Below are 57,671 nucleotides of genomic sequence, written 5' to 3'. Positions count from 1 at the left end.
AGCAGAAAGCCCTGGAATTTTACAACCAAGCTTTACCTTTATATCGTGCGGTGGGAGACAGAAATGGAGAAGCCACTACTCTCAATAATATTGGTAAAGTCTACTCGGATTTAGGAGAAAAGCAGAAAGCTCTGCAATTTTACAACCAAGCTTTATCTTTAGATCGTGCGGTGGGAGACAGGGGTGGAGAAGCCACTACACTCAATAATATTGGTGGAGTCTACGACGATTTAGGAGAAAAGCAGAAAGCTCTGCAATCCTACAACCAAGCTTTACCATTAAGACGTGCAGTGGGAGATAGGGGTGGAGAAGCCACTACACTCAATAATATTGGTCAAGTCTACCATGCTTTAGGAGAAAAGCAGAAAGCTCTGCAATTCTACAACCGAGCTTTACCTATATTACGTGCTGTAGGAAACAGGGGTATGGAAGCCACTACTCTCAATAATATTGGTGGAGTCTACTCAAATTTAGAAGAAAAGCAGAAGGCACTGCAATCCTACAACCAAGCTTTACCATTGAGACGTGCGGTGGGAGACAGGGGTGGAGAAGCGATTACCTTAAACAATCTTGCTTACCTAGAACACAAACAAGGTAATTTACAAGCATCCCTCAAACACATCGAAAGCGCGATCGCAATAATCGAAGATTTACGCAGTACATACACCAACCAAGACTTAAAAACCACCTATTTCTCCACAGTCCAAGATTACTACAGAGGGTACATTAACATCTTGATGGATTTACACAAGAAAAACCCATCACAAGGATACGATACTATAGCGCTACACATTTCAGAACGTTCCCGCGCTCGTGGTTTAATCGAACTTTTAGCTCAAGCTAACGCCGAAATCAGCAAAAATGTTGACCCCAAATTCATCGCTGAAGAAAAAGAATTACAGCTAAAACGTCAAGCTCAAGAAAAAATCCTGGCTCAATTAATCAATCAATCCCAACCACCGAAAGATAGTATTCAACAAACCGAAACCGAAATTCAAAATATTATCAACCAACAAAAACAGCTTAAAGCAAAAATCCGCGCTCAAAACCCAGAACGAGATAAAATTACTAACCCAGAACCTTTAAAACTGCCTGAAATTCAACAGCAATTAGATAAAGATACCGTTTTACTGCAATATTCCCTCGGTAAAGAACGCAGTTATTTATGGTTAGTCACTCCTAATTCTCTCGACACTTACGAACTACCAAAAGGTGAAGAAATTGAGAAAATAGCGAAACAATTCCATAAAAATTTAGGACATCAGAAAACAGGGAATTTAGCCCTAAGTAATGCACAAAAACTCAGCAAAATAATTCTTAAACCTGTAAAAGATAAGATAACTGGAAAAAGATTAGTCATCGTTGCTGATGGTGTATTGCAACAGATTCCTTTTGCAGCATTAGCAGATCCAAATAATAGTAAAAATTCAACTTCAACTTCAACTCAAACAGATACTAATTATCAACCTTTGATGCTCAACCACGAAATTGTTAATTTACCTTCAGCATCAACTATTGCTATCCAACGGGAAAAAATCGCCAAACGTAAAATAGCACCTAAAAAAATCGCTATCCTCGCAGACCCAGTATACAGTTCCAATGACCAACGAGTTACGGGTAAAGAAGAAACTATCGGTCCCGAACTTCGGGAAAAAATCGCCAAACGTAAAATAGCACCTAAAAAAATCGCTATCCTCGCAGACCCAGTATACAGTTCCAATGACCAACGAGTTACAGGTAAAGAAGAAACTATCAGTCCCGAACTTGATTTAGAACGTTCCGCTCTCAAGCGTTCCGCGAAAAGCCTTAATCGTACTGGCTGGAATCGACTACCAAATACAGAAATAGAAGCCCAAGAAATATTAAAACTCGTTCCTTCTACCGACACACTACAAGCATTTAGCTTCGATGTTAACTATAACTTGGCGACAAGTAAAAATCTTAATCAATACCAAATTTTACACTTTGCAACCCACGGGTTCGTTAATCCCGATCAACCGGAATTATCAGGAATTATTTTATCGTTAGTTAATCAAGACGGTCAACAAGTACCGGGTTATTTACGTTTAGCAGATTTATTTGAACAAGATTATCCCGCAGAATTAATTGTTTTAAGTGCTTGCGAAACTGGACTTGGCAAAAATGTCAGTGGTGAAGGTCTAGTGGGCTTGACAAGAGGATTGATGTATGCAGGTGCGGCGAGAGTGGCTTTGTCGTTATGGCAGGTTGACGATAAGGGTACATCGGTATTGATGCAAGAGTTTTATAAACAGATGTTGCAGGAGAATAAAACTCCTAGCGAAGCGTTACGGGCTGCACAGCGCAAATTATGGTCAAATCCGGATTGGCGTAGTCCCCATTATTGGGCTGCATTTACATTGCAAGGTGAGTGGAAATAACCTCACCCCAGCCCTCTCCTTGTCAAGGAGAGGGGGAAATGCGGGAGATGTAAAGAGATTAATTTTACGTTTACAAACAGGAAGGAGAGATTACCGTGAATATCGCTATCAACAACAAATCTATTGCTCCATTTATTACAACTGTAATTACTTGTGCGATCGCCATAAGTTCGTCGGTACAAGCACAAAATAATCCCAAAATTTCCAATCCCAAATTTATTCAATCCGAGGAGGGAGGTAATTTTGAATTACCAAGTAAGGGAAAACCTTTTATTCCAAATGATGTAGAACAATCAATCAAACCAAATGAAAGTACAAGTCGAGGAATACCCGATGGTGTAGATGATCGCATTCTCATGACTAGCAATAAATACCCTTGGTCAACAATTGGTAGGGTTCAAGGAACAACTACTGACGCTAAAAGCTATCATTGCACGGGAACTCTAATTTACGATAATCTCGTTCTCACTAATTCTCATTGCGTTATCGATGCAGAAACTGGTGTATTAAGTAGAGAAATTAAATTTTTACCGAATTTTATCAACGGTAGAGTTGATAATCCTAGAGATATTGCTTCAGTTGAACAAGTTGTTTACGGTACTGATTTCAAAAATGGAAATCAAGACAACGCAAAAGACTGGGCTATTTTGGTATTAGATAAACCTTTAGGTCGTAAATATGGTTATCTAGGATGGAAATCTATACCATCTAATGTTCTTGTTCGTAATCAGAATGCTTTCTTTTTTGTGGGATATTCCGGTGATTTTCCCAAATTTAATCCAGGAATGGTAGCAGGATTTGAAAAAGGTTGCAGCATTGTAGCAGAAGAAGAAGGGCTTTTATTACATGATTGCGATACTGCCGGGGGTTCTTCTGGTGGTCCGATCATCGCCACGATTGGTTCACAATACTATATTGTTGGCGTAAATAATGCCGAAATCAAAAATCTTGGTACCGGACAGGATATTATTAATACTGCGGTGAAAATTTCCACAATAGAGGAAGCATTAGCTGATAGATAATTTTTGTTTTGAGTATATAGCAAATTTCGGTTAAGTGAAGTACATATTGAACCTCACCCCGTCCTCCGGACACCCCTCTCCGTATATTAGGAGAGGGGAAGGGGGTGAGGTTAATTTTGTATTTGCTCTCTTACCCAACGTCTAAAAGCTCTAATTACAGTATTCCTACCTGCCGTTTTACTCTGCTCAAGATATTGGGGTAGAATTTCAGCTAAAGGTAAGTTAGGAAAGTTTTTGCTTTTCTCTGACACTATATAAGAATCATTTTGTAATAAATTTATTTGTAATTTACCTTTCTCAAATCGCCATAATTCAGGAACTTTTAATGCTGCATAAATACTTGGATGAGTCCGAGAAGTAACATCAATTTCTAAAGCTAAATCCGGTGGTGGATCTTGTGTTAAATCAAGCCGCTTCTTTCCACGAATTTTATTTTCATTTTCAATATAAAAACATTGGTCTGGCTCAATTCCCTGAAGCATTATTTGATTTTTAAAAGTCGTGGAACCCAGACTTCTAAATTCAATATTTAGTTCTTCTAAAAGCGCTTTTACTAAGTCACCAATAATTTCTTTATCGTCTTCATGTTCTGGCAATGGTGCCATAATTTCTAGCATTCCTTGGTCATAAGCAATACGAGCGGCACGATGTTCTCCTAATTCATCAAGAATTGTTTCAAATTCTTGCCACGTGACATCACGTAACAATACCCGTTGTCCCGGTGGAACATCAATACGTTTAATGCTTAAGAGCATATTACCACTCCCAGTCTTTGTAGGATTACTATTAGCTTAACGTGAGTTCTAGTTGTTCAAAAACACTAAGAAGTCGGGCTTTTTACCTGACAGCATTTTGCAGATAAATCAGGTACAGCATTATATTATAAAGTTCTTGTGGGATGGTCATCCCTACCCGTCCTAATATGCCTCATAAAGATGAAATATGCTGTAAATATTCGTCAAATCAGACAACCGCAAGCGAAACCCGACTTCTCATTTAATTCATAGTCAAAAATATTATTTATAGTTATTAAATATTCACAATCAGAATATGACAATAATTGTGATATTTTGTAAATAAACTTTACATTTATTGACAATGATCAGATTGATATCAGATTTTGATGGACCTATTTGCGATGTTTCCGAACGTTATTACCAAGTGTATCTGTTTTGTTTAAAGAAAAACCACCGTCAAAATCAACAAATACGTATACTTTCCAAAGATGAATTTTGGCAGTTAAAACGTTCGCGTGTGCCAGAAAAACAAATAGGTATTATATCCGGTTTAGAATCAGCACAAGCAGAAAATTTTGCTCAATTACGAAAGCAATGTGTACATACGCAGCCTTATTTTGAGTATGATATCCTCGCACCCGGCGCTGTAGAAGCTTTGCTCAGAGTTCAACAAGCTGGAATTGATTTGGCGGTAATGACTATGCGCCGAGTCAGAGAATTAGAATACGCTGTACAAAAATTTGATTTATACCAGTTTTTTCCTGAAAATCGTCGTTACTGCCTTAGTAACGATTACGTAAAAACCCGCGATATCGATGATAAACCGTTACTTATGGCACAGGCTTTAAAAGAACTACCCCACGCAGAAGAGACTTGGATGGTTGGAGATACTGAAGCAGATATCGCTGCCGCTAAAAAGCATGGTGTCAAGTCGATAGCTGTAGAGTGCGGTATTCGCGATCGCGTTCAACTCGAAGCTTATCATCCAGACATTTTTGTGAAAAATTTAACAGAAGCGGTGAATTTTTTACTCAAAGGTTGGGCATAAAAATTTAATATTCAAAAGTAGCAATGAAAAAATCGGAAAACAGGGAATTTATAGTCTTATTCCCTATTTTCCCAAATTCAAGTTACTTGAGAAAACTACAAATTAGCCACAATAATATAAACGTTACCACCGTAGCAAACTGATTCGTTGTGAAATTAGCCGAATTTAACAGTTCTGTAAGAGAACTAGCTATAAGTCCTCCGATAATTAAACCAACTATCAAACCTACTAAAGTAAATAAAACCGCTCTACCGAATTTATTTTCCTTGCGATTGAGAAAATAAATGCTCACTCCAACTCCGATTACCAACATTAATTGTAAAACCTGGTCGCCTCCAGTTCGATAAAACAAACTGTTGGCACTCAAGCCAAGATACCAAATACCAGGTACAACTATGTCAAGGGTACTGGGTTTATCTACCATACGTTGCAGCCATGGGGGTGACTGCTTTTTCGGAACTGGACTTAAATCGGGAGTCACCTGCACTTTGGATTCGGGGAAGCGAATACGTTCGGGTACTTTAATCTTGCCTTCCTGACGCATCCGCAAGCGGTTCATCAGTACGGCATCATAAGCAGCTTCAATAATTTCAATACGCGATGTATCGCCACTATATTGTTCTACTAGACGATTGCGTGTATCTTGAATTTCTTCAAAGCTAGCGTCTTCCGATACCCCAAGTTTTTCGTAGGGATTTTGGTCGCTCATGGGAGTTAATTACTGATAGCGAGGTTCGCAGCAGTTTCTTGGTTAATAAAAACTATTTTATGATTTATTTTAGTAGAAACCAATATTATCACAGTCAATTTTAATAATCTTACCTAGATTAGGCTATAACAATAACGGAATTAACACAAGTAATTTTTACTAAAAGTAACTTTAACATATCGCAATAACTCCGTGTATCCCCTCATGCCGTTGAGTCTGAAGGGCTTTACTCTAGAATTTGAGATAAAAACACAAAAAGCGAAGATTTTTCATCAAAAAATTAAACTTTGTGTTTTATGTAAAGTTGTCGTTTTTCTCCGGAGGGAGGTTTTAATCGATAATCCTCTTTCTTTGTTTTGTGCCGTTTAACCGCATATAGATTTAAAATTGATAGCGTTTAATTACTTTGTAACTTGAAGTAAACTATTTTCTAGTTTAATCTTCAATTAACACGGTGGCATATTAGATTATCTATCTATAATTGTTAGATACTCTTGTAAACCAAGAAGAGCATTCTTGTTTTATCCCCAGGGTTGCATGAAAAAGAAAATTTACGCTCTGATTACCGAAGCCAAGGCATTACACTAGTATGTGTTTGGAATAACGGGTTAGGAGAGTTTTAGCCTTGTAGATTATTATTGCCCAAAAACGGATATTCGCGTCTAAAAAATGCAATCCGTCTGTAAATCCTATGAATTTTTTTGCAAAGTGATGGTCATGGCTCCTGCTGCCAAGATTCTTGTAGTTGACGACGACCCTGCCGTTAGAAATTTAATTCAACGCTTCTTGATGAAGCAGAGCTATCAAGTGGAAGCTGCCGAAGATGGCAAAACCGCATTAGCTCTCTTCGAGCAATTTAACCCGGATTTGGTAATTTTAGACGTTAATTTACCAGATGTAATCGGGTTTAATCTTTGCCAAGAAATGCAGAGTCGTAACGGTGTTTTTGTTCTGATGCTGACTAGTCGTGCGGATGAAGCCGATAAAATTCGCGGCTTCTCTAAAGGTGCTGACGACTATCTTACCAAGCCTTTCGGTTTGGGAGAGTTAGAAGTCAGAGTCGCAGCTATTCTGCGCCGTCAGCGCGTTGTAACCACAGCGGAACAGAAACGTTTGGTTTTTGAAAAATTGATGATAGACCCTGTGCGAAGAGAAGTTTCACTCAATAATCTACCAGTTCCTTTAACTGCGTTGGAGTTTGATTTACTGCATTTTCTAGCCAGTCATCCCGGTAGAGTTTGGCGACGTGCCGAACTTATCCAAGAGGTATGGGATTATGAATATGTTGGCGACCAAAGGGTCGTAGACGTACATATCGGTCAAATTCGTAAAAAGATTGAAGCTGATGCTGCCCAGCCTGCATTGATTCAGACGGTACGTGGTGTTGGCTATAAATTTGAATGCCCAGCTCCAGATCAGCAGCCTGAGAAAATACTTTAATGTAACAGGAGGTCAAACCTCCTTTTACGTATTTTTAGCTCTCAATCAGTTTGAAGATGACAAATTCAATTACATCAAAATCTCAAGTAGAAAGGGAAAACCAATTATACATTCTTGATAAATCTGTTGAATCTGCCTTATTTTTAGCTTTTCTCCGTTTAATTATTTTCTGTTTTAAATAAAAATTTAAACCTTAAAGTTTTATGATTAATCCCCTTTTCGGAGGATATTTTTTAATTGGGATTTTTTAAGTCTTATTACTTAAATTTATCAAGGGAGGATTTTTAATCAAAAAAATGTTTTTTATTTTTACTTGAGTCTATAGCTGTCAGTAAATAATAACATCCCTCGATATTAGCACCCAACTATGATTAGGAAATATTTTTACAAGAATTTCCCTTTTAGTTGTGTGCCATGAAAGGACATATCGACGATTACTTAATTACTGACTTAATTGGTATTACTGCATTAAGGAAATAAATCAGCGATTAGAAAGCAGCTAAATGGTTTGTCTCACAAGACTTTACACTTTGAAGGCAAAGCTGCCTTCTTGATTAATGTCTTTATGTACTAAAAATTTTGAAACAACGTTTCTAAATAAACACGGGCTGCACGGCGATCGCTATCTCCATTTTGAAGTAGAAACAAAGACAGAGCGGCTGTGAGTACTCGGTCTTGGTTCCAATCTGGATGTGTTTCTAAGTAATTCTTCAAGGATTCGTGAAGTGTTTCAGGGACTTGTGCTGCGAGACTAATTGTAGCGTTCATAATTCTTCTCCTAAAATCGGGCTATCAAAAGGGATTTTGAGCGGACGAAGACCTTTATCGTGACCATACAAAGCCCAAAGAGCATTGTTGTGTAAAGGTGTTGCCAAACTGTAGTATTACATTCAATACTTGGGTTGACGAAAAAATCTTGTCGCATCATTTTGCGCTAAAGGGGGGTAGGTTTGTCAATGCTGCGAAATGTTACAAATCTCGGTATAAAATTTTCGTACTCACGGAATAATCAACCTTAGACGCTCTATATTGTTACAACACTTAATAATAACTCAGTCCTTGTAAGTCTTTGCTGTTGCTGTCCAACAATCCCCAATAATATCTTCTAAAGCTTGTTTAAACGTCAAAAACCTGTGGAGAACTCCTTAAGAGTCTGTGGAAATCATGTGGAATCGGTGAGGAAAATTCTCGTTAATGATAAGAATTACAAAAAATTCCCCCTTTACTCCTTTCTTCTCTGTAAAGCCCTTTCTCCGTAACTACTTAACGAGTATTGATGACCAAATTTTAATTTTCGATTTTAGCAACTACCCTTAGTATCGTTTTGTGATGTATAAATTTTTTTAAAAGAATATTAACTATAACTATTGAGTTGGCGGCGGATTCGTAGTAAAATTTTCATAATGGGGATATAAGGTAAAATAAAAAAAATGCCAATATTCCCATTATAAAAATAATATCATTTCATCAGAAAAAATCTACCCTCGGCGGAGAAAAAAAATCGCGTGGGGAGAAAAATCAAAAAAAATGAAGGATAAGAGCCTTGAATCATAAGTAATCAATGATTCAAAGCTATCTAAACAAGCAGGACAAATAGTAACAAATCTTATTTACGACGTTCTTGCAACTTGCGATAAACAGATTTTAAATCAACACGATGATGAGCCAAAGCGACTAAAGTATGGTATAGCAAATCAGCAACCTCGCCAGCGATGGCATCTGCATCGTCATCCTTGCAAGCCATAACCACTTCAGCAGATTCTTCACCAATTTTTTTTAAAATCTGATTGTCCCCACCTTTAAATAACTTGCAAGTGTAAGAATCATCAGTGGGATTGTCGCGTCGGTGAGATATGACATTAAATAGCTGTGACAAAGTATCAGCAGGAGGAGGAATAATTTTGCTGTCAACCTGATGAAAACAACTTCTTTCGCCGGTATGACAAGCAATATCTCCGACTTGTTCTACACCAATTAAAAGAGCATCACTATCGCAGTCGTAGCGGAGACTATGCACTATTTGAATATGTCCGCTGGTGGCACCCTTATGCCATAATTCTTGACGAGAACGGCTCCAAAAGCAAGTTTCACCAGAGTCCAAAGTCTTGATTAAAGATTCTCGGTTCATCCATGCCATCATTAAAACAGTGCCATCTAAATAATCCTGGACTATAGCTGGCACCAAACCTCGTTCATCGTAGCGAATTTTGTCAACGGGGATGTTGTTTTGCGAATCTGTTACAGAAAAAAACATACCGCCCTTTAGTAAGAATGATTGATAAATTCACGATATCATTCTGTATGGTGTATCTTAATGGAATGTTTTTGCTCTATGCTAACTAACGGGACTCAAACCATAACGTTTTGCTGCTCTTGTTGAGTGCAACTTTTTCAATGGTCTTAAGGCGACTTGATCAACTGAACAGAGCTTGACCATCCCAATAAACAGCCGAGTTAAAAGCCGCAATTATACACATCTGAAACAGCTTAGCTATTAGCGATTGCGAATCTCAAGACGGCAAATCCTGATTTGACTTGTATAACATATCGTTATTTTTTTGGTTCAGCTAATTGAGTTTGACAATAACCTTGAAACAGCATGAACCCCTATCAAAAGATAGACCATTATAATTAGACTCTAGGAGACAGCCTTGGTAAATACAACGATTAAAACTACCAAATCACAAGAAATCTTTGCAGCTGCTCAAAGCTTGATGCCCGGAGGAGTTAATTCTCCCGTGCGTGCGTTTAAATCTGTAGGCGGACAACCGATTGTTTTTGACCGAGTAAAAGGCGCGTATATTTGGGATGTGGATGGCAACGAATACATAGACTATGTTGGTACTTGGGGTCCGGCAATTTGTGGTCATACCAATCCCGAAGTAATTGCTGCTTTACATTCCGCTCTTGAAAAAGGTACTAGCTTTGGCGCTCCTTCGGTATTGGAAAATGTCTTAGCGGAAATGGTTATCGATGCCGTCCCCAGTATTGAAATGGTAAGATTTGTTAACTCTGGGACAGAAGCCTGTATGGCTGTGTTAAGGCTGATGCGAGCTTTTACCAAACGAGATAAAATAATCAAATTTGAAGGCTGTTACCACGGTCACGCGGATATGTTTTTGGTGAAAGCGGGTTCTGGAGTTGCAACTTTGGGTTTACCCGACTCTCCGGGAGTTCCCAAATCTGTTACCAGTGATACTCTAACCGCACCCTTTAACGACCTCGAAGCTGTAAAAGTACTATTTGAACAAAACCGCGACCAAATTGCTGGGGTAATTTTAGAACCAGTTGTAGGAAATGCTGGTTTTGTTACTCCAGATGCTGGATTTTTGGAAGGACTCCGCGAACTCACTCACGAACACGGTGCATTATTAGTATTTGATGAAGTAATGACGGGTTTCCGTATTTCCTATGGTGGCGCTCAAGAAAAGTTTGGCGTGACTCCAGACTTAACCACTTTAGGTAAAATTATCGGCGGTGGTTTACCTGTAGGAGCTTACGGCGGTCGTCGAGATATCATGTCTATGGTTGCACCCGCAGGACCAATGTATCAAGCCGGAACCCTCAGTGGTAATCCTTTGGCAATGACTGCCGGAATTAAAACATTAGAATTGCTGCAAAAGCCAGGTACTTACGACTACTTAGAACAAATTACCAAAAAGTTAGCCGATGGCTTATTGCAAGTCGCTAGAGAAACTGGTCATGATGCTTGTGGTGGTAATATCAGCGGGATGTTTGGAATGTTCTTCACCAGCGGTCCGGTTCATAACTATGAAGATGCGAAAGCTTCGGACACTGCAAAATTTGGACGCTTCCATCGTGGGATGTTGGAACATGGTATTTACTTAGCACCTTCTCAATTTGAAGCTGGATTTACTTCTATAGCTCACACCCCAGAAGATATTGAACGAACTTTGCAAGCTGCACTATATGTAATGTCTACCTTGTAAGCAGAAATTATTGTATCAATCCCGTCTCAAAAATAAGCCGGGATTGAACTTTTCACGAAAAATTTAACTCGATTAGTTACAACCGCAGCCACTGTGTCCACAACCTTTCATGGTTTTATGACCTTCAGCGCAAGCCTCGGAGCAATAGTATTGACCATCTTTATTGACTGCATTTTCAACATTGACAATACACAAACATTTTTCGCAAGCACATTTCATTAAATCTACGGTAGTTGTCATTTTTCCTTAGCCTCCGGAAAATACTTTTTAATTACAAATATTTCAGAAAATCTGAACATATGTTCATATGTATATTAGCATAGTTTTTAGCTTGAACAAAAAGAAGCCTCTCGCCTACCCGGAACGAGAGGCTCCGGAGATGAATTTTTGGGCGGCGACGAGTTGACCCCCGACCACTATCAACCGTCAGGTTGCTGCCGGGAGTGGGGTCGGGGAGGTCTTTGGGGCAAGTAAACTACAACGATAATCGAGAGAAGTCGGGTTTTTACGATTTTCTATTCATGAAACGAGAAAACACTCATAAAAACCCGACTTCTTACCCCACGAAAAATTAAGGTTTTACAGCTTTTTGATCTAGTAACGCCAAGAACCGTATATGTACGGAGAATTAATCAAATAAATACGTAAGTTTAGAAACTCTTCAAAACTAAATCAGCAATTTACACCTGGCATCCTGGAATACATCTGTTGATAATAAAAATAGAGTAATTGCTCACCGTTATTTTTGTAGCGAGTTGACAGTGCATGAGCTACTGTTTAAATCCGAACTGTCTCAATCCTGAAAACCTGCCATTTAGTGAAAGATGCCAATCTTGTGGAGCGCGAATTATGTTGCGCGATCGCTACCGAGTCACCAAATCTTTGGGTCAAGGTGGCTTTGGAGCGACTTTTCTGGCACAAGATGAAGCTTTACCGGGGGAACCGAGTTGCGTAATCAAGCAACTACGTCCTTCGGGAACTGCGCCTCATGTTTTACAAATGGCACGGGAATTATTTGAGCGAGAAGCCGCCACCCTGGGCAAGATTGGGAATCATCCCCAAGTTCCACGTTTACTAGACTATTTTGAAGACCGCGAACATTTCTATTTAATTCAAGAATATGTCCACGGTTCAACTATACAGCAGGAGGTGAAACGTAACGGAGTATTAGGTGAAGTAGGAGTCAAGCAGTTTTTAAGTGAAATCTTACCATTACTGCAATACATCCATTCCCAAAAAGTGATTCACCGTGATATTAAACCCGCGAACTTGATTCGTCGCGCTCAAGATTCGAGATTAGTGATGATTGATTTTGGCGCTGTGAAAAATCAAGTTAGTCAGACAGCAGCGATGCAATCGGGACAAACAGCATTAACTGCCTATGCTATTGGTACTCCTGGTTTTGCTCCTCCAGAGCAAATGGCGATGCGTCCGGTTTACGCTAGCGATATTTATGCTTTGGGTATTACGTGTATATACTTACTAACTGGTAAATCTCCCAAGGATTTGGAATATAATCCTGCGACGGGTGAGGTGATGTGGCAACACCTTGTACACTTAAGCGATCACTTTGTACAAGTCCTAACAAAGATGATGGATGTGTCAGTCCGCAACCGTTACCAGTCAGCGGAGGAAGTTCTCAGAGCGATGGAGATGGAGCCTTACCTTGATAGTTTGGCTTCTGGTTTAGCTGTTCCATCAAACCTTGTTGGCAGTCAGAAAACTTCCACAGGTTTTGCTGATTCTAGTACGAATAGCAACAATTCTTCTACTAATTTCTCTAGTGCCGGAGTAGCTCAAGTTGCAGCAGCGATTCGAGCAAGAAAAGCTAAAGCCGCTTCTGGTAATACTTTAACAACCCGAAGCGTTAACAGTAGTGTAGTGACATCCAAAACAGCAGCTTCTATCTCGGATTCGACTAAATCTTCTGCTTATAAATCAAATCCAGAGCGTCGCTTAAATTCTGAAAGCTTACTAGCTGCTTACTTGAAGGGAAGGAGAGATTTTGCTTCGCACAATTTAAGTTTGCTAAACCTCCAAGGTTCCGATTTATCAGAAACAAATTTTCATTCTTCTAAGCTGGAAAAAGCTAACTTACAAGGTACAAATCTTTACAATAGCGATTTTGGACGAGCTAATTTAAACAAAGCTAATCTTAAAGATACTAATTTAAGTAAAGCTTATTTCAATCATGCTGATTTGGAATCCGCAGACCTCCGAGGTGCAGACCTCAGTTATGCTCATCTAAGTAATGCTAATCTTCGTGGAGCTAATTTGTGTGGTGCGAATCTTACTGGAGCTAAAATCTCTCCAGAACAGTTAGCGTTGGCTAAAACTAACTGGATGACTATACGTCCTAACGGTAGAAGAGGTTTATTGTGATTTAAGACAAAAATTGACAAACATTTCTGAGTTCTACCTAATTTTATTTAATGCTTCAATCATCATAAACCTTGATAATATATTAACCTTTAATAAAACAGGCGAAAATTTTAGCGTTGAAATAATAGTCCTCAAGACGAGGAAAACAGCCCCAAATCATAATAATATCAATATCGCTATATTTGGAATGGGAGTGGGTTGTTTGAAAATTCCTCAAGGATTTTCTACAAGCAAATAAATAGACGCTCCGCAAATAAAAAATTTTATCGTGGATAATAAAAGATTCCTCTACAGTTCCTTTGATTTTAAGATTGCTGTAGAGGAATCTTTTATTTAAACAAACTTCTATATTAAGGTTGTTCCTTTTCAAAAGCTTAAGATATTTTTAATGAATAATGTTATTATAATGTGCATGAAAAAATGTACAATATAAGACTAAGTAAATAAAAGTTAAAATTATTAAATAAAAGTTTCATAATGTTGTGCGAAAATGCAGATGTTAGCAAAAACGGTAGCGTTCTTTTCGCTACTGGGGTTAAGTTAATCGATTATATTCCGAAACAACTCAGTGCGCCTGGAATCTCAGTAAAGATATGTGTGGAAACCGATATAATTAGCTGTCCCTGATTGTAGGCTGAGACTAAATAGTTATGAGCGATATTAGCGAGTTAAATTTTTTATCAGTGAAAGGCTCACCCATAACACCCGAATCCATCACAGAAGACCTACAGCAGCGATTAAGTCTATATCAGGTTTTTGTTAAGTTGTATGAAAATCATGGCAGCCTTTTAGAACAAATTCTTAAGTTAGAAAATTTATCCCAATCTTCATTAAGGATAAATCAGTCGCATTATATACAAGCTGTTGTTGATGACGATATGGTTTATGTTACCACAAATCTACGTGATGGAAAAAGCGAAAGTTTACGACAGTCTCAGCATACTTGGACTATAGGGCGCGATCGCAACAGCGGAATCCATATTAATAACAAATACGTATCTCGTCGCCATGCTGCTATTCGATACATTAAGCAAGGATTTTATTTAGTAGATTTTAACAGTACTAACGGTACTTCTATCAATGGCGAACAGATTTACCAACCGACAAAGCTGGAAGATGGAGATATTGTTAGGGTAGGTAATATTACTTTTTATTTTTTTGTTAATCATAGTTGCTGTGTTTTACCTACAGTAGCTGTAGAGTTATTGATGCAGTTGGTACCTAAAACAGGTAACGATAAAACAGAAACATTAGCTTACTATAAGAACAACACTAAAACTCGAAAGCTTTCGGATAGCGAATGCATTCAAGAGGAAAGTTTAGTTAATGAACTAGCTAGAATACAAACCTTTGAGGAGCAATTAAGTCAACAGTGGAAATCCGATATTTTAGAAACTTTTTATAGTAAACAAACACCGCAAGATTCTATTTAATCAGGATTTGACAAAGAGTTGAGAAAGTTTTATATTTTGGGCTGCATGAAGTTGACGAGATAAAATTAGATAAATATCTGAATTTATAAATTATCTGAAAATAGTTAAAAAATATACCATACCGATGTAAAATATAAATAAAGACGGCTAATAGTAATTAGCCGTCTTATTTATAAAATACAAATTAAAGTTGATCTGAAGATATCAAGTCCGGCAAATTACTTATTAAGTATCACTCACCTTTACAAATAAGATAAGTGTTATCGCGGTCATGATATTAGACGTTATTCTTCTTCAAATTCTTCTTCTTCTTCTGATTCTTGGTCTTCATCGCTTGATTGTCCCACAGAATTAGCAGAAACAACAGCACCTAGTTCGAGCTTTTCACGGACTTTTAGCCTAATTTCTTCAAGCATTTCAGGCTTTTCCTCAAGGAATTTGATGGCATTATCCCTTCCTTGAGAAATATTATCACCATTGTAACTGTACCAAGCTCCCTTCCGGTTAATCACGCCAGTTTCTTCTGCAAGGTCAACAATACAGCCTAGGGTTGAAATACCTTTACCGAAGATGACATCGAACTCCGCAATTCTAAAAGGTGGTGCAACTTTATTTTTAGCAACTTTGACTTTAACACGGATACCAAATTCTTCTGTACCTTTTTTTAAGGTTTGAATACGTCGAATATCTAAACGCACCGAAGAGTAATATTTTAAAGCATTACCACCAGTAGTAGTTTCGGGATTACCGTAGCTGACACCAATTTTCATACGCAACTGGTTAATAAACATGACTGTGCAGCCAGATTTACCAATGTTACCAGTAATTTTACGTAATGCTTGGCTCATCAATCGCGCTTGGAGACCCACATGAGCATCGCCCATATCGCCCTCAATTTCTGCGCGGGGAACTAGTGCTGCTACCGAGTCAATGACTACAATGTCAACCGCAGCAGAACGTACTAACTGGTCTACGATTTCTAAAGCAGCTTCTCCGGTGTCTGGTTGGGAAATTAACAAGTTTTCAATATCGACACCCAAAGCCGCAGCATAAGTAGGGTCAAGAGCGTGTTCCGCGTCTACATAAGCGGCAATTCCACCTTGTTTTTGTACTTCAGCGACTGCGTGCAAGGCTACTGTTGTTTTACCAGAACTTTCTGGTCCGTAAATTTCAACTACTCGTCCCTTTGGTAAACCACCACCTAAAGCTAAATCTAAGGTAAGTGCGCCGCTGGAAATCGTCTCAACACGCATCTGGGTTGCATCTCCAAGACGCATGATTGTACCTTTACCAAAAGTGCGCTCTATCTGGCTAAGTACCATGTTGAGAGCTTTTTGCTTGCCTGCATTCTCTTTGCTTGCATTGTCTGTGTTAACCGCCATTTGAGCCTCTAAAATAGATTGATTTGGGATTTTGGTTTGATAAACTTAATAGAATATATGTACTATCATGCCATCTTAGCACTACCGAACGTTATATAGTTTAGGTGGGTATTCTCGACCGAATGAATATTCAACAGTGAAATTAATAACTAGTCTTGTTTTGGGTGTGGGGCGATACGCCGTTTTACTTTAAATTTGCTAATCGCGATGGCAAGAAAATATCAATTATACATCCTTATTTACATAGATACGGCTTTAGTCTGTTTATTTGTACGACAACTTAATCTGAGAGCTACTTTTTTCAGCTTTATTAATGAATTCAACTGGCTGATTAAAATAAGTTTTTCATTTACCATACATCATTGTTTTTGACAATATAAATATAAATTTTAATAACTATTGACTTAAGCGTAAATGTAGTGGTTGACTAAGAATGCAGTTAGCTTTTAAATATCACATATCTGAGGAAGGTGGACTTAATTTATAAGTATTCATAAGTAAGTTTACTAAAAAATGCCTCAGCAGAAATGCTTAATTTATATTGTTTTTTTTACATTAATTTATGGTTGCTCAGCTAGAAACTCTAAGTATAAATTCGACTGCTAGTCCATCCCATACAATCAAAGGATTAGTAAAGGTTTTCACTAGTTCTTATCGTAGTTTTTTTACTAGCGTCATGGCGCAAGCACTGAGAATAGCTGGTCAAGGTACACCAGTATTGATAGTGCAATTTCTCAAAGGTGGTATTGGTCAGGGACAAGATAATCCTATTGTTCTGGGGCAAAATTTGCATTGGATTCGCTGTAATTTACCGCGTTGTATTGACACACCCCATCTAGATGATGCTGAAACTGAAGCATTACATTTGTTGTGGCAGCATACGTTAAGTGTAGTAAATCAGGGTAAGTATTCTTTGGTTGTATTAGACGAGTTAAGTTTAGCAATGAACTTTGGTTTAATTCCTGAAGCAGAAGTTTTAGAATTTTTGGCCAACCGTCCCCAAAGTGTTGATATTATGCTTACGGGAGCGGAAATGCCTAAATGTATCTTGGATTTAGCAGATGAGATTACAGAAATTCGTCGTCCGAACAGCGTAATTCGTAATTCGTAATGATTAACTCCGTTAGTCTTAACTCACTAACCTAGTAGTACTCGACCAAGCCAAAAATGCCGGGTGGGAGTAGTGAGTAGTAAATTGCATAAACCCCAGGCTCTCGTTCCCTTGGTGGACTACTAGACCCCAGACCATTTTTGACCTTTGACCTTAAACCTTTGACCTTTGACCTTTAATTATTTTACTCTGTGATTAAAAACGATATCTGGATTTCTCAAATGGCTCAAAAGGGGATGATTAATCCTTTTGAACCCAACTTAATTAGAGAAGTTGACCGTCACGAAGGTAGTTTACCGCCGAATCGCGTTATTAGTTACGGTTTGTCGTCCTACGGTTATGATATACGCCTTTCTGGAAATGAGTTTCGCATCTTTCGACATATTCCCGGTACTGTAGTAGATCCGAAAAATTTCAATCCGCAAAATCTAGAGTCAACACAGCTACACACGTCTGAAGCTGGAAATTATTTTATTTTACCCGCTCACTCTTATGGTTTGGGTGTTGCTTTGGAACGACTGGAAGTTCCAGATAATATTTCGGTAATTTGTATAGGTAAATCTACATATGCTAGATGTGGAATAATTGCTAATCTGACACCGGCGGAAGCTGCGTGGAGGGGCCATTTAACTTTAGAATTTTCTAATTCTTCAAGTGCAGACTGCCGCATTTATGCTGATGAAGGTGTAGTACAGTTATTATTTTTTGAAGGTGAACCTTGTGCTATTAGTTATGAAGCTCGTAAGGGTAAATATCAAGACCAACCCGAAAGAGTAACAATTGCAAGAATTTAAAAAAGGTAATGGGTAATGGGTAATTGGTAATTGGTAATTGGTAATGGGTAATGGGTAATGGGTAATTGGTAATGGGTAATTGGTAATTGGTAATTGGTAACTGTCAACTGATAACTGATAACTGATAACTGATAACTGATAACTGATAACTGATAACTGATAACTGATTATGGTGCCAATCTGGCTTTAGCTAAACGATGAATTTTATACCATTCGGCGATTGCTGGAACCCAATTTTCAAAATGTATTAACATTAACTCGCATAGTTTTTGAATTTCAAGTTGAGCATCTTTTTTATTTCTCATATCTAAGAAATGCATCAAAGACCTTAAATTGAAACTAACTACGAAATGCTGACGATAATCAAATGGCATTTTTCCTCTAATATGTTCTTCAGAAATGCCATTATCAAAATCAATTTTATATCGCTTCACAGCCTCCATACACCAATTTAAATCGGCTTCTCTTTGTTCGGGTGAATAGTAATATTTTTTGCCTTGACGATTCGTGTAATAATCTACAGGACGTAGATAAAAAACATCTTCTATATCTCTTTTTCCTTCAGCTACTTTCAGAAATTGTTCTGAGGTATATCTAAAGGATTGAACATCAAAAGATACGCTGATACGATGGGTACGAGCTTGTTGCATGACGCTGTGGGGAAAGTAGCCACAATTGAAGACGATTTGAGGATGTTCTAAAGGTCCGTAATGTCCTCTTTCACCTGCAAGAAGACGTTTAACTATCACTTCACCACATTTTGATTCTGAGGGGAATTCTTCACGTTCATCATACACGAAGCTATCGGTGTAATCTTGATGCATTGCAGCGTAAATAATTTGCTGTGGGTTCTGTGTTTTTGTCAGAACTTCTACTCGAAATCGATTCATGTTTTAATTAAATAATAGGGAATGAGAGAATATTTATTTTGTCATGCTTTATGCTTCTTTCGTACCTGATTGTTTAAAATAACTGAAAAATATTTTTTTTTGAATAAGAGTGTCAGAAAAGCTATGGTTTTAACTGCTTCAACGATGTTGGCTTTGGGAACGAAGGCTCCGGATTTTCAACTACCTGATGTGGTATCTGGAGAGACTATTTCTCTTTCTACTTTTGCGGATAAAAAAGCAATTTTGGTAATGTTTATCTGTCGTCATTGTCCGTTTGTAAAGCACGTACAGGAAGAATTAGCTCAATTAGGAAAAGATTATTTTCAAACCGATTTGGGGATTGTTGCTATTTGTGCGAATGATGTCAAAAATTATCCAGATGATGCACCGGATTTATTAAAAACAATGGCGATGGAATTGGATTTCAAGTTTCCTCTATGTTATGACGAAACTCAGGAAATTGCAAAAATTTACACTGCGGCTTGTACACCTGATTTTTTCTTATTTGATAATGAGATTAAACTATTTTATCGCGGACAACTAGATGATAGTCGTCCGAGTAATGGTAAACCCGTAACGGGTAAAGATTTACGTGCTGCGATAAATGCTGTGTTAACGGGGAAATCGTTAACGTCAGAACAAAAGCCGAGCATCGGTTGTAATATTAAGTGGAAACCGGGAAATGAGCCGAGTTATTTTAGTTAGTTGACAGTTGACAGTTAACCACCAATCACTAACAACTAACAACTAACAACTAACAACTAACAACTAACAATTAATTTTGAATTTCTAAATTGAGGATGTAATTTCCTAATTGAAGTTTGCCGCTCCACAATTCGTATTCTACGCGCAGGTGTTCTGGTAAAGGATGCCCGCTCAAAGTGAGATTGCGAGTAAAATTTTTCAGACGGATTGGTTGGTTATTTTGCAAGGATTCACTAGGTAACCAGTAGCGACTCATACCGTAAATTCCTTTTTCCCAGAAGTGACGGTAACTTAAATGTGGATTACCTTGCATTGTCATAGTTACTCTATAAGGTGATATTTCTAACCATAAAATTCTGGGGCTTCCTGAAACGCGAGCATTGGTTTGGGCTGGTGTTACTGTGGTGTTTGGTGAATTTTGGGCTTTTGCTTCTTGCCAAGTTTTGAGCGGTGGTGCATTTAATAACAGGTGAAAGCGCTGGCTATCTTTTTGGTATAAAGTACCAGCAGCTTCTACAACAGATTCAACTGGTAAATCTGTTGATATTAGTGAGAGATAAACGGGTTTGCGTTGATGAGTCAGCATGGGAGGAATAGATTGGGAAGCAATTGGATAAATAATAAGTTTAATGTAGGGTCAGGTGTGCAGTGTTTAGCGGTAGGATACTAGCGAGGAGGTTTGTACATTCAGCTTTTACTTTGGTATAACTTTCTCGTACAGTTACACGCCAGTTTATCCTAATGTCGGCTCCTGTTATAACCGTAGAAACTAAACAAAACCTCCTCCAAAAGTTGGTTGTTCGGCGACCAGAAGGGGGACTATCTTTAAATGGTAAGATTCGAGTCCCCGGTGATAAATCTATCTCCCATCGAGCATTGATGTTGGGCGCACTCGCTGAAGGTGAAACCCGGATCGAGGGATTACTTTTGGGAGAAGATCCCCGCAGTACGGCTAAATGTTTCCAAGCTATGGGAGCAGAAGTTTCGGATTTGAATACAGAATTGGTAAAAGTTAAGGGTATTGGTTTGGGTAATTTACTCGAACCCCTTGATGTTTTAGATGCTGGGAATTCTGGTACCACTTTGCGACTGATGTTAGGAATTTTGGCATCCCATGAAGGACGTTTTTTTTCCGTGACTGGGGATAATTCCTTGCGATCGCGTCCGATGTCTCGTGTTGTTAAACCTTTACAACAAATGGGAGCGCAAATTTGGGGAAGAGATCATAATTCTAAAGCACCCTTGGCAGTTTGTGGGCAAAACCTTAAACCGATCCACTACCATTCTCCCATAGCTTCGGCACAAGTTAAATCTTGTATATTGCTGGCTGGTTTATCGGTTGAGGGTAAAACTACCGTAACCGAACCAGCGCTGTCTCGCGACCATAGTGAACGGATGTTACAAGCATTTGGGGCAAAATTGGATATTGATGCCCAAACTCATAGCGTTAGCGTTAATGGTCCGGTGCAGCTATACGGACAAACCGTGGTTGTACCAGGAGATATAAGTTCGGCGGCTTTTTGGTTGGTAGCTGGTGCAATTGTATCAGATTCTGAACTGCTGATTGAAAATGTTGGCGTTAACCCGACTCGCACTGGTGTTTTGGAAGCTTTGGAGATGATGGGGGCTGATATTACCCGTGAGAATGAAAGGGAGGTCGCAGGGGAACCTGTAGCTGATCTAAGGGTTCGTTCCAGCAAGCTTAAAGGCTGCACTATCGAGGGAGATATCATTCCAAGATTGATTGACGAAATTCCCGTTTTAGCTGTGGCAGCAGTATTTGCCGAGGGTACTACTGTAATTAAAGATGCCGCAGAATTGCGAGTTAAGGAGAGCGATCGCATTACTGTAATGGCAAACCAACTCAATTCTATGGGAGCCAGGATAAATGAATTAGCTGATGGAATGGAAATTACTGGCGGTACTTCTCTTACTGGTGCCGAACTTGACAGTTTTACCGACCATCGCATTGCTATGAGTTTGGCGATCGCCGCTTTGAATGCATCCGGTTCGACTACAATTAATCGTGCGGAAGCTGCATCAGTTTCTTATCCCGATTTTTTTGATACCCTCAAAGCAATTATTTAATTAAATTAATTAAATGTAATAATTCTTATCCTCAGAATTAAACTCAGGGTAAGAATTATTTCAATTTTTATTATATTTGCCAGTAATTTTTGATATTCCAAGAGTATAAATCATGTCTAATTCTCAAGATTATCATGTGGATAAAGTTGAAATAATTTATCTAGGAAATGATGGTTCTGAGCCTAATAATTTGATTGCTTTCAATAATAAAATTTTCTTTACAGCTAATGATGGTGACAGAAAAAATAAATTATGGATCAGTGACGGAACGGAAGCAGGTACCTATTTAATTAAAGAAATTGAAAATCAAGATAATCGTTCAAATCCCGTCGTTTTAAATGACAAACTATTTTTTGTCACAGAAGATAATGAAACAGGTACGGAATTATGGGTAACAGATGGAACACAAGAAGGAACTAAGTTAATTAAAGATATTAATCCTGGAAATAATAGTTCAAATATTGACAGTTTGACGGTTGTAAATGAACAGTTATTTTTTAGAGCTTCAAATAATGAGACAGGTTCAGAATTATGGGTAACAGATGGGACAGAAGAAGGAACTAAGTTAATTAAAGATATTAATCCGGGAAGTGATGGTTCTAATCCTGGTAATTTTAATGTTGTAAATGAAAAACTGTTATTTTCCGCTGATGATGATCAGAAGGGAAGAGAATTGTGGGTGAGTGATGGTACCGAGAATGGAACTTATTTAGTTAAAGATATTAATTCAGAAGATGATGGTGTTGGTTCTTATGAGTTTGCTGTAGTTAATAATCAGCTATTTTTCTTGGGTAATGATGGAAAAAATGGATTTGAGCTATGGGTGAGTGATGGTACAGACAATGGTACTTATCTAGTTAAAGATATTAATAGAGGAACTGATAGTTCTTTTCCTTTGAAATTTACTGTTACTAACGAAAAACTCTTCTTTCTTTTAGATAATTATGATCCGAATGGTTCCAGTAGAGAACTGTGGGTAAGTGACGGTACAGAAGACGGTACTTTTGTTGTTATAAATGCGGATGCAGATGATTTTATCGCATTTGATAATCAGCTTTTTTTTAGTACCTACGATAATGAGAAAGGTTCTGAATTATGGACAACTGATGGTACTCAAGAAGGTACTTTTATTGTCAAAGATATTAATCCCGGAATAGATGGTTCTAATCCCAAAAATTTTCATGTTTTCAATGACAAATTATATTTCAGTGCTTATAATGCTGAATTTGGAACCGAATTATGGATAAGTGATGGTAGTGATAATGGGACAAATTTAGTCAAAGATATTAATCCAGGAATAAACAGCTCTAATCCTCAAGAATTAACTGTTTTTAATGAGCAGTTATTTTTTAGTGCTAATAATTCTGAGTTGAAAAGAGAGTTATGGGTAAGTGATGGTAGTGATAATGGGACAAATTTAGTCAAAGATATTAATCCAGTTGATGGTTCTAACCCAACTGAATTTACCGTTAGTGACCAAAAACTTTTCTTCCGTGCTAATGATGGTAAAACGGGAAGGGAATTGTGGGTAAGTGATGGTAAACAAGATGGTACTTATTTAGTTAAAGATATTAATCAAACTAGAAGAAGTCTTTATAATCCTAGAGGGTTTACTAATTTTGACGGTAAACTGTTTTTCACAGCTTATGTACCCAATTTCGGATATGAATTATTTGGAACAGATGAAAGCGGTGATAATCTTTATTTAATCAAAGATATTATTCCAGGAGATAATCTTTCTGATTATGACATTTATGTTGACCCCTATAGAACTTATGGTCTTGGGATTGTAAATGTTTTGGATGATAATTTAATCCTAATTGCTGAGACTGTGGAAAATGGAAGCGAATTATGGATAAGTGATGGTACGGAAAATGGTACTTATTTGTTAAAAGATATCAATCCGGGAAGTGAAGGTTCAAGAATATCTAACGTTATTTTATTTAAGGATAAGCTGTTTTTTACCGCTTTTAATAATCAAACTGGGGAAGAGTTATGGGTAACTGATGGTACAGAGAATGGGACTCGTTTATTCAAAGATATTTACCCTGGAATTACTTCTATTAATGAGAATGAATTTATAGTTAATAGTTCTAGTCCCAGATATTTAACTGTATTAGGGGATAAATTATTATTCAATGTTTATAATGACGATACTGGAGAAGAATTATGGGTTAGTAATGGAACACCAGAAGGAACTAATTTGCTTAAAGATATTTATATCGGAAATCAAGGTTCGAGTCCTAGTAATTTAACTATTTTAAATGACAAAGTATTTTTCAGTGCTTATAGTGATACTAATGAGGTATTTGGACAAACACAACTTTGGGTAACAGATGGGACAGAAGATGGTACTAGATTATTTAAAGAGTTCGATACACCGATAAGAGATACTTTTAATAATAATGGGTTTTTTCCGTTCAATAATCAGCTTTTATTTGCCGTCGAAAATAATAATAATGATAATTATGGTAGAAATAATTTAGATTATTGGATAACCGATGGTACAGAAAATGGTACTTATCCAATAGATATCAAATCAAATAGTTCTTTTTATAATTCAGTCGTATTTGAGAATAAACTATATTTTGAAAGCTATGATGAAAACTTTGGAGAAGAATTGTATGTAACAGATGGTACTCAAGTTGGTACTTATTTATTTAAAGATATTATTCCTGATAGTCAGGATATTAATATTAATGCAGAAAATTTAATTATTGTTAATGATAAGCTATTCTTTAGCGTTTATAGTCAAGATTTGGGGCAGGAATTGTGGGTAAGTGATGGTACACAAAATGGTACTAAGTTAGTTAAAGATATCAATCCGGGAAGTCAAGGTTCTAATCCGAAAAATCTCACTCTATTTGATGATAAACTTTTTTTCAGTGCAGAAAATAGTGAATATGGTTCTGATTTATGGGTGAGTGATGGTACTTTGGAAGGAACTCATTTAATTCAAGAAAATATTGACCCTAAAAGTGATGGTCTTGACCCAAATAATTTTACTGTAATAGAAGATAAGCTATACTTCAGTTCTGATAATGAATTATGGAAGGTAGAAGTTAGCGATATTCAATTGGGTAGCACTGAAGATTTATCACCAAATATTGATAATCAAGCAATTAATATTATTCAAGGTGATATGAGTTGGAATTTGGATGATAATTCTTTGATATCGGTTTAATTAAATACTAAGTTATATCATAATCAAGGGAACAGGGAATAGGGAATCAAGAGAAGAAGGATTTTTAGTTTTCACTACAGATGTGGAAATAATAACTACGGCTTGCTGATCGGGCGGGATGTGAAAGCTACTATTTTGTAAGCTTTTCACGCGATTTTTTGGTATTAACCCTCCTATTGTAAAAGAGGGTTTGGAAATATCTAACGATAATCTTGTCGTTGAATATCTCTTAATTTTGCTGCATTTCTCATTCCATAATCTTCACGAGTAAATCGATTTAACTGGGTTTCAAAAAAGTCCCGATTTGCTTGTAAATGTTCGGAATTTGTATCATCTAAAGGATATAAAGTTGCCGTGCGTAAAGCTTGAATTACTGCTGATGTAACGTTGTACATGGAACGTTGAAAACTAATTCCCAACTGAATCAACATATCATCCTCACCGCGACAATATTGTTGATAATAATCAATTAAATATTGTGGCAAAAAATGCAGCATATCTTGCATTAATAATGTTGGAGGAATTCCTGCTGTAGCTACAGGAAAGACATCAGCATACAAAATTCCATAATGAAAGTCTTTTTGCTCTGAAGGTATTTGTTTCGCTTGAGCGTTATAAGATTTTGTTCCTCTAAAAGGAGCAGTACGATAAAATACTGCTTCGACATAAGGTAGAGCAGCTTCATATAGCCATACAAAACCTTTTGATTTGGGAATGACTTCGTAACATTCATCCCCTACATAAACATGATGATAAATCGGACGACTTGCAACCGCAAAAATACCATTTACCAAGAAATCCATTGCTTGGGGTACACTAGTCAATTTCCCTTCGTCATACATATCTGACATTTCAAAGAAAACTGGTGCCATTACTTCCCAAAATAAACCTAAATTGGAATAATAGGAAGCTTGACGACACTGTTCTAAAAACATATCTGGGAATAGTTTGTAGAGCAACTGCATTACCGGATTACCTTTAAAATAGGCTTTGATTGCTCTATCCGCATTTCCTCTATATTCTTCTGTATCTAAATAACTATCAAATTTACCTAAACCCATATCCTTACCATGCCAGAGCATGGCTCGCATACAGGCTTCAGCGAATTCCATGTTGATTCTATCGTGAAATAAATGATGCAATAACTTTGGCATTTTGATGGTTTCACCCTTCTCAATAAATTCCAAAAGTTCCGGATGTGCTGTGGCTTCACCCCGCCAAACTCTTAATTCTGCATCATCACCAGCATAATGATTGTGTCTTTGTAAATACTCCTGGGGTAAGAAATATTTGAAAAAGGGAAAAGGATTTAAAAATTCTCTTTCGGCAATATAAAGCAAATCGCGCCAATAGAAATCCATTGGTACCGCGTATGCTTTATAAAGACCAATAATTTGCATGAGGTTTTCTGGTGTATCGGGTAACATCGAACCACCAGCTTCTAAGCGGTGAATTACTTCAGCAAATTCGTGAGTTGATGGTGGTAATTTTGTAGTCGTTTGTTCGGATATTTGTACCATGTTGGTTGATGGTTGTTGGTTGATGGTTGATGGTTAATAAGAGGGTTTTTTATGAATTTTTAATTTTGATTCAACGCTAGTTGTGGAGTTGGGCTTTTTTCAATGATAGGAATATGAGCTACTATTGCGGTGGTTGTAGGTTCGCTCCAACGTACCAACCAAGTAGGTTGTATTCCCAAAAAGATGATTAAACCTGCTAATATTAATGCTGGCATTTTATCTGACCAGAAGACTTTAGGATAGTAAGCTAAGTCATTATCAAGTTTGCCAAAACAGGTACGATTAAGGAGAATTACAAAGTAAACTGCGGTTAAACCTGTAGCTATAACGCACAATAATGTTTGAATCGGAAAGACGCTAAAACTGCCTTGAAATGCCAGAAATTCGGCAATAAACCCTGTCATACCAGGAATACCAGCACTAGCCATACCACCTAATACAAGTAAAGCGCTAATCAGTGGTAAGCCTCGAATCGGACTCATTAAACCATTAAGCTTATCCAACTCGCGAGTTCCGACTTTGCTTTCTACAACTCCCACTAAATGGAACAGGATGGCTAAAATTATACCGTGGCTGAACATTTGGGAAACCGCACCCACCAAAGCCAAAGGTGTGCTGGCTGCTGCTGCTAGTAGTATGTAGCCCATGTGACCGATGGAACTATATGCTACCATGCGTTTGATATCCTTTTGTGCGATCGCGGTTAATGCTCCATAGATGGCACTAATTGCTCCCCAAATTGCTAAAGTAGGTGCAAAGGTACTCCAAGTTTCGGGAAATAAGCTCAATCCAAACCTTAAAATGCCATAGGTTCCCAATTTAGCCAGTACTCCACCCAAAAGAATCGCAACAGGTGTGTTTGCTTCTACATAAGCATCGGGCAACCATGTATGTAGAGGAACTAAAGGTATTTTAATTCCAAAGCCGAGGATGATTCCTATAAGTAATAATGATTGCAGGGTTGCGGATAAATTTTGAGTAGAAATTGCATCATAATTGAAACTAGATGAACCACTTAGCCAAACTATACCTAAGAAAGTAGCTAAAATTAAAATTCCCGAAACAGCGGTATAAATCAGGAATTTAATACCCGCATAACTGCGTTTTTCCCCACCCCAAATTGAAATTAATAGGTAAAAAGGAATTAATTCTAGTTCATAAAATAGGAAGAACAACAATAAATTCTGTGCCGAAAAAGCACCTGCAACTCCACCGCTAACTAGGAGAATTAGAGAATAAAAAAGTCTAGGTCGTGGGGTTTCTTTATCGCTGCTGTAAATAGCAATCCAGGTGAGAAGACTATTTAAAAACAACATTAATATTGAAAGTCCATCAACTCCCAATTGATAGCTTAAACCAAGAGTTTCATTCCAAGGAAGATATTCTTGTAACTGAATGCTGGGATTATTGATATCGAATCTAAACAGTAAAAATACGTTCCAGAAAAAGGTCGTTAGTGCGACTAATCCAGCCCCTAAACGAATTCGATTTGTAGGAATTTTTGCAGGTAATAAAGCGATTATTATCGCCCCAAAAATAGGTATCCAAATTAAAGCGCTTATCATATTAGTTGACAGTTGACAGTGGACAGTTGACAGTTGATAGTTGTTGTTTGATATTTGTTACTCATAATTATGGACTTCCAAATAACAAAACATACATTTTAGATTGGGTAGTGCGAGCCGGAAAGCTCGCTACTACAGTCATTGAATAAATTATTTTTTGGAAGTACCTTAACCTCTAACCTCTAACCTTTAACCTCTAACCTTTGACCTCTAACCTTTAACCTCTAACCTTTAACCTCTAAAACATGATTTCTAAAAATTGATTTCCCCAATATTGCCAAGTCACAATCATTCCTAAAATACCGACTCCTAAAAGTACGGTAAACATATAAAATTGAGTTTGTCCAGTATTACTGTATTTTAAACCTTCACCACCACCAAGGGATACTAATCCAACTAAATTAACAATGCCATCAACCACAAAGCGGTCAACCATATCTGTTAATTTGGAAAGTAGATCAACACCCAAAACAATACTCATTTTGTATAGCTTCGGTGTGTAAAAATCGTAAGCGATTAAATCTTGTAACCTTTTCCAGGGTAAGCTCACAGGTTTAGGAATATTCCCTAAATAAATTACTCCGCTAATACTACAACCGAAAATACTTGACCAAATTAATAACAGTGCCACATCTTTATTCAAATTTACCCAACTTGGTAAAATCGATAAATTTTGTAATAACAAAGGCAGATGCAACACAAAACCAAATAAAATCATCATTGGTAAAATCATTTGCCAGCTAACTTCTGGAGAACGTGCGCTCATTGGTTTAGGTTTACCACCCCAAACCAAGCCAAATTCCCTAGTTAAACTAACTGCTGTTAAAGCATTGACGATGATAATTACTCCTACTAACCAAGGTTGCGTTGTCCACAAATCTGAAGCTAATTGCAGTAATGCCCAAAAACTACCTAAAGGTGGAAACGCAATTAAGCCTAAAAAGCCTGTTATATAAGCGATTCCCGATATCGGACGACGTGACCATAATCCCCCCAATTCGGTGATATCTTGAGTAATGCTGTTCCAGACAATTGTACCCGTACTCATGACTAACAGAGCCGCAGCACAAGCATGGGTAAGTACTAATAACAGAGCCGCTTCATCATGTTGTGTCCCTACAGCGATGAACACTAAACCCATGTAGGAACTAACGGAATAGGATAAACAGCGTTTGATGTCAACTTGCGCGATCGCAATTAATCCACCACCGATAGCACTCAATGTACCAATTGCGATCATTGCGGTAGAAGCTATGGGTGATAAACTCAAAACTGGTTGCAATTTAATTAATACCCAAGCACCGCTGGCAACTACTACCGAATTCCGCAAAATGGTACTGGGAACTGGTCCTTCCATGGCTTCATCCAACCATAAATGCAAAGGAAATTGAGCGCATTTACCCATCGGACCGACAATTAATGCTAAACAAACTAGTGTTATTACTGTCGGGTTAACGTTAGCACTCGCACTCCATTGTGCTAAATCGTGATAATTCCAGGTTCCAGTTAGAGGATATATTGCCAATACCCCCATCAATAGAAATAAATCTCCTACCCTTTTAGTTAAAAAAGCATCTCTAGCACCCGTTATTACTAGAGGCTGACTAAACCACAAACCTACTAATAAATAAGTACCTAAAGTGAGAATTTCCAGAATTACATAACTAAAAAATAAGTTATTACATAAAGCCAAAGCACATAAACCAGCCTCGAATAATCCCAATAGAGAATAAAAGCGTCCCCAACCCCAATCCATCTCCATGTAACCGATAGAATAAATCTGAGCTAACAAATTTAAACCAGTAATTACAGTCATTGCGGCAACGCTAATTGCAGATATTTCTAAATCTATAGATAATCTTAAACCCGCTGTTTCTAACCAAGGAATAAACACTTCATATCTTGGTTGATTCCAACTGATTGATAACGCGATCGCGCTATGACAAAACGCCAAAAATGTCATGATTAAATTGACATAACCAGCAGGTCTCGGTCCCGTTCTCTTAATTATTCCTGGAGACCAAGGAACAGCTAAAAGCCCACCAATCAAGGCATATATCGGCACTAACCAAACTGTTTCTAGTAGATATTGCGCCATTCATTCACCTCTAAAAAAAGCATCATAAATTACGACTATAGAGTTACAACTGTTTTGTGAAAGTTAAGATTTAAAATTTCAGTTCGATTAACTTCGATTAACTTTTAATTTTTCTTCATTAATCTTAATTATATATAGATTAGCTTTATATGCAGCAAAAAGGAATGATTAATCTAGATAATTCAACGATATCTAGTCTAAGTAATTCTTATATATTTTTTTTAAATTGTACCGATAGAGTTTTCTCTATGGGTACAAATATTGTAAACGCAGAGGGACACAAAGGTAAACGCAGAGGGGCGCAAAGTGATTTTTTGTTATACATTAAATAATTGCAATATAAGTGAAAATTTTAAAGATGTACGGGGTTTATTTTTGCCCAGTTTTTAATAGCGCGTGCGTAACCAAATGGAATATTTATATTTTCTAACTGATTAATTGGATGTAATCCGAATTCTTGATGTTCGTCACTTATTTGTGGAGAAAAATCGCCTTGCAACTGACAACCATAAGCGACAATAAAAACGTGTTTATCAGGAATAACTTCAAATAAATAACTATCAATAATTTGCTCAACTCTGACATTTACCGATACTTCTTCTAGAAACTCACGAATTAAACAATTTTCAGGTGTTTCTCCTAACTCAATTCTTCCACCTGGTAAATCCCATTCATCGCGTTCATTTTTGAGTAATAGAACTTTGTCATCTATAATTAATACGCCTTTGATTGAAATCGGGAAGTCCATTGTCTAAAAAGTTACTGATTTACATTTTGTAATGGTATCAGTATTTCAACTAACCCTCAACCTAATCTATATTTATATTTTTGTTACTAACTTACCATGAACAACCACTACCAAAACTACAACCCCAGCGATGTCGGACAAATCAACGGTAATATCTTCGGTTTACCCTTCGATTACGACTCAGCGAACTTAATTATCATTCCTATACCTTGGGAAGTCACAGTTTCTTACGGAGCAGGTACAGCTAACGCACCACAACGAATTCTTGATGCTTCACCACAGTTAGATTTATTCGATTTTGATAATCCCGATGGATGGAAGCAAGGACTTTTTATGATAGAAATTCCCCAAGATATGTTAGATAAAAATCAATATTACCGACAGCAAGCAGCAACAATTATTCAAAGACTCGAACAAGGTAAATCATTAAATGATGCACCTGATTTAACATCATTACTAAGGGAAATTAACCAAGTTTGTGATAACGTCAATAAGTGGTTATTTGATAAATCTCAGCAAGCAATGAACGATGGGAAAAGGGTTGCAGTCATTGGTGGAGACCATGCTTCGCCTTTGGGTTATATGCAAGCCTTAGCAGAGCAATACTCAAGTTATGGGATTTTACACATTGATGCTCACGCGGATTTACGTAACGCTTACGAAGGATTTGAGTTTTCCCATGCTTCAATTATGTATAACGCAATGAAGTTACCGCAAATATCAAAATTAGTACAAGTTGGTTTGCGGGATATTTGTCATGATGAAGTAGAAATGATTAATCAATCTAACGATAGAATAGTTGCTTATTACGACTCAATAACCAAGCAAAAGCTTTATTCTGGAATTACTTGGATTGATTTATGTAAGGAAATTGTTAGTCATTTACCCGAATACGTTTATATTAGCTTTGATGCCGATGGTTTAGACCCCAAACTATGTTCAAATACTGGAACTCCGGTTCCTGGAGGTTTGGAATTAGAACAAGCTTATTGTTTGATTCGAGAAGTTGTAAATAGTGGGAAAAAAATAATTGGTTTTGATATTTGTGAAGTCGGTGATGCCGAATGGGATGGTAATGTGGGAGCAAGGATTGTTTTGAAATTGGCGAATTTTATGGATTTATCTAATAAGTAATTTAGAACTATTTATCAATTCATCAATATTAGAGCTTTACCTGCCGGTTGAAACCGCAGCTAAACAATCAAAGTCCACCTCCGTGGACTAGTAATTTTTAATCCTATAAATATAATCTAATTATTTTGAATATTCCATTTGTGAGGATCTAATTGATAATACTTTTGTAATAATTCATAAAGAGAAGGATGCTTTTTTTGTAACTGCTGTGGTTTTTCAAAAAATGTTTCGGTTGCTACAGAGAAGAATTCAGCGGGATTAGTTGCACCATAACTATACATTACGGTTTTTCTTTGTTGCTCTATATCATTACATAATTGATTATATTCTTGTGTCATTATTTTTGACCAATTATCATAGTCAGATTGTGTCTTTAAAATTGGTACGCCTTCAGCTTTTCCGTCTTCTTGATCTAACTGATGAGCAAATTCATGTAACACAACATTGTGTCCATCATTCCAATTTTGAGTATCTTGTTTTACTTGTTCCCAAGATAATACTAATTGGTCTCTATTCCAGGATTCTCCTAATCGGATAACACGCTTTTCTTCAACTATATAATCCCCACTGATAGTAGTTTCTTGTGCAAAATAAGCTGTAGGATAAATTAAAATAGAACGCAATTTAGGAAAGTATTTGCCGCGTTCGTTGAGTAGAAGCAAACAAGCAACAGCAGCAATAACAACCTTGATTTCTTCTGTGATTTGTAACCCGTTGCAACCAATAAATTGTTTTTCTGCTAAAAATACTTGAATATGTCCTTGTAATCGTCTTCTTTCTGTGGGAGATAAACAAAGATAAATAGGAAGATTATTTTCAATAATAGCATTCCAAAGTGGCGGAAAAGGACTATTTTTTAAACGGTTTCGTTGTTGTTTAATTAAAGTAGGGCTGAATAAAATTGTGATGGCAATTAGTGCAATTATAATTAAAAATATAATCGTTGGGAGCATTGATGAAATAAGGTGAGTTACCGTAGATATATGTTTTTAGGGTAATTTTATTAACTTCTCTGTGGGGGTATCATAGTGATGCAAATCTTACTTTATTTTCAGTAACGACTACAAATTGTTCCGGCAGTCTATCTGCATAATTTTCCAATAGAAGTTGAAGTTTGTTGATTTTATTTGTAGCTCTTTCATTGTCTAATCGCAAAAAAATTATACCTCTGTGCAAGCTACCTTCTCGAAAGATTTTATCGCCAAAATCTTTATCGTTAGTGATTAAAATCCAATTTTCATTCAATGCTTTTTGCAGAACCTCATCATCGCTTATACCTCGTGCTTCGTCATACACAGAGAAAACTTCATAACCTTGGTCACGTAACCAACGAGCCACTGTTGACCCCGTACATTCATCTACGAGAAAGCGCATTTAAGTATTTTCCACTAGTAAGGGCATAAAAGTAGTATTTGATAGTGACTTACTGGCGAACAAAATACAAGCTTGAATATCTTCAGGAGTCAACCCTTCGTATTCTTGAAGAATTTCTCCGAAACTTGCACCATGAGCGAGGAGGTTAAGAATATACTCAACGCTTAAACGGGTTCCTTTGATGGCAGGTTTTCCTGCTATGATTTCTGGGTTGAGGACTATTCGTTCTAGTAATTGTTGATCTGTCATTTTTGGGGTGTGCTGTGTCAGGGTTGTATTTATTTTAGTGGAATTGACATGGTTGTTAGGGATTTGAATAAAATTGTGATGACAATTAGTCCAATTTTGACACTCTCCGGTCTAAAGACACGGAGATTCTTGATTCAATGAGTCCACTTAGACTAGACCCCTTGCGGTATCTAACCAAGAGGTGGTTCTCTCCCCAAGCGTTACTTTCCGAGTGCCCCTCGGTAGTTGGATTATTCCAAAAATTTGTTTGATTTAAATTCTGAACGTCTAGTCCCCATGAAGATTTTACCTATTCCTGGGAAGGAACTAAAACTATGGAATAGAACCCCATATCTTCAGTTGTCAAGGTACAGATTGCCGCTAGGCAGTTGGGTTTTTATACAGGTTGGTTACCGTTCCTGTTAATAAAATCGTACCATAAATGACTGAGGCTTAAAAGCCTTTATGCAGTTTTCATCCCTGGACTAAAGTCACAGGGTTTTCAACCTTCCCTTTATAAGTAAAAATATAATGGCTTGAATCATTGATGAAATAAGGTCAGTTACGGTAGATATCTATTTTTTAGGGTAACTCAAAACCTTTCTTCTTACAGTAATCTTTAGCTTCTTGTTCGAGTCTTTCAATTTCATTATTCCATTGTCCAAGTTTGCTTTCTCGTTGTCGAAATTGATCTGGTGTAGGGTTTCCATCCGGTAAACTTCCTGGATTTGGCTCAATTTTGTTTCTTTTAAGCCATTCACGACACTTCACTTGCCACAGATATTTATGATCGTGGCGATCGCCACCAAGACAACGAATGCGTTTAACAGATAGTTTAGACTCGCCGAAAAGCACTTTCTGATTTCTATGATTATTATCAAATAACCGCGTCTCGCTACCTTTACCGCGAAAAAACTCTGCTACTAACCATTCACCAAAATCAAATATACATACTTCTGTAGTGTCACTACCATCATCTTCTAAAACCTCAATATTTCCTCTCAACTGATGTCTAATAGCGTTTAATGAACTTTGAGGTAACAAGATGCGAAGCTGTTCAAAGCGGTTACTATAATCAGCCCAAAAATCTCTACGTCTACGCAACTGATTTTCTTCCCATTTTTCAAACTGAATTCTATTTAGTATTAAATCTACTAAATGTTGAAAATCTCCATAATTTACTGCTCCAATCCATTCTCTAAGTTTTTCCTTTGCTTTATCAGAAAGTCTATTCCACTTATCACCATTACGATAGTTTTCACGCAGCCATTCAACTAACTGTGGATGATTACTTGCGACTTCTTTAGAGATATTTACTAATAGATAATTGACAGCTTTAACTTGTAATTCTAAGGATATTTCCTTGAAACAACGCAAAAGCCAGTTTACTTGTTGCTGATTAGGAGAAGTGATTGTACAAAAATAGGGTGAAATATATTCTATAAATTCATTAAATTGGGGAATCCAAACAGGTAAGTTATTTTGGATTTGGTTGAATAATTCCTTTGGAGTAAGATTTTCTTCACAAGCTATTTTTGCCAGATTTAAACCAGAGTTATTCTTTACAACAGCCTGCATAATTTTTACAGGTAAAAGTTGATTAACTGAAGATGAATTAGCTAATACATTAAAAGATATTGCTAGAGATTCCGCTAATTCATTTTGATTACCGCTATGATAAAGACCTAAACGCCATAAAAGTTGATGTCGCAACCATTCGTTATTTATTGCTACTCTCCAGATTGATTCTGATGTTTCTTGGCTTGAATCAGGGCTTTGATTATCCCATTCTTGTTTAGCATGAATGCAATAAATCCATTCTAATTCGGTTACTTCATTAGCTTTATTTTGTTTAATAGCTTCTATAACTTTGTCAACTGTAGGAAGAGATATTTTTATATTTGGTAGTTGATTAGTAAGTTTAATAAACTGTTCGGGGCTAAATTTATATATAGATGAAGAAGGTTTAGGAAAGTTGATTGTCATTGTTTTTCTTTTGATTTTTCTTTTAAATAAATACGTTTTTCTGATAGATTTGAATCTGTACGATATTTTTCAATAAATTCGTCACTGCCAAACTGTAAGCGAAAAATAACTTTACGATCTTCTGGATTATTACTAGTTTGATCTGCTTCAATTTCTCCACGCCCTGCGGCTATAAATTTTTGCTGTAAATTACTTTTAGTAGAAAAACTCATCTGAGAAAAAATATATTCTGCAACTGAAGACGAACGCTTGAGACTAAGTTGTAAATTAATTTGGTCTTCTCCTTCTGAACTGGTATGTCCTTCAACAACTACCCGACTCACTTCTGTTGAAAATTCAGGTTTGGAAAATATGACTCCACTGTAAACGGGAATAAATTTACTCAGAAATACTTTACCTTTTGGTTTTAATTCGGCACTTCCTTGAGAAAATAAAATTGATTCTTCAATGCTGACATCTCCGGTATCCGGGTTGACTTTGACATTAATATTATTCTTTTTCATTTGACCGACAATTTCACCAATTACTACCCGTTTTGGTGCGTCTTTTTCTGCGATTTGAAGTAATGTCGTAATAAAAAGCAGGGAAAAAAACATTACTAATCCTGACATTAAGTCACCAATTGATAGATAAGTACTTGCATCATCTTCTTCAATAGTTTCTGCTTCTAATTCTTCTTTGAAGTAATCATGCATTGTGGTTTCTCCCGTTACCATTATTACGGTTGTTGTTTGCAGCTACCAATACTTTGGCTGTCTGAAGTAAATTACTGCAAACATTAGCCATCGCACTATCGGCTTGAACAAAAAAAGTTTCTCGCGATTCACCAAAATGATTTGTCCAAGCTGTTAAGCTTTCTCGAAAAGTATTTGATAATTCTCTGTATTCTCTTTTTACACCTTCTACTTGTTGATTAAGGTTACGAGAAATTTGATTAAGTTCACGAGCAATATTTTCTTGCTGTACTAAAGAATGACTGGAATTAAGTCCAACAGCACAAGCAACGTCATTTATATTTCTAGCTGCTTCACTAACTTGACTCATGCTCTGGTTTACTTGTTGGGCTAACTCTCTACGCCTGTTATATTCATCTGCAAAAACAGTATTCAAGTTAGTTACAACTTCAGCTAAACCATCACGTTGTTGACCTAATGTTCCTTCTAGTAAATTATTTTGTCGTTCAAAGAATGTCTGAAGATTATTTTGATATTCTTCCCTAAAGTTTGTCAAATCATTTTGTACTGTTTCACGGGTTGCGGTGAGTGTTTGGTCAATATTTGCTAAAGTAGCTAGAAGACTATCTTTAGCACTATTCATCAGTCCAGAGGCTTGATTCCCAACTGCTGTAATGGTATCAGTTTGTTGTTGAAATGTAGTTGTTGTATTGATCTGAAACTGATTTAATGTTTGTCCCAAATTATTTGCAAAGTTTTCAAGTTCCCCTAAAGTTTCTTGTTGAAAGTTTTGAATTGTTTGAATAGAACTTGCTAAACTTTGAGAAATACCTCCAAGTTCTCGATGAAGATTTTCTACCGCTTGAGATGCTTGTCTTGTTAACTCGGCACTTTCATCTAATCTTTGAGCAACAGGTTCTATTACTTCAACTATCAAATCTTGGATAAGCTTTTCTATAACCTTATGTCCTTGATTTTCTTCAAGTTGTTTTCTTAATCTTTGCTGTTCTTTAAATATGTATCCTAATGGTGACTCCATTCGCTGTGCTACAGCTTTACCAATCGCTTCAGATGTAAGCTGATTTAGTCCTGTAAATTGTTCTGCAATGCTTCTACCTACAGCTTCACCAATTTCTTCCGCAGTCGGTGATTGTTGATTTGTCAAACTTTGTCTTAATTCCCTAATTTCTTCTACTAATCTCTGGTTATGATTTTCTGCGGTTTCAAAGCTTGCTAAATTATCTAATTTTTCGCGTAACCCATTGCGTCGATTCTGTCGTAGAGAATCGGTTGCAAACAAAACTAAAGTAAATAAGCTACCGCATCCCAACCCCATCAAGGAAGTAGAAAATGCTGTTTTCATATTTACTAGAAGTCCGATACTAGAAGTCATTAGCTGCTGGGAATTGGAGATATCACCTAAATTTATGTCTTGTAAACCCTGTTGAATACCGTAAAAGGTTCCCAATACACCAATAGAGGTACATAAAGCAGTTACGAAGCGTAGGGGACTACGGGGTACTGGACGTACTAACACAGTTGGGTACTTTTTAATTATGAATTTGTTGTCATTATTTCTTACAAATTCCCTTTGTTCATTAGTTTGTAGATGCTCCTGTTTCCAAGATAAAAATTGTTGATTTCTAGTATTTCTTAGATTTTTGATAGCTTTGGGTGTTTTACCCCATCCTGAATATAAATACTTAGCTGTAATGAAAATTTCATAAATTAAGGCAAGAACTAAAACACCGGCGATCGCAATATGAAATGGTGTATCCTGCCAAACTATATTCCAAGTATCTGCTACATTCATGCAATACCCCTTTGATGATGATTTCGTTTACTTCTGACTAAATTTGTTTATTTCTTGTAATGTAAGAATCTCTTTGGCTTCCCGCACGGGTATATGATCTGCATCTTCGTATTTATCTATGGCTTCTCGTAGCCGCAAGCTGTATAATTGTTCACCTTTGGCTTGTTCGTCAATAATTAAATAAACCTGCTTTGGTGCATAGTTACGTAACAAACGCACCTGCAAACAACTTTTCAAATCCCGCGAAGAAGTACTAAGCGGTGAATTATTCCCATATAAATTACCTGCAACTTTCCATCCGCGATTAATTGCTTTAATTTGCGTCACTAGTTGTCTTAGTGAGGGATAAAGCAATTCATTTGCATCACTCATTTTTTCTCAAGTTTTTGTATTAGCTTTTAGTTATATAGTTCCCAAAAAATGCTCAAAATTAACTAGCTTTGAGAAATAATTAAGACTACTGCTATTAGCTATTAAAGATATATCAGAAATAGCCGCTCACGGAACCGCACCCCCGTAGGGTGAATGTCACAATAACCCTGGTGATTGAAACCGCAGCTACACAAGGAAAATATGGCAACCTGGATTAGTTAGGTAGAGCGCATTAATTTATGGTAGCTGGAGACGTAGCAGTGCTACGTCTCTACAAGGATTTTGCGTTTGATACAAGATTTAAACTAGAAAAAATTTTTGGTGTTATCCGAAATACTCATAATGAATTTGTAGCCTTGCTTGTCGAAACCAAAAGCACGTACAAACAACTCAAAAGTAATTTAATTGTCCTTGTAAATTATGATTAGATTTCGTAAAAGACAATTAAAAGCCGCATTAACGACTCCTTTGAGGAGTCGCAATTTGCTCCAGTTAGGATTGCTTTTAATAGGGTTAGCAATTTTATTATTATTTATAGGATTTAAATCGGATTTTTTAAAGGTTAATGTACTACAAAAACCCTGGCAAGAAATTGTAATAATAGTTGCGTCCTGCTTGTTTATGCCTGCATTATGTGAAGAGATAGTTTTCCGCATTTTATTTTTGCCTCACCCCACCGAAAACCCTTCAATCAAGAAGCAAATTATCTGGGGAATTATTAGTTTGACAGTCTTCATTGTTTATCATCCACTCCAGGGAATAACATGGAATCCTGTTGGTAGCGAAGTTTTTATGGAGCCAATTTTTCTAATTTTGGCGGCTTTGTTAGGAGTTATGTGTACGATAGCTTACTATTGGGTTGGCTCTCTTTGGCTTCCAGTTTTCATTCACTGGTTAGCTGTTGTTGTTTGGCTAGTTTTATTAAATGGATTTTATCAGTTTAATTATTAACCAAAGTAACTAATGGTCTGTCCCATTAGTTTTAATTTAATGAGTTTTTATATTATACCTCTTATGTGAATTAAGCGCTCAAACCATTATCATCACGTTGATAAATTAAACAATTTTTTGCCCCATATTTGGGTTGCAGAAACATCAAAGTAACTCAAAGAAGAACAAAAGTTTACTTTGCTTACTGCATGAAAGAATTACTAGATATTCACTTTAATCGGTCTTAAAAATACTATGAATATGCATCTAATTAGTTTGCGTAGGGAAGCATTTTCTATGTAGCGATACCCTATTTTGATAGGATATCGCTTAATGATTAAGTTGTTCTCAACTAACCTTCTAAAGACTTCTTCACCTTTACCCTCTCTGCCAATAAAGTAAACAAAATAATCCCACAAAAATCCGCAGCTAAATCGACTAAATCAAAACTACGATGCGGTGAAAATATTTGCAAACATTCTTCAACAATCACAAAAAAACTAATTACAATCGGCGCAAAAGGTAGCGAAAAATTTAAAATATTTATCTGGCGTTTATTAAATGCTAAATGTCCTAAAAAAGCCGAAAATCCTATTAATAAAAAATGTAAAATTGTATCATAATGAGGAATTTGTTTTATTTGATTCGGAATAATCCTTAAATAAGCTGATATGGAGATAGATAAAATAATTCCAATATAAAACCAAAAAGCAATCAGCCAAACACGATGAGTTTTCATTACAGATTATATTAAAAAGCGTTTGTTAATTACTTCCAGCATAACAAACACCATTACGTAAATACTAGCATTCTTACGTAAAAATATAGACTATAAATCTACGGTATCGGGGTCAACGCCAAGCTCGCGTAATTTTGCTTTTAACTGTTCTAGTTCAGCTTCTGCTCGCTCAGCGCGTTGAAGTTCTTGCTGTAAGGCTTGTGCTAATTCTTCGGGTATTAAAAGCTTATCGCCGTTATACTCTCGGTAAAAGCCGATTAATCTTCCCTCAATTTGCAAGCGTAACTGTAACGGTTCACTACGGCTATCAGTTTTCCATCAGCGCTGGGGTAGAAGATTTCCGTTTGGTTAGCGACAGGTAGGATAGCTCTCATAGTGTAGTCGTTCTATCCTGCTTGTAAATTAGCTTGTTCTTGCAACCAAGAATCTACTGGTTGTCCATCTTTGCGCTTTAATTCAATTTCTACAACCATCACTTGTTTAGAACCCGGAGGAGCGGGTTTTTTATGGAAGATAATGTCATAATCAGCAGGATTTTGATTACGTTCTTTTAACCAATCCTGCACTTTTGTTGTTGCAAAAAACGATTGTCCTTGCTCGAACATCGAGGTAATTTGCATTTGCAGGTTATAAGGATTCAGTTTACCCATTGTAAAACCACCTTTGTAAAGAAATTTTTCCTTTTGGTATTATCTTCAGATATTCTTCTATAATACTTTATAGTACGGCAGGGAGTGCCGGAATTAACGCTTGAGGAGCTAGTTGCAAGACTAGGATAACAGGGATACCGGAAAGATTCCTTGTGCCCAAGAAGCTAAGCCTTTATGGTTTATGCACTTCACAATTTTTACGATTGAAAGGGGCAGGCATTTTGTCTGCCCTTTTGACATTTTTATGCGACTCTATGACAGAACCAATTTCGGATTGTGGATTGTTTATTTTTAACTACTGCTTCGGTTAGTAATTTATAAAATCGAAGAAGTATTGAGCGTTCGCCATTTTTTCCGAATGGAGTAGGAAGATTATCGCAATCGACTTAAGAATTAGAAGGCTGAAAATTTTCAACTACACTACCATAATCTAACTTAATGATTCTATCGCACTGATCAAAATAGCGGTCATCATGACTGACAACAATTACAGTTTTACCGCGCTGCTTTAATTCAGGCAGTAATTTATGATAAAATATTTCTTTGAATACAGGGTCTTGGTCTGATGCCCATTCATCAAAAACGTAAATAGGACGATTTTCTAAATATGCTGTCAGTAAAGCCAGACGTTTACGCTGTCCTTGAGATAAATTAGTTGTTGATAAAATACCATCTTTGACTGCTACTTTCCGTTCTAATTCCAATTGAATTAAATAGTTTTGAATTTCTGTTGCGGAGTTTTCCTCTATTCCCAACAAGCGCTCGAATAAATAAAAGTCATAAAACACTACAGAAAATTGCTGACGATACCATTCGCGATTTTCATTTGTAACGGGACGATTATCAAATAAAATATTACCCTTATTTGGAATATACAACCCTGTAATCAATTTAATTAAAGTAGATTTACCGCTACCGTTACCACCAACGATAAAAACTAATTCACCTGGCTTAAACTTGAGGTTGATATTATTCAAAGTAAACTGATGTTCTTCGGTATTTCCAACATAAGTATGAGTAATATCAACTAATTCTAAACTCGTCCAATCGGATTCAAAAGCCAAACCTGTAGGAAAATTAGGTTCGATAACTTGCTTAGAAAGAGATATTCCCAGAGATTCAATTTTATTTAAAGCGACATTTCCTTGAGCTATCTGAGGTAAAGAAGTTACTACCTCACTTACAGGATTAATCAAATATAAAATAGCCAACACATAGCTAGATACAATCTCCGTTGAAATTCCATTTATTTTCGGAAAAACGAACAACATTAATCCAACAGGAATAAAAAATAATACTGTTGCGAGCGAGCCTGCAAAAGCAAAAACTGTTATACTGCTAATTCGATATTTTTTATATTTACTAGCACTTATTTCTAAATCTTCTTTAAAAAAAGCAATTCTCCTGTGACGATGCAATTTTAACTCTTTCACTCCTTCTGTAACAGCGCGAATATGTCCAAACATCACATCTTGTATTTGACGCGCTTTTTTTAAACCTTCAATTCCTGGTTTTTGCAAAAATTGGTAGAGATAAAAACCAAGTATAAGGCAGATAAATACGATGAAAAATAATAATGGAGAAAGCCATAATAAATAAACAAAAATTCCAATTAGTACAGCAATGTTTACTATGATTACTGATAGCTGTATTGAAGCTGTAGAAATTGCTGTTATGTCGTCTGTCAAAGTTGCCAAAATTTTTGGTATACCTAGACTTTCTAAATGTTGTAAAGGACAATTTAAAATGCGTTGAGTCATTTCTAAGCGCAAATCGTAGATAACTCCTTGAGCCAAACGATTTATTAATACCCAACTTATAAACCGAAAAATCCATAAACCAATACAGAGACTAACGAACAGCCAGATTAACCATATAGGTGAGTTTTCCAGATTGGCGATCGCATAATTTATAACTGCGATAATACCCGCACCACTAGCACCGCTGAAAATACTAAATATGGTTGCTATAAAGAAACTTTTGCCGGAATTTTTAAGTAGAAGACGGATAAGTTTCATGAATTAAACATCGCATATTGCACTAATTGTTATCTTATAGGACTTACACATTAGTTGACCGAAGAAAAATTGATATCATTTAATACAAACCAAATCGTTCATCTTGTTCGATTAATGACTGGATTTCTTCCACGCTTTCTTTAAGATTTGCTGCATCGATCATTGTTTGTGCTAACGATGGTAAATTATCAATAGATTCCCAATTTTCACTTTGCCATACTTTAGACCGCAGCATACATTTAGCGCAGTGAAAAAATGCTTCTTTGATGTTAACTATAAGAGCAAAATTGGGAATTTTACCATTCATAGCCATGCTTTCCCGCAAAGGTATATCCCTAACAATCATCGCACTTCCACTGATTCGCAAAGTTTCACCTTTACCGGGTACGAGAAAAATTAATCCAACTTGGGAATTTTCAAGTATATTTTGAAAGGTATCTGCTCGACGATTCCCTGGTCTATCGGGGATGGCTAAGGTGTTATCATCGAGTATTTTAACAAATCCTGGTGGATCGCCTTTGGGTGATATATCCATGTTTCCACGACTATTTGATGACGCGATAAATAGTAAGGGTGATTTAGCAATGAAAGCCCGACAATGTTTATCCAACTTCGGTATGACAATATCAATGACTCGATGGCTGGGATATCCCATTACCTCACGCAGTTGTGCAGTGCTGGTGATGATTTCGGAGAATTGAATTTTCATAGATAATTTTAATTTTCACCGATATTTTCAAGTGTAAAAGTCATAATCACCAATCTGCCGGGGAATGTAATTCCCCGTCTCATAGTGAAAGTCCTCTTCAGAGGACTAAATACAAAATTTTGCTTGCAACTAATATTTTTTCCTCCTCTGGGTGCGGGGCGATTTTATTATCGGTAATCTTCTGTTAGCTGCTCGGAATACACCTGGACTAAAGCTTCGTTTTTAAAGGAAAAATCAGGTTTTCATAATTAGAGTTTGCAAGAAACCCAGTTTTTTTGGTGTTGTTGAGTTCGGAATGTATTCCGGTGAATTACTCCCCATCTCCCCATCCCCCCATCCCTTTTTATGAATGGCGATAGGCGAAGCCTTGCCCGAAGGGATCGCGATGTTTTAAAACCATCAAAATCCCATTCACAACAATCCCCGATAATGAATAAATACCAAAAGAACTGCCCATGAACCCAAGGCAACTTTAATGGCTACCAAAAAATTCAGTAAAGGTAGAATTCCACCGCTAAATAATGCGCCCAATTGTCCCTGGGGTAACTCAAATCCCCACAGAGTAATTACTGAGAGGATGATAAAAACCAATACCGAAACTTTCTCCCATTTGGAAGCGTGCCAACGTTTGTAAATAGCTTGCATCCATTCTGATGATGCGGTAATTGCCACTAAACCGATGGCAGTTCCTCCGGCAACTCCAGCAGCAAATCCACCACCGGGACTGAGATGTCCCCGAATCCCTAATTCGATACCCACTAAAGCCGAAATTGTGGCACCCAATCGCGCTAAAATAATTGATGGTCTATCGGTAAAATGATAAATCGTACAAAATGGTCTTTCGTTTGCGAGCAAAAAACTAGCTCCCATGATGGCAATGGTAAATACTACAACTTCAAAAATGGTGTCATACAACCGATTGCGAAAAATAATACCGGAAACTGCATTCGGTACTCCACTATCTTGTACAACTGCTTGGACAATGGACATTGATAATTCTGACTCTGGATTTACTTCGATCAGCATTTTCACAAATAAGGCAATTCCAGCCACAACATAAACCCATTTCCATTTCATAGATGTTGACTCTCTAATTTTGGTACATTAATATCTGATATATTTACGTAGCTGAGCATTGTTTTGGGCGATGAAAGTTCGGTTTGCATGATGTCATAGATGCGCTGAATCCGAATTGTGGTTTGATAGGGTTGCCATTCGCCATCCAAGTCACTATCGTAACTTGCCATTACTGATGAACTGCTACAGGTTGCATGGACTTCTTTTTCCATTAGCGCTCGTTGTAAAGCCTGTTTATCGTTGTAAATCACAATTTCCAACCGCATATGACGTTTATCAAGAATTCTGCGGAATTCTGCCATCAGTTGTTGAAAAGGACATTCCTCTTGCGGATGGTTTGTTCTATCTTCGAGTACTCCCAAACGCAACACCAAGGACGATCGCACTGCTACTGCATATAAAGTAATTGCGAGTAGTGTACCCATCAAAGCTTCCGTCAAAGCGACATCTGCGGCTCCCAAAACTGCATAAACTAATGCCGCGATCGCGCCTAATATTCCTCGCAATGCCAAAGCATGGTAGGGATTAACCTGAAATATAACTAAACAAGCAGTTATGGGTAATAGGGCAACGATTATATAAACGTAAATATCAGGATTGTTCATGATGATTCTCCTCCGGACTCGAACAGTAAGCTAAAACGTAACCTAACATGGTGTTCCAAATTGCTAAAGTGATGATGACGAGAATCAGTAAAGGCCATTCACTGGGAATTTTCAGCAGCAATCCGAAGACAATGGCGATTGAACCAAGGGTATCCGCGACGGAAAGAGTATGCAGTTTGTACAAAACCGATCTTTTCCCCAACAGAGGAAAGGTACCCCAAAACCAAAAGAAAATGCCTATACCAATACAGATGTAACTAATAATATTGATCATGTTTCTCTTAAGCGTTTAATTATATGTGCTAATAACATTAATCCGGCATTGCCGACTGTCAAGATAATCGCTGCAACCACACCAATCATCCAATCATCACGCAAGACGGAGACGACAAGGGCGATAATCGCTGTTTTACTAGAGATACTGGCAAAAGCCAGCATTGTCTGCCAGATATTTTCATCCTTCCAAGCTTCATAAATAGGTATAATCAACGCTAAAAGCATGGCAATTAAAATTAGGTTATTCATCGTTAACTGCTCTGGTTGGTCTGATGCGGTGTACTTCATACCAGCCATCTTGGCGGTATTTAAAGACAATTGTTTTGGGGGTAAAGGTGATTAAAAATATATCGAGGAAAATCAACCGGGGCGATCGCGTTGCTTGAACTCGTTCTAAAATTAGATCTTCGTATTTGTGAGGACGAAAAATAATTTCGATTGCTTCAATATATGCTTGAGGAATTGCGACGATAATTTTACCTAAAATGTCCAGCCAATCTTTTAAGGTTTCTCGGGATGGGTAGCCACGGGGCAACAATAAAGCAATAATTACGCCGATGATGATATTTACCGGACTCAAATCGGATGTGAGCAGAAACCAAATAGTCAGTCGTAATATTAAGTGTCCAACCATGAGAATGCCATCCAAAACAGTAAAATCAACATTACACTCATTACACCGATCAGATGCTCAAATTCTTCGAGTACACGGGGTAATTTCAAAGCTGCACGTTTAAAAATAAACCAATAGAGCAACCAACCCAAACCAATTTTTCCTAGTGCTTTGACAATATTATCTACTGTATAAGCTTGGAAATAAACACTATTCGCTGTAATCAACCAACCGAGCAAAAGTATAGTTGCTGCCCAAAAACCAAGCTTTGGTTTATTTCCTTTCCCCTGTGGAAGAAAGATAAATTTGGCATATACTATTGCTGTTCCCACAACCGCAACGTTCATAGGGATAACTTGCCAAGGTAGGAGATTTTGTACGGTTAATGCCTTTGCTCCAAACCCGGATAGTAAGGGAAAGCCTGATATTGAAAGACTCGCTATCACCAAAACAATCCAAGTCGAGGTATTAATTTTAGTTTGTTGCAGTTCCTTGAAGCTGCGACTAGGTAAACTACCCGCGCTCAAAAACATCGCTGACTTTGCTAAACCATGGGCTAATGCATAATAACCACCTTCTTGAGGTGCTGCGAGTACCCAACCTAATTGAGAAATCGTACTTAATGCCAACATCCGCTTAGTATCATTTTCAAAGACAGCGTAGAATACTCCCAACAACGCTGTCCCTACTCCGAAAATACGCACAATTGGATCGATTTCCCCGACAATTAACGCGCACCGCACCAAGGGATAAACTCCTGCTTTTACTACTACTCCCGATAACAATGCCGATACTGGTGTCTCTGATTCCGAGTGAGTCAGCGGTAGCCACCATCCCGATATAAATACTCCTCCTTTAACCAAAAGTCCGACAAAAATCAGCGCTAGTGCCGATGGTGGTGCATCACCCAAACCAATGAAACTAAACGAATTACTTGCTTGATAAACCGATACTGCTCCCATCAAATAAAACAGCATCGCGATGTTACTCACACATAGGTAGCGCAAACCTACCCAAATAGAGCGATCGCTGCGGGGATAAGCAATCAACAAAAATGCTGCAATCCCACTCACCTCTAAGGCTACATATAAACTAATGAAGTCCGTACAGGCAAATGCAGCATTGACACTGCCATGCAAAATGATCGCTTGGGTGTAGAAAAAAGCTGATTTATCGCTCCGCCAACAATACAATATGACTGCGGCTGTTACCAGACCATTAGTTAAGATAAAGAAACCGCTCAGCCGATCCACCATTAAGGTGACACCAAAATTGTCCATTAACTGGAGCGTTATTGGAGACTCTTGGATAAATAACTGTAATCCATATGCGAATGTTACAACCGTCCCCAAAAATGTTAAATAGCGGTCAAGTTTGGGAATTAAATAAATAGTGAATCCCAAAAAAAACGGAAGTGCAACCCAGGCAATCGTAATATTGTTAATCATGGTGTATTGTTCTTCTCTATCTCGTTGCTTTCCAAGGTAGGATTATCCCGTGCTAGCTTCATCACCCCAACCAACATTAGGGCTTGAATTGAAAAGCCAATAACAATCGCTGTTAGGATGACTGCTTGGGGAACTGGATCGGCATAATCACGGTTTTGGACATCTGAAAAAATCGGTGTAAATGAACCATCAAGTGATGCGATCGCCACATAATAAGCAATCACTCCTGTACTCATCACATCCATCGATACTATTTTCATCACCAGGTTTTTTTTAAAGATGATGCCCAAAAATCCGCATATAATTGTTGCGAGTACAGATGCTTCTAACACAATAATTGCTTTTTAGCTAAAGTTTAGTTATAATCATTTCCTGGTCAGTGCATTGACTTGACTCTATACAAGTTTGGTATATTTCGGATCATAAAAATATATCCATAACTTTGATTCAACACACATGAAATCCAAGCACGAACAATACAAACAGCGTGCTTTAAAGCCTAGGCTTTTGTTACAGAGAAAAATTCAAATTTGCAACTGCTTTCAAGAATTTTCAGTTTCCTAATTTCTAGAAATTAAGAAGAAAAAATGCCTTTAGACAGGTGTTTTCCATTGGCATCGATAGAATTCGCCTTTGATTATTAACATATGGATTGCTTTTGATACTTTACCCCCGTCTTAAGAATTGATTAATTTCTTATATCTAGAATAAATGGTATCAGGTGTTGAAAGCAAGAAATTCATCTGGAGATAGAGAGGTGATAGTGTTGCCGTTTTCTCTCCCCATGATTGCAATCAAGCTACTGCTAACGATAATTCTTTCGGTGAAATACTTGATTTGAGCGGTTGGAGTTGAAAGCTTCAGACAATGATAAACCGGGAGCGTCGCGATTATATTGAGTAGGCAAAAGTTACCAATGATGCTTCCCCAGATGAAGATGGGTATTTTGATCTGGGGAAGAATCTTCAAAGCAATTCATAAGCAAACTTATATCTAATTGATAAGATAAATAAAAATCAATAAAACTTCTGTATACATAATTTGTAATATTTAGTTTACAAAAAGTTGTACTTTCAAATAGTTAGAAAAGATTCCTATTTATGAACGAGATTACAGACCATTTGGGTGTAATATGGTTTTTTCATCATCTGTAGAGCCGTTTGACCAAAAAGCAAAAAATCAGGTTAATAGCTTGATAATATCTAGCAAATAAGCAAAAAAACGTATTACAAGCTTTATATTACAAGGAGATAAACAACTCTCTTAGTAAAGATTTGTAAAAAAGAGTAGTAAAAGAAATACACCAAGTTGCCATTAAACTACTAGGATTGACAAATCTTCTAGATAATGCTGCATTGAAATATATTCCATTTTATGGATATGTATTTTGATTATTTTGATCTAAAAATCACAGGAATTCCTCTTGATTAATGAAATTCGTCCTGTTTTGAGATTGAGTTTACGAGACGCTTTGTCAGGTAGTTTAAAGATGTCAAAAATAAGTTCGCCAAACAAATTAGAATACTTCACCTTTGTATTAAGATATATACCGCAACAGCGATTACAAAATAACCAAAACTTTTTTCTAATAACTTAGGCTTGATAAACTCGGTTAAATAAGCACCAAAGATAGTACCTAAGCTAGCAGCTATGGTAAAAATTATCATGATATTGACATCCATTGGTACTTGACCAAAATAACCCGCAAATCCAGCCAAAGATTTAAAGGTAATAATTAATAATGATGTACCTACAGCTTCTTTCATTGGTGTTTTACCCAATAAAACTAATGCCGGAATAATCATAAATCCACCACCAACACCAACAAAACCAGTAACTATTCCCACTATCAGCCCTTCCGTTGGTATCAGAAAAAAGCGATACTTATCGTGATGTTTTTCGTCTGCATCATGGTGTTGTTTAACTTCAGATATCCGGCTACTTTTACGAATCATAAAAAAAGCAGCTACTAACATCATTACAGCAAAAAAAATTAGCTGAATTGTAGAATTAATGATGGGTAGTGAAGCAATTCTAGCACCCAAATATGCTCCTAACATTGCAGCAGGAGAAAAAAGCAAAGCGGTTTTGAAATTGACATTACCTTTTAGCCAATGAGGAATAACACCAATAAGACTAACTACACCAACAATAACTAATGTCATTGCTACCGCTGATTTTGTTTCTACTCCCATGACGTACTTAAGAATTGGTAAAGCTAAAATAGAACCACCTCCACCAATTAATCCTAAAGTAATACCAATACAAATCGCCAAAATTGTACCAAGTATCAGTTTAATCATATTTTTAATTTATTGTGTTTGCTGGAATCAGACTGGCGGTTAAAACCGCAGCTACACAGTCTCCACGGGTTTAAATAAGTCCACCTTACGGTAGACTTTGCGGCATTTAATAGCGATAATAAAACGCCGATTACTAACTTCTTATGTATTCGATAAAAACTATTTTTTATTCCATGGCATCTGTGCTAATAACATACCCAAAGCACAAGTATTAGTAATGCCAGCAAATACTAATCCTGAGCCAACAAATCCACTCAAAATTAAAAACCAAGGTGATATAAACGCACCAAGTAAAGTACCTATTACCACCAAAGAACCGGCAACTATTTGTACCTGACGCATGATACTAATCGGTGCATTTTTACTAGTTTCAACCGGATATCCTGCTTGTTTCCAAGCATTTAATCCACCTTCAAGATGAGTGACTCGCTCAAAACCTGCTGCAAATAATTTTTGTGCTGCTTGTGCTGAACGTCTACCGCTTTGACAATGTAAAATTAATTTTTTCCCTTGTTCTAATCGTATTTTTTCTGGTTCAAAACTAGAAAGTGATAGTCTTGTTGCACCCGGAATTCTTTCTCCCGCATATTCACCAGCTTCTCTGACATCAATTAAAATAATTGTCCCTTCCTCTAACCATTCTTTAAGGGTGTTAGCATCAATAACTTGTAGTTCACCGTCAACTTTTTCCTGATTAATTCCTGTCATTTCTTAATTCCTTTAATTATCTTCTATACAGTTGTGTCTAAGTTACCGCAGCGTTCGTTTGCGGGGAGAGCTTCCATAATTTTTTGTGGCATGGGAAGCTTTAAATTATTCATAAATTCAATAAATTCATCCCGGTTCTTACCAGTAAATCGCGGATTGAGTCTTCTTTCTTCTCCAATTGTTGATACCGTGTGTCCTCGATAATCATGGGCTGGATACACTAAAGTTTCCGGGGGTAAACTAAACAGTCTCCCGGTAACAGAATCGTATAAAATCCCAGAATCTCCACTTTGAAAGTCTGTTCGTCCACAGCCACGAATCAATAAAGCATCCCCCGTCAACAAATGAGTACCATTAACCAGATAAGCCATGTGACTATCTGTATGACCTGGTGTTGCGATCGCTGTTATCTGTATTTCTCCTAAAAGCAATATTTCTCCATTTTTGATGTACTTATCCGCACATTCTGCATCAGCGTTTTCCGGCACAATTCCCCAACAACCAGTGTCTTCTCGAAGTTTACTTGTAGCAGTAATATGGTCAGCATGGATATGAGTCTCCAAACTATAACGCAGATTTAACCCCAAGTCTTTAAGTAGTGCTAAGTCACGACTTAGTTGCTCTAATACTGGATCTACTAAAACCGCTTCTTGGGTAGTTGTATCGGCAATTAGATAAGTATATGTACTTGATTCTTTATCAAACAGTTGACGAAATAGCATAATCAAAACCTAAATTGAAAATCAATCTGCTGTTATAATCATATTACCAATTAGTTATACGCTTTTGGCAAGTATGCCATCCGACATAATCGAGAAATAGTACTACTGTATGGTAATATAGTAAATAGGTTAAAAGTTAAAAATTTCGATAAAATTGTTATGCCTAAAAATATTTTAAACAAAAATGATGAATCACAAAAAGAACTGACGCAGCTTGAAGAGTATGGGGTAAAAAAGTTGTCTCCCGCAGCAATTACTTTAATGGCTGAATTCTTTAAAGTTTTATCAGAACCCAGTAGACTGCAAATTCTTTGCACCTTAAAATCAGGATCTAAAAATGTATCTCAAATTATTGAGGATACAGCTTTAGGGCAGGCTAATGTATCTAAGCATCTCAAAGTTTTGACACAAGCAAGTATAGTTACTCGTACTCAACAAGGGATAAACGTTTTTTATGAAATTAGTAATCCGTTTATTTTTGAATTATGTGAATTAGTATGCGATTCTATTTCTTTGCAAATTGAACAGCAAAATCAAAATTTAGAGCATTTAAAAAATATCAAAAGTTCTTTTTAAAGATAAGACTTAGCAACGCCGGCATATTTTTCTTGTAGGGTGCTGTAGTTTAGAATAAATTTGAACGTAGCGATAAGACTTGTAGCGTCACGCACCAACAAACTGAAAGATTTATTTTGATTTTTTAAAGTATTAAAAATATAGTTTATGGGATTTTTAGATGAAATTGTTAGGGGGAGATAAATCGAGTTTGTTTTATTTATCCGGCGGTTGAAACCGCAGCTAAACAAACCGGCACCCGTCTGCACGGGTTTAAAATACGTAAAATTTTAGACATTTTAACTCATATTCCTACAAAGCGCTCAGATGAATAACTTCAGCGCTTTTTTGCTATATCTACGTATAAATACAAAAGATTAAGAGTCTTTGTTGACATCATTATGACCAGAGTTCTGAGCATAATGATGACATTAAATAACGATAAATATCTAACAATTCTTGAGCAAATCCGCTGGAATGGAAAGCCAAAGTGTCCTTACTGCGAATCAAACAACGCAACAGCATACAGAAACGAGAAAAGATACCATTGTAATTCATGCTACACTTCATTTAGCGTCACAGTTGGTACACTGTTCCACAAAACTCATGTGAGTTTGGATAAATGGTTTTTAGCAATTCGTCTACTGATGAGTTCTTCGGAAGGTATCAGCGTGCGTCAGCTTGCTAAAGAAGTTGGGGTTAATAAAAATACTGCTGCTTTTATGCTGAAGCGGATAAAAGAGGATAAGTCGGAAGTATTGGAGAGATTAGTAAGAATGAAATCTTAGAAACCCCTTTCAAAACCTCTCTTCCGCTAGAGGAGAGGTTGTTATGACTTCTTAATCACTTACAAATTAGTTTGTAGAGACGTAGTACTGTGACTTAAACCTGAACACCTTATTAAGGAACATTTCAGAACCAAAAGTATATTTAAATGTTTCAATTGGAAAAGCTTAAATGAGTACACAAAAAAAACCTTATAGAACTAAGCGTAGCGTAGTAATTAAATTTTATCTATTGATGCTGTTCAATACGTTTATTCTGTTTTTAAGTTTTATTGGTAAAGAACCTTTGGTAGCTTACCTACAAGATTTTAATATTAAAATTCCTCCCTTTTTATTACCAATAGTAATTGGACTATTTTCACCCTTACCTTCATGGCTTTTTGTAAAAGAGTCGATCGAGGAATCAATCGAATGTGAATCCAAAGCAAAGATAGAAGAAAATCGTGAAAAATGTGAATCCGAAATTAAAAAAATCAAGGAAGAATATGAAAGAAAAGCACCTGAAATAATTAAAGAAAAACAAGAATTAGAATTTTTAGCTATTTGGACAGATAAAGAACAGCTAAATCATGTTGACTTCAATGAAATGTCTGAAAAATTGCGTCATGAATTAATGAAAGATAGAAAAGAATTTGAAGAAATTTATCTAGAAAGTTTTAGAAAAAGATATGAAGCTCGTCAAGACATTATAAATAACCTAAATGATGATTTATTAAAATCAATCGCACGAAAAGCAGGTGATTATTCTTTTAGGAAAAAAGAAAATGATTTTATTACAAAAGATGAAAATCAAATATATAAGAATATATATGTAATCTTAAAAGCTTGGCTAATTTGCAGTATTAAATTTGATTGCGAGATGCCAACAGAGTCTTTACATCGAATTATTAATAAGAATAGCAAGCGCGAATTAGATGCTTTGAACTACATTAGAGACAATATATTGTTAGATGATAAAATCAAGGAAATATTAATAAATGATAAATCGAGAGAAATAATCAGGTATTATATCAGTAGATTTTTTCAAAAAATAGATATCAATTCTTGAATTAAGAAGCTACTTCACTGAAATAATGTTTTGCAACCTTAGAGGATGTTTTAAAAGTATCCGGCGGTTGAAACCGCAGCTACACAAACGAAGTCCACCTGCGTGGACTAGTAATTTAGAACCCGCAGAGGCGGGTGCCGGTTTGTGTAGCTGCGACTTATAGTCGCCAGGTAAAGTATAAATTAGACTTTCAAAACATCCTCTTATACTGTATATAAAAGAAGCTGATAAGCAAATTTTTCTATTACTTTTAAAAAGGCTTAATATAATTAAAATCAATTTCTTCCTTTAAAACTTCACTAAGAGTATTTTTATATTCAATTTCCTGTTCTAAGCTTGGAAAATCAACTCTTGCATTTTCTTCGTTATTTGTAATATACTCAAGCATTTTATGAACGGATGAAAAATTATTTAATATCTCATCATCATTATGGTGTAATTGCTTTAAAGCATCATTCGTAATCTTGTTTGCAATTAGTAAAAGTTGATAAATAGTAAATTTAGCCATTGTTTACACCGTTGAAAAATATTGATGAGGTTAATAATATTTTTGAATCCGGAGTATGTCACTACCGCTAACTAGGACACCCCAAAATCATTTTTTACTCTTTGCAAAACAAAAATGAACGACTGTAAAAATCTGTTACCTTCATTTATTTTCCAATAAAACATTATTAACCCCTCCTAAATTAATAGAAAGGGGTTTACTCATAGAGATTCTAATTTATTCAAAACCTCTATTAACTCATATCTACTGACTAACTACACCCATTTTCTTTTGAATCCGAGTCTTAGCAGCTTTAAACTCAGTAGCCAATTGTTCACTTTGTTGGCTATTGAGGTTATTGCGAATTGCAGCAAACATGGTACTTTCTTCTTGACGAATATGGTCACCTACTACATCCATTAACTGCTTGATTTTGTCTTTGAATTGAGGTGAAGAAGGACTAGTAGACTTGATTTCGTCTAACTTGACTTTCATTTCAGCTTGTTCGTCATATAGCTCTTGAGTATCTCCTTCACCGTAGAAAGGACGTACTTTTGGATATACAACTTCCTCTTCAGCTTCTGCGTGAGCGGTTAAATCTTTGTAAATTTGACCGAAGTATTCTTGAATCTTCTGAGGATTATCGCTTTGTAACAATTCGGTGAATAAAGTATTTACCTTGCTGTGGTCTGCACGGATAACGTCTTGGACATTCATATCCTGCTTGTCAGAAGTTTGAGTTATCACACTACCAACAGCACCGCTCAAAGCAGCAACAGCATCTTGAACTCGTCCCCAAATGCCTTGGTCGGCTTCTTGTCCAGTAAGTTCGCGGACACCCAAGTATTCTAAAATACCTTTAAGTTGTTCTTGATGAGCGCGGTTTTCAAAGTTAACGGTGTTGAGAGGTCCGATTGCTAACATCACATCAGCACCTACTTTTTCAGCGGCTTTGTGGATTGTGATACCGCTCATTACTTGTTGATGCTTGAGTAATTCATGCTGAAATACTTTTTCATATAGACTCAATTCAGAGCCTTGCATTAATTGTCTGACTTGCTCAACCATTTGTGAGACAACATTTTCCGGCTTAGCTTGAATACCATACTGAGTAATTGTAGTCTCGATAATTCCTAAATTCTTTTGGTCATCATCAAGCATTTTTTGCAAGCGATCGCGAATATCGTTATCGGAAAGTTGTCCAATAAACCGTTGTTCATTGTCGATAATTAATTGCTGTAACGCTTTCATATCAGCCAACTTCATCGCGATCGCAGAGCGTTTAGTATCATCTAAAGTAGCTACCACAGTGTTTCTCCTCTCTGAAAAATCTTTATTTAGTGTTAGCTTCAGATTGCCACAGGTATTTATAGCTTCCATCCTTCTTTTGAGGTATCACGGGCATTACTCTGGGTAGATAAAAGTGCTTTCTTGATTTCGTGGAGCGGGTGTATAAATAGTAAAAATAGACTTACACGAAGTTAATTAGCTAAAAAACAGTTGTGAGTCATAAATTCAAAAAATACCTTTTATTACATCATTAATTGTTATCAAATCAGATTAATCCTTAGATAGATAAATATTAAGTTTTGCTTATTCCATTAGGGAGAGAACTTTTTTCGGCAAAAAGAATAGATTTACTAAAAGAACACTAAATGGAAATTTATCAAAAATGCCAGAAAATTCTGGATTAGGGGAACAAGCCCTGAATAAAGTCGCAGAAATAGGGCTGTCTAGTCAGTTGGATGAAGTTGAAGATTTAAATGTTGATATTAAGACTAATCCTTTTAAAGCGATTCAGGGAGAGGTCGAATCCGTTGATATTGATGGTGATGGTTTGGTAATGGAAAAAGACCTCCGCATGGAGGAATTAGATATGCATATTGAGAATGTTGCAATTAATCCTATGAGTGCGGCTTTTGGAAAAATTGAATTAACCAAGCCAACTTTAGGTAGTGCGAGAGTTGTTTTACTTGAAGAAGATATCAACCGCGCTTTTAATTCCGAATACGTACAGCAACAATTACAAAGTCAAAAAATTAATATTAACGGAAGACCGACTAATATTCTCCCCCAAAAGGTAGATTTTCGTTTACCTGGCGATAATAAAATCCAATTAAACGCTACTGTTTTATTAAAAGAGACAGGTGAAACAAATCAAGTTGCATTTTCCGCAGTACCGCGTGTTTCTGCTGGAGGAAAAACTGTTACTTTAGAAAATGTTGAGTATGATAAAAATCAAGAAAATTCGTCTGAATTGGCAGAAGCATTAATAAATCAAACCAGCGAATTATTGAATTTAAGCAACTTTGATTTAGAAGGAATGGATTTGACAGTAAAAAGTTTAGAAGTAGAAACAGGAAAACTTGTATTATTAGCTGAAGCTTACGTTGAGAAAATTCCTACAGAGTAATCATTTTAAAACTACCACTTTTTTTTAACCTTTGACCTTTAACCTTTAACCTCTAAGCTTTTATTATGGAAACTCAAGACAGAAGAACATCTCCCTACCCCAATATTCCCAACTTTTTAGAAACAGATGATAGAGAATTTAGAGATGCTGGTGTACCAAGTACCGTATCTGTTGTAGGACATCCAATTCACCCGATTCTTGTGCAATTTCCCATTGCTTTTTTAGTTGGTGCGTTTTTAGCAGATATTGTTTTCTGGTTCACCAATGATATATTTTGGGCAAGAGCATCTTTTTATTTAATTGCAGGTGGTTTTTTGATGGGTATTCTAGCAGCTATAACTGGAATGCTTGACTTTTTGAGAATAGGAAGAACACGTATACGTAGCGCTGGTTGGGCGCATATGGTTTTGAATATTTCAGCTTTATTGTTAACCTTAATTAACTTAGTATTGCGATGGAATTCTCCAGTAGCAGCCGTATTACCTTGGGGGTTAGTAATTTCGCTCGTTGTGGCTACACTTCTCGGTGTTTCCGGTTGGTATGGAGGAGAATTAGTTTATCGACATAAGATTTCTGTAATTGGTAACGGTAATCCAGAACAGCTTTAAATCAGTTATCAGTTAACAATTATCAATTTTCAATGCTAGGTGTGATTGAGTGAGCAAACAAAGAGTAAGGTTGATAATTTTATTAAGTGCGTTATATAACATAGCGCACTTTTTTAATCACGGATTAAAAAGGATTACACTGATTACACGGATTTAATTACCAATTACCAATTCTGATGCAGCAACGAGTT

The 57,671-nt window shown here is 36.7% G+C and carries 56 protein-coding genes (2 of these 56 cut by a window edge); 20 read left to right on the top strand and 36 right to left on the bottom strand.

Annotated features, from left to right (window positions below):
* Both IQ247_RS02820 and IQ247_RS02815 read left to right on the top strand, forming a co-directional pair.
* A protein-coding gene (locus IQ247_RS02820; protein ID WP_193916823.1) for a CHAT domain-containing tetratricopeptide repeat protein crosses the window boundary here: on the top strand, positions 1-2,399 show its 3' portion. It extends 1,183 nt beyond the left edge of the window; the window shows 2,399 of its 3,582 coding nt (coding positions 1,184-3,582); its start codon lies beyond the left edge, outside the window; the stop codon is at positions 2,397-2,399.
* 95 nt (positions 2,400-2,494) lie between these two features.
* Positions 2,495-3,421 carry a trypsin-like serine peptidase gene (locus tag IQ247_RS02815; RefSeq protein WP_322745400.1) on the top strand — a complete coding sequence of 309 codons (927 nt, stop codon included), beginning with the start codon at positions 2,495-2,497 and terminating at the stop codon, positions 3,419-3,421.
* Between the two features lie 110 nt (positions 3,422-3,531).
* Here the strand turns inward: IQ247_RS02815 and IQ247_RS02810 are convergent, their stop codons facing one another.
* Positions 3,532-4,176 (bottom strand): Uma2 family endonuclease, encoded by a 645-nt coding sequence (locus IQ247_RS02810; protein ID WP_193916821.1) that lies wholly within the window; start codon positions 4,174-4,176, stop codon positions 3,532-3,534.
* Between the two features lie 343 nt (positions 4,177-4,519).
* Between IQ247_RS02810 and IQ247_RS02805 the strand changes: the two genes are divergently transcribed.
* Positions 4,520-5,206, top strand: a complete 687-nt coding sequence (locus IQ247_RS02805) for an HAD family hydrolase (RefSeq protein ID WP_193916819.1) — start codon at positions 4,520-4,522, stop codon at positions 5,204-5,206.
* 82 nt (positions 5,207-5,288) lie between these two features.
* Here IQ247_RS02805 and IQ247_RS02800 read toward each other — a convergent pair whose 3' ends face one another.
* On the bottom strand, positions 5,289-5,915 hold the full coding sequence (locus tag IQ247_RS02800) for a CPP1-like family protein (RefSeq protein WP_193916817.1): 627 nt from the start codon (positions 5,913-5,915) through the stop codon (positions 5,289-5,291).
* Positions 5,916-6,632: 717 nt separating this feature from the next.
* Here IQ247_RS02800 and IQ247_RS02795 point away from each other — a divergent pair.
* Complete coding sequence (locus tag IQ247_RS02795; RefSeq protein ID WP_193916815.1) at positions 6,633-7,355, top strand: response regulator transcription factor; 723 nt, start codon at positions 6,633-6,635, stop codon at positions 7,353-7,355.
* A gap of 570 nt (positions 7,356-7,925) precedes the next feature.
* On the opposite strand, the gene IQ247_RS02790 is transcribed toward IQ247_RS02795, so the two are convergent.
* A complete protein-coding gene (locus IQ247_RS02790; protein ID WP_193916812.1) occupies positions 7,926-8,123 on the bottom strand; it encodes a DUF2811 domain-containing protein in 198 nt (65 codons plus the stop codon).
* 838 nt (positions 8,124-8,961) lie between these two features.
* Entirely contained in the window at positions 8,962-9,609 is a 648-nt protein-coding gene (gene hisIE, locus IQ247_RS02785; protein WP_193916810.1) for a bifunctional phosphoribosyl-AMP cyclohydrolase/phosphoribosyl-ATP diphosphatase HisIE, read from the bottom strand.
* 397 nt (positions 9,610-10,006) lie between these two features.
* Between hisIE and hemL the strand changes: the two genes are divergently transcribed.
* A complete protein-coding gene (gene hemL, locus IQ247_RS02780; protein WP_193916808.1) occupies positions 10,007-11,305 on the top strand; it encodes a glutamate-1-semialdehyde 2,1-aminomutase in 1,299 nt (432 codons plus the stop codon).
* A 72-nt stretch (positions 11,306-11,377) separates the two neighbouring features.
* On the opposite strand, the gene IQ247_RS02775 is transcribed toward hemL, so the two are convergent.
* Complete coding sequence (locus IQ247_RS02775) at positions 11,378-11,545, bottom strand: metallothionein (protein ID WP_193916806.1); 168 nt, start codon at positions 11,543-11,545, stop codon at positions 11,378-11,380.
* A 525-nt stretch (positions 11,546-12,070) separates the two neighbouring features.
* Between IQ247_RS02775 and IQ247_RS02770 the strand changes: the two genes are divergently transcribed.
* On the top strand, positions 12,071-13,687 hold the full coding sequence (locus IQ247_RS02770; RefSeq protein ID WP_193916804.1) for a serine/threonine-protein kinase: 1,617 nt from the start codon (positions 12,071-12,073) through the stop codon (positions 13,685-13,687).
* A 650-nt stretch (positions 13,688-14,337) separates the two neighbouring features.
* On the top strand, positions 14,338-15,120 hold the full coding sequence (locus tag IQ247_RS02765) for an FHA domain-containing protein (RefSeq protein WP_193916802.1): 783 nt from the start codon (positions 14,338-14,340) through the stop codon (positions 15,118-15,120).
* A 284-nt stretch (positions 15,121-15,404) separates the two neighbouring features.
* Here the strand turns inward: IQ247_RS02765 and recA are convergent, their stop codons facing one another.
* Positions 15,405-16,502, bottom strand: coding sequence for a recombinase RecA (recA, locus tag IQ247_RS02760; RefSeq protein ID WP_193916800.1), 1,098 nt, complete (start codon positions 16,500-16,502; stop codon positions 15,405-15,407).
* Positions 16,503-17,064: 562 nt separating this feature from the next.
* Here recA and IQ247_RS02755 point away from each other — a divergent pair.
* The gene (locus IQ247_RS02755; RefSeq protein ID WP_193916798.1) at positions 17,065-17,613 is read left to right on the top strand and encodes a P-loop NTPase family protein; all 549 of its coding nucleotides are present in this window, start codon (positions 17,065-17,067) and stop codon (positions 17,611-17,613) included.
* 191 nt (positions 17,614-17,804) lie between these two features.
* Positions 17,805-18,407 carry a dCTP deaminase gene (dcd, locus tag IQ247_RS02750; RefSeq protein WP_193916796.1) on the top strand — a complete coding sequence of 201 codons (603 nt, stop codon included), beginning with the start codon at positions 17,805-17,807 and terminating at the stop codon, positions 18,405-18,407.
* A gap of 167 nt (positions 18,408-18,574) precedes the next feature.
* Here the strand turns inward: dcd and thyX are convergent, their stop codons facing one another.
* Positions 18,575-19,297, bottom strand: coding sequence for an FAD-dependent thymidylate synthase (gene thyX, locus IQ247_RS02745; protein WP_193916794.1), 723 nt, complete (start codon positions 19,295-19,297; stop codon positions 18,575-18,577).
* A gap of 123 nt (positions 19,298-19,420) precedes the next feature.
* Between thyX and IQ247_RS02740 the strand changes: the two genes are divergently transcribed.
* On the top strand, positions 19,421-20,002 hold the full coding sequence (locus tag IQ247_RS02740; RefSeq protein WP_193916792.1) for a thioredoxin family protein: 582 nt from the start codon (positions 19,421-19,423) through the stop codon (positions 20,000-20,002).
* 70 nt (positions 20,003-20,072) lie between these two features.
* On the opposite strand, the gene IQ247_RS02735 is transcribed toward IQ247_RS02740, so the two are convergent.
* Positions 20,073-20,588, bottom strand: coding sequence for a hypothetical protein (locus IQ247_RS02735; RefSeq protein ID WP_193916790.1), 516 nt, complete (start codon positions 20,586-20,588; stop codon positions 20,073-20,075).
* 155 nt (positions 20,589-20,743) lie between these two features.
* Here IQ247_RS02735 and aroA point away from each other — a divergent pair, with 155 nt between their 5' ends.
* The gene (gene aroA, locus IQ247_RS02730) at positions 20,744-22,090 is read left to right on the top strand and encodes a 3-phosphoshikimate 1-carboxyvinyltransferase (protein ID WP_193916788.1); all 1,347 of its coding nucleotides are present in this window, start codon (positions 20,744-20,746) and stop codon (positions 22,088-22,090) included.
* Positions 22,091-22,202: 112 nt separating this feature from the next.
* Positions 22,203-25,274, top strand: coding sequence for an ELWxxDGT repeat protein (locus IQ247_RS02725; RefSeq protein WP_193916786.1), 3,072 nt, complete (start codon positions 22,203-22,205; stop codon positions 25,272-25,274).
* Between the two features lie 200 nt (positions 25,275-25,474).
* On the opposite strand, the gene IQ247_RS02720 is transcribed toward IQ247_RS02725, so the two are convergent.
* The 4 genes from IQ247_RS02720 to IQ247_RS02705 all read right to left on the bottom strand — a co-directional run bounded on the left by IQ247_RS02720 (position 25,475) and on the right by IQ247_RS02705 (position 31,205).
* Positions 25,475-26,794, bottom strand: a complete 1,320-nt coding sequence (locus tag IQ247_RS02720) for a CO2 hydration protein CupA (protein ID WP_193916784.1) — start codon at positions 26,792-26,794, stop codon at positions 25,475-25,477.
* Between the two features lie 59 nt (positions 26,795-26,853).
* Positions 26,854-28,359: an NADH-quinone oxidoreductase subunit M gene (locus IQ247_RS02715; protein WP_193916782.1), complete on the bottom strand. Its 1,506-nt coding sequence runs from the start codon at positions 28,357-28,359 to the stop codon at positions 26,854-26,856.
* Between the two features lie 238 nt (positions 28,360-28,597).
* Complete coding sequence (locus tag IQ247_RS02710; RefSeq protein WP_193916780.1) at positions 28,598-30,457, bottom strand: NAD(P)H-quinone oxidoreductase subunit F; 1,860 nt, start codon at positions 30,455-30,457, stop codon at positions 28,598-28,600.
* A gap of 352 nt (positions 30,458-30,809) precedes the next feature.
* Positions 30,810-31,205, bottom strand: a complete 396-nt coding sequence (locus IQ247_RS02705) for an NUDIX hydrolase (RefSeq protein WP_193916778.1) — start codon at positions 31,203-31,205, stop codon at positions 30,810-30,812.
* A 96-nt stretch (positions 31,206-31,301) separates the two neighbouring features.
* Between IQ247_RS02705 and IQ247_RS02700 the strand changes: the two genes are divergently transcribed.
* Positions 31,302-32,339: an agmatinase family protein gene (locus IQ247_RS02700; RefSeq protein WP_193916776.1), complete on the top strand. Its 1,038-nt coding sequence runs from the start codon at positions 31,302-31,304 to the stop codon at positions 32,337-32,339.
* Between the two features lie 116 nt (positions 32,340-32,455).
* On the opposite strand, the gene IQ247_RS02695 is transcribed toward IQ247_RS02700, so the two are convergent.
* From IQ247_RS02695 to IQ247_RS02665, 7 genes are all read right to left on the bottom strand, one after another.
* Entirely contained in the window at positions 32,456-33,292 is an 837-nt protein-coding gene (locus IQ247_RS02695) for a M90 family metallopeptidase (RefSeq protein WP_193916774.1), read from the bottom strand.
* A 70-nt stretch (positions 33,293-33,362) separates the two neighbouring features.
* Complete coding sequence (locus IQ247_RS02690; RefSeq protein ID WP_193916771.1) at positions 33,363-33,713, bottom strand: DUF5615 family PIN-like protein; 351 nt, start codon at positions 33,711-33,713, stop codon at positions 33,363-33,365.
* Positions 33,714-33,962, bottom strand: a complete 249-nt coding sequence (locus tag IQ247_RS02685; RefSeq protein WP_193916769.1) for a DUF433 domain-containing protein — start codon at positions 33,960-33,962, stop codon at positions 33,714-33,716. It abuts the gene before it with no gap.
* 561 nt (positions 33,963-34,523) lie between these two features.
* On the bottom strand, positions 34,524-35,927 hold the full coding sequence (locus IQ247_RS02680; protein ID WP_193916767.1) for an EH signature domain-containing protein: 1,404 nt from the start codon (positions 35,925-35,927) through the stop codon (positions 34,524-34,526).
* Entirely contained in the window at positions 35,924-36,622 is a 699-nt protein-coding gene (locus tag IQ247_RS02675) for an OmpA/MotB family protein (RefSeq protein WP_193916765.1), read from the bottom strand. Before IQ247_RS02675 ends, IQ247_RS02680 begins: the two co-directional genes overlap by 4 nt.
* The gene (locus IQ247_RS02670) at positions 36,615-38,414 is read right to left on the bottom strand and encodes a hypothetical protein (RefSeq protein ID WP_193916763.1); all 1,800 of its coding nucleotides are present in this window, start codon (positions 38,412-38,414) and stop codon (positions 36,615-36,617) included. The genes IQ247_RS02675 and IQ247_RS02670 overlap by 8 nt, the downstream gene beginning before the upstream one ends.
* A gap of 27 nt (positions 38,415-38,441) precedes the next feature.
* Positions 38,442-38,786, bottom strand: coding sequence for a hypothetical protein (locus IQ247_RS02665; RefSeq protein WP_193916761.1), 345 nt, complete (start codon positions 38,784-38,786; stop codon positions 38,442-38,444).
* Positions 38,787-39,206: 420 nt separating this feature from the next.
* Here IQ247_RS02665 and IQ247_RS02660 point away from each other — a divergent pair, with 420 nt between their 5' ends.
* Positions 39,207-39,737, top strand: a complete 531-nt coding sequence (locus tag IQ247_RS02660) for a CPBP family glutamic-type intramembrane protease (RefSeq protein WP_193916759.1) — start codon at positions 39,207-39,209, stop codon at positions 39,735-39,737.
* A gap of 331 nt (positions 39,738-40,068) precedes the next feature.
* Here the strand turns inward: IQ247_RS02660 and IQ247_RS02655 are convergent, their stop codons facing one another.
* The 15 genes from IQ247_RS02655 to IQ247_RS02585 all read right to left on the bottom strand — a co-directional run bounded on the left by IQ247_RS02655 (position 40,069) and on the right by IQ247_RS02585 (position 51,584).
* Positions 40,069-40,455: a VanZ family protein gene (locus tag IQ247_RS02655; protein WP_193916757.1), complete on the bottom strand. Its 387-nt coding sequence runs from the start codon at positions 40,453-40,455 to the stop codon at positions 40,069-40,071.
* Between the two features lie 90 nt (positions 40,456-40,545).
* Entirely contained in the window at positions 40,546-40,734 is a 189-nt protein-coding gene (locus IQ247_RS02650) for a hypothetical protein (protein WP_322745399.1), read from the bottom strand.
* A gap of 107 nt (positions 40,735-40,841) precedes the next feature.
* Positions 40,842-41,105, bottom strand: coding sequence for a hypothetical protein (locus tag IQ247_RS02645; RefSeq protein WP_193916755.1), 264 nt, complete (start codon positions 41,103-41,105; stop codon positions 40,842-40,844).
* Between the two features lie 386 nt (positions 41,106-41,491).
* On the bottom strand, positions 41,492-43,123 hold the full coding sequence (locus tag IQ247_RS02640) for a cyclic peptide export ABC transporter (protein WP_193916753.1): 1,632 nt from the start codon (positions 43,121-43,123) through the stop codon (positions 41,492-41,494).
* 79 nt (positions 43,124-43,202) lie between these two features.
* Entirely contained in the window at positions 43,203-43,832 is a 630-nt protein-coding gene (locus IQ247_RS02635) for a pyridoxamine 5'-phosphate oxidase family protein (protein WP_193916751.1), read from the bottom strand.
* A gap of 411 nt (positions 43,833-44,243) precedes the next feature.
* Positions 44,244-44,909 (bottom strand): Na(+)/H(+) antiporter subunit B, encoded by a 666-nt coding sequence (locus IQ247_RS02630; protein WP_193916749.1) that lies wholly within the window; start codon positions 44,907-44,909, stop codon positions 44,244-44,246.
* Positions 44,906-45,514, bottom strand: coding sequence for a DUF4040 domain-containing protein (locus tag IQ247_RS02625; RefSeq protein WP_193916747.1), 609 nt, complete (start codon positions 45,512-45,514; stop codon positions 44,906-44,908). Before IQ247_RS02625 ends, IQ247_RS02630 begins: the two co-directional genes overlap by 4 nt.
* Complete coding sequence (locus IQ247_RS02620; RefSeq protein WP_193916745.1) at positions 45,501-45,788, bottom strand: monovalent cation/H(+) antiporter subunit G; 288 nt, start codon at positions 45,786-45,788, stop codon at positions 45,501-45,503. The genes IQ247_RS02625 and IQ247_RS02620 overlap by 14 nt, the downstream gene beginning before the upstream one ends.
* The gene (locus tag IQ247_RS02615; protein WP_228059422.1) at positions 45,785-46,078 is read right to left on the bottom strand and encodes a hypothetical protein; all 294 of its coding nucleotides are present in this window, start codon (positions 46,076-46,078) and stop codon (positions 45,785-45,787) included. Before IQ247_RS02615 ends, IQ247_RS02620 begins: the two co-directional genes overlap by 4 nt.
* Positions 46,032-46,424 (bottom strand): Na+/H+ antiporter subunit E, encoded by a 393-nt coding sequence (locus IQ247_RS02610; protein WP_193916743.1) that lies wholly within the window; start codon positions 46,422-46,424, stop codon positions 46,032-46,034. Before IQ247_RS02610 ends, IQ247_RS02615 begins: the two co-directional genes overlap by 47 nt.
* Entirely contained in the window at positions 46,409-47,848 is a 1,440-nt protein-coding gene (locus IQ247_RS02605; RefSeq protein WP_193916836.1) for a cation:proton antiporter, read from the bottom strand. Before IQ247_RS02605 ends, IQ247_RS02610 begins: the two co-directional genes overlap by 16 nt.
* Complete coding sequence (locus IQ247_RS02600) at positions 47,848-48,183, bottom strand: cation:proton antiporter subunit C (protein WP_193916741.1); 336 nt, start codon at positions 48,181-48,183, stop codon at positions 47,848-47,850. Before IQ247_RS02600 ends, IQ247_RS02605 begins: the two co-directional genes overlap by 1 nt.
* A 1,194-nt stretch (positions 48,184-49,377) precedes the next feature.
* Entirely contained in the window at positions 49,378-50,154 is a 777-nt protein-coding gene (locus tag IQ247_RS02595; protein ID WP_193916739.1) for a sulfite exporter TauE/SafE family protein, read from the bottom strand.
* 159 nt (positions 50,155-50,313) lie between these two features.
* A complete protein-coding gene (locus IQ247_RS02590; protein ID WP_193916737.1) occupies positions 50,314-50,862 on the bottom strand; it encodes a rhodanese-like domain-containing protein in 549 nt (182 codons plus the stop codon).
* 23 nt (positions 50,863-50,885) lie between these two features.
* Entirely contained in the window at positions 50,886-51,584 is a 699-nt protein-coding gene (locus tag IQ247_RS02585; protein ID WP_193916735.1) for an MBL fold metallo-hydrolase, read from the bottom strand.
* A gap of 159 nt (positions 51,585-51,743) precedes the next feature.
* Between IQ247_RS02585 and IQ247_RS02580 the strand changes: the two genes are divergently transcribed.
* The 3 genes from IQ247_RS02580 to IQ247_RS02570 all read left to right on the top strand — a co-directional run bounded on the left by IQ247_RS02580 (position 51,744) and on the right by IQ247_RS02570 (position 53,972).
* Positions 51,744-52,160 (top strand): ArsR/SmtB family transcription factor, encoded by a 417-nt coding sequence (locus IQ247_RS02580; protein ID WP_193916733.1) that lies wholly within the window; start codon positions 51,744-51,746, stop codon positions 52,158-52,160.
* Positions 52,161-52,561: 401 nt separating this feature from the next.
* A complete protein-coding gene (locus IQ247_RS02575) occupies positions 52,562-52,927 on the top strand; it encodes a transposase (RefSeq protein ID WP_193916731.1) in 366 nt (121 codons plus the stop codon).
* 169 nt (positions 52,928-53,096) lie between these two features.
* On the top strand, positions 53,097-53,972 hold the full coding sequence (locus IQ247_RS02570; protein WP_193916729.1) for a hypothetical protein: 876 nt from the start codon (positions 53,097-53,099) through the stop codon (positions 53,970-53,972).
* A 250-nt stretch (positions 53,973-54,222) separates the two neighbouring features.
* On the opposite strand, the gene IQ247_RS02565 is transcribed toward IQ247_RS02570, so the two are convergent.
* A complete protein-coding gene (locus tag IQ247_RS02565; protein WP_193916727.1) occupies positions 54,223-54,480 on the bottom strand; it encodes a hypothetical protein in 258 nt (85 codons plus the stop codon).
* Positions 54,481-54,723: 243 nt separating this feature from the next.
* The gene (locus IQ247_RS02560) at positions 54,724-55,767 is read right to left on the bottom strand and encodes a hemerythrin domain-containing protein (protein ID WP_193916725.1); all 1,044 of its coding nucleotides are present in this window, start codon (positions 55,765-55,767) and stop codon (positions 54,724-54,726) included.
* A 364-nt stretch (positions 55,768-56,131) separates the two neighbouring features.
* Between IQ247_RS02560 and IQ247_RS02555 the strand changes: the two genes are divergently transcribed.
* The 3 genes from IQ247_RS02555 to IQ247_RS02545 all read left to right on the top strand — a co-directional run.
* Complete coding sequence (locus IQ247_RS02555) at positions 56,132-56,872, top strand: LmeA family phospholipid-binding protein (RefSeq protein ID WP_193916723.1); 741 nt, start codon at positions 56,132-56,134, stop codon at positions 56,870-56,872.
* Between the two features lie 65 nt (positions 56,873-56,937).
* On the top strand, positions 56,938-57,480 hold the full coding sequence (locus IQ247_RS02550; protein WP_193916721.1) for a DUF2231 domain-containing protein: 543 nt from the start codon (positions 56,938-56,940) through the stop codon (positions 57,478-57,480).
* 176 nt (positions 57,481-57,656) lie between these two features.
* A protein-coding gene (locus IQ247_RS02545) for a DUF167 domain-containing protein (protein ID WP_193916719.1) crosses the window boundary here: on the top strand, positions 57,657-57,671 show its start. Its footprint extends 213 nt past the window's final position; only the first 15 of its 228 coding nucleotides appear in the window; its start codon is at positions 57,657-57,659; its stop codon lies off the right edge, out of view.

This window comes from Plectonema cf. radiosum LEGE 06105 (assembly GCF_015207665.1).
Taxonomy (GTDB): Bacteria; Cyanobacteriota; Cyanobacteriia; order Cyanobacteriales; family Nostocaceae; genus Rivularia; species Rivularia radiosa_A.
The sequence above is the reverse complement of the archived record's forward strand: the minus strand, read 5'-3'. Positions and strand labels throughout refer to the sequence as shown.

Coding starts and splice junctions, on each gene's coding strand:
- IQ247_RS02660 (WP_193916759.1), top strand. CDS start 39,207: ATGATTAGATTTCGTAAAAGACAATTAAAAGCCGCATTAACGACTCCT.
- IQ247_RS02690 (WP_193916771.1), bottom strand. CDS start 33,713: ATGCGCTTTCTCGTAGATGAATGTACGGGGTCAACAGTGGCTCGTTGG.
- IQ247_RS02555 (WP_193916723.1), top strand. CDS start 56,132: ATGCCAGAAAATTCTGGATTAGGGGAACAAGCCCTGAATAAAGTCGCA.
- hisIE (WP_193916810.1), bottom strand. CDS start 9,609: ATGTTTTTTTCTGTAACAGATTCGCAAAACAACATCCCCGTTGACAAA.
- IQ247_RS02610 (WP_193916743.1), bottom strand. CDS start 46,424: ATGGTTGGACACTTAATATTACGACTGACTATTTGGTTTCTGCTCACA.
- IQ247_RS02590 (WP_193916737.1), bottom strand. CDS start 50,862: ATGACAGGAATTAATCAGGAAAAAGTTGACGGTGAACTACAAGTTATT.
- recA (WP_193916800.1), bottom strand. CDS start 16,502: ATGGCGGTTAACACAGACAATGCAAGCAAAGAGAATGCAGGCAAGCAA.
- IQ247_RS02575 (WP_193916731.1), top strand. CDS start 52,562: ATGATGACATTAAATAACGATAAATATCTAACAATTCTTGAGCAAATC.
- IQ247_RS02630 (WP_193916749.1), bottom strand. CDS start 44,909: ATGAAATGGAAATGGGTTTATGTTGTGGCTGGAATTGCCTTATTTGTG.
- IQ247_RS02625 (WP_193916747.1), bottom strand. CDS start 45,514: ATGAACAATCCTGATATTTACGTTTATATAATCGTTGCCCTATTACCC.
- IQ247_RS02645 (WP_193916755.1), bottom strand. CDS start 41,105: ATGGGTAAACTGAATCCTTATAACCTGCAAATGCAAATTACCTCGATG.
- IQ247_RS02675 (WP_193916765.1), bottom strand. CDS start 36,622: ATGCATGATTACTTCAAAGAAGAATTAGAAGCAGAAACTATTGAAGAA.
- IQ247_RS02725 (WP_193916786.1), top strand. CDS start 22,203: ATGTCTAATTCTCAAGATTATCATGTGGATAAAGTTGAAATAATTTAT.
- IQ247_RS02770 (WP_193916804.1), top strand. CDS start 12,071: ATGAGCTACTGTTTAAATCCGAACTGTCTCAATCCTGAAAACCTGCCA.
- IQ247_RS02795 (WP_193916815.1), top strand. CDS start 6,633: ATGGCTCCTGCTGCCAAGATTCTTGTAGTTGACGACGACCCTGCCGTT.
- IQ247_RS02585 (WP_193916735.1), bottom strand. CDS start 51,584: ATGCTATTTCGTCAACTGTTTGATAAAGAATCAAGTACATATACTTAT.
- IQ247_RS02695 (WP_193916774.1), bottom strand. CDS start 33,292: ATGCTCCCAACGATTATATTTTTAATTATAATTGCACTAATTGCCATC.
- IQ247_RS02640 (WP_193916753.1), bottom strand. CDS start 43,123: ATGAAACTTATCCGTCTTCTACTTAAAAATTCCGGCAAAAGTTTCTTT.
- IQ247_RS02680 (WP_193916767.1), bottom strand. CDS start 35,927: ATGACAATCAACTTTCCTAAACCTTCTTCATCTATATATAAATTTAGC.
- IQ247_RS02700 (WP_193916776.1), top strand. CDS start 31,302: ATGAACAACCACTACCAAAACTACAACCCCAGCGATGTCGGACAAATC.
- IQ247_RS02685 (WP_193916769.1), bottom strand. CDS start 33,962: ATGACAGATCAACAATTACTAGAACGAATAGTCCTCAACCCAGAAATC.
- IQ247_RS02635 (WP_193916751.1), bottom strand. CDS start 43,832: ATGAAAATTCAATTCTCCGAAATCATCACCAGCACTGCACAACTGCGT.
- IQ247_RS02615 (WP_228059422.1), bottom strand. CDS start 46,078: ATGAAGTACACCGCATCAGACCAACCAGAGCAGTTAACGATGAATAAC.
- IQ247_RS02740 (WP_193916792.1), top strand. CDS start 19,421: ATGGTTTTAACTGCTTCAACGATGTTGGCTTTGGGAACGAAGGCTCCG.
- IQ247_RS02570 (WP_193916729.1), top strand. CDS start 53,097: ATGAGTACACAAAAAAAACCTTATAGAACTAAGCGTAGCGTAGTAATT.
- IQ247_RS02775 (WP_193916806.1), bottom strand. CDS start 11,545: ATGACAACTACCGTAGATTTAATGAAATGTGCTTGCGAAAAATGTTTG.
- IQ247_RS02755 (WP_193916798.1), top strand. CDS start 17,065: ATGGTTGCTCAGCTAGAAACTCTAAGTATAAATTCGACTGCTAGTCCA.
- IQ247_RS02790 (WP_193916812.1), bottom strand. CDS start 8,123: ATGAACGCTACAATTAGTCTCGCAGCACAAGTCCCTGAAACACTTCAC.
- aroA (WP_193916788.1), top strand. CDS start 20,744: ATGTCGGCTCCTGTTATAACCGTAGAAACTAAACAAAACCTCCTCCAA.
- IQ247_RS02705 (WP_193916778.1), bottom strand. CDS start 31,205: ATGGACTTCCCGATTTCAATCAAAGGCGTATTAATTATAGATGACAAA.
- IQ247_RS02720 (WP_193916784.1), bottom strand. CDS start 26,794: ATGGTACAAATATCCGAACAAACGACTACAAAATTACCACCATCAACT.
- IQ247_RS02715 (WP_193916782.1), bottom strand. CDS start 28,359: ATGATAAGCGCTTTAATTTGGATACCTATTTTTGGGGCGATAATAATC.
- IQ247_RS02805 (WP_193916819.1), top strand. CDS start 4,520: ATGATCAGATTGATATCAGATTTTGATGGACCTATTTGCGATGTTTCC.
- IQ247_RS02620 (WP_193916745.1), bottom strand. CDS start 45,788: ATGATCAATATTATTAGTTACATCTGTATTGGTATAGGCATTTTCTTT.
- IQ247_RS02565 (WP_193916727.1), bottom strand. CDS start 54,480: ATGGCTAAATTTACTATTTATCAACTTTTACTAATTGCAAACAAGATT.
- IQ247_RS02550 (WP_193916721.1), top strand. CDS start 56,938: ATGGAAACTCAAGACAGAAGAACATCTCCCTACCCCAATATTCCCAAC.
- IQ247_RS02670 (WP_193916763.1), bottom strand. CDS start 38,414: ATGAATGTAGCAGATACTTGGAATATAGTTTGGCAGGATACACCATTT.
- IQ247_RS02810 (WP_193916821.1), bottom strand. CDS start 4,176: ATGCTCTTAAGCATTAAACGTATTGATGTTCCACCGGGACAACGGGTA.
- thyX (WP_193916794.1), bottom strand. CDS start 19,297: ATGAATCGATTTCGAGTAGAAGTTCTGACAAAAACACAGAACCCACAG.
- IQ247_RS02735 (WP_193916790.1), bottom strand. CDS start 20,588: ATGCTGACTCATCAACGCAAACCCGTTTATCTCTCACTAATATCAACA.
- IQ247_RS02655 (WP_193916757.1), bottom strand. CDS start 40,455: ATGAAAACTCATCGTGTTTGGCTGATTGCTTTTTGGTTTTATATTGGA.
- IQ247_RS02800 (WP_193916817.1), bottom strand. CDS start 5,915: ATGAGCGACCAAAATCCCTACGAAAAACTTGGGGTATCGGAAGACGCT.
- IQ247_RS02765 (WP_193916802.1), top strand. CDS start 14,338: ATGAGCGATATTAGCGAGTTAAATTTTTTATCAGTGAAAGGCTCACCC.
- IQ247_RS02595 (WP_193916739.1), bottom strand. CDS start 50,154: ATGATTAAACTGATACTTGGTACAATTTTGGCGATTTGTATTGGTATT.
- IQ247_RS02665 (WP_193916761.1), bottom strand. CDS start 38,786: ATGAGTGATGCAAATGAATTGCTTTATCCCTCACTAAGACAACTAGTG.
- IQ247_RS02710 (WP_193916780.1), bottom strand. CDS start 30,457: ATGGCGCAATATCTACTAGAAACAGTTTGGTTAGTGCCGATATATGCC.
- IQ247_RS02580 (WP_193916733.1), top strand. CDS start 51,744: ATGCCTAAAAATATTTTAAACAAAAATGATGAATCACAAAAAGAACTG.